The sequence below is a fragment of the Desertivirga brevis genome (assembly GCF_017355835.1).
On sequence record NZ_JAFEWF010000003.1, the window covers coordinates 173,014 to 230,684 of the forward strand.

Consider the following 57,671-nt stretch of genomic DNA (forward strand, 5'->3'; position numbering starts at 1 on the left):
ACCAGTAACCAATGTAACCAGTATGAGGCGTAGAGAATTTGTTTCAAATACACTTCTTTTATCTGCTGTAGCAATGCTGCCTAAGTTTTCATTTGGGATGCCAGAGCCGGATTGGAGAAAAGAAGTTTCTCCTTTGGCAAAACGGCTGAAACCTGTTGGACGTGCATTGGAAATGGAAGGATATTATGTTTGGTGTAACAGTCCTATTATGGGACCAGATGGAAAAGTGCATGTGTTCTTCTCCCGCTGGCCTGCGAAAAAAGGAATGGGCGGTTGGATAAACAGTTCGGAAATAGCTCATGCGGTAGCAGATCATCCCGAAGCTTCATTTCAATATGTAAGCACAGTTCTTGCTCCTCGTGGTACGGGTTTCTGGGATGGTACTACTTGCCATAACCCCCATATTAAGTTTGTAGACGGCAAGTACTGTCTCTTCTACATGGGGAATTCAAATGGAAAAACTAACACTAAAAGAATCGGTTTGGCCACTGCAGATTCACTTTACGGTCCCTGGGTTCGACCCGCTATTCCACTTTTGGAGGCAGGACCGGAAGGCGCTTGGGACGATCATTGTACTACGAATCCAGCGTTTATAAAACATCCTAATGGCCAGTATTGGTTGTACTATAAATCATGGAATAATAACGATTATTATAATTCTACCGATCCTGTTATCAGAGGTAACCGTAAATATGGGTTAGCTATAGCGGATAAATTGGAAGGACCTTATGTTCGCTTCGTAGGAAATCCAGTAGTAGATTATTCCAGAAAGGGTGGGAACAGGCAATTTGAAGATGCTTTTGTATGGGTAGACCAAGGAAAATTTAATATGCTTGCCCGAGACATGGGAGTTTATAACCAGGAAGTCGGTTTGCACATTAGGTCCAGGGATGGCTTAAGTTGGGATGAACCCAAGGTGGGTTATAAGCCCGTACGGGATTACGTTCAAGAGCCTCCTGCTCCATTAAATCTAAAACGCTATGGTCGTTTAGAACGACCTCAAATCCTGTTTATCAAAGGAAAACCAGCATATCTATTTACAGCCTCTCAGGGCGGTGTGTATATGACCGCATCTTCTTTTATCCTTAAAATATCGTAATATACTATTAATATGAACCTCAAGAGATACGTCAACAAAATTTCAGTACTTGCTATAGTTGCATTGTTATTTGCATTCAGGTCCAATGATAATCCTAAAGTTTGGACTTCCTCAGACCAGCCGCAAAAGGAACTTGAAGCATTAAGGAAGGAAATAAAGGCCCCTAAATTTAAAAATAAAGACTATAAGATAACTGATTTCGGTGCTCAACCTGGCGCCCAGGTAAATAATACAGCGGCGTTCAAAAAGGCGATCGAAACTTGCAGCAAAAATGGCGGTGGACGCGTGGTAGTTCCGGCAGGAGCTTTCTTAACTGGTGCTATTTATTTGAAAAGTAACGTAAACCTGCATCTTGCAGATGGTGCAACTATAGTGTTTAGCCATAATCCAAAGGATTATCCTATTGTATTTACACGTTGGGAAGGAATGGAGTGCATGAATTATTCTTCTTTAATTTATGCCTACGGTGAGAAAAATATTGCAGTAACCGGAAATGGAACACTAGATGGAAATGCTAATAACGAACGTTGGTGGAACTGGAATGGTAGTCCCCGCTATGGATGGAAAGAAGGAATGCCGAAACAAACTCCCGCCAGAACAGCCTTACATGAAATGATGCACAAAAAAGTTGATCCCAGAAAAAGGATCTTTGGCGACGGTCATTATCTAAGACCTAATATGTTCCAGCCATATAACTGCAAAAACATCTTGGTTTCGGGAGTGAAAATGATCAATTCTCCCATGTGGTTTATGAATCCGGTTCTTTGCGAAAATGTTACTATTGAAAAGGTTAAAGTTGCCGCCCATGGACCAAATACGGATGGATGCGATCCAGAATCCTGTAAAAACGTATTGATCAAAGACTGTTATTTTGATACAGGTGATGATTGTATAGCTATAAAATCTGGGCGCGATGAGGATGGTCGCCGGATTGGAAAACCTGCGGAAAATCATATTATAGAAGGCTGTGAAATGAAAGATGGTCATGGAGGGGTAGTAATAGGAAGCGAGATTGCGGGCGGTGCAAGAAATATTTATGCTATCAATTGTACTATGGACAGTCCTAACCTTGACCGGGTTCTTCGTTTGAAAACAAGTTCATCCCGGGGGGGCATCATCGAAAACATTTTTATGAAAGATATTAAAGTTGGAGCCTACCGTGATGCGGCAATAACTTGTAACATGTTCTATGAAAAGCCCGGCAACTTTATGCCTACTATCAGGAATGTGTGGGTCGAAAATTTAGATGTTTCTAATGGCGGCAATTATGGAGTCTTTGTCAGGGCATATAAGGCATCTCCCGTTCAAAATTTGAAGTTAATTAACTGTGATATTAGAGGTGTGAAAAAGCCTATGCAAATTGACTATGTAAAGAACATGGAACTAAAGAACGTTAAAATAAATGGAGAGATAGCAGTTCTGCCAGATACACTTTCGAACCGGTAGTCTTTTGACGCCGGGAATATAAAAAAGGTAAAAGTTCGCCACTATGATTATGGTTAAGCAGCTAGTAGTTTTATATTCCCGGTTACTATAATATCAAAGTGTTAGAAAATTTCATATACTAACCGGAGGAAAACCTGAACCAACTGGCTCGACCCCGGTCGATCATAAATTCAAAGAAATAGAATGATTAAACTATGACTGGAAAAAAACTAAAAATAAGGCTAACATTTTGCCTGTCCTTATTTACTGTTATCCTCGTTCATGCACAGCCAATTAATAGGCAGGCTGTTGTTCAACGCCATACCATTATAAATACAAAGGTCGATTCACTTGAGTCCCTATCTGTCGGAAATGGAAAGTTTGCGTACACTGTTGACGTCACAGGTTTACAATCCTTCCCTGAGCGGTATGCAAAAGGGGTAACTCTTGGCACTCAATCTGAATGGGGCTGGAACCGGTTGAAAGACACAGTAGGCTATAAGTTCGATGAAACCTTGAAAGAGTACACACTCAATGGAAAAAAGTCTTCTTATTCCGTTCAATTTTCAGGGGCTGACACCCGTCAAAGAAATGCTTCTGATTGGTTTCGTAAAAGTGTTCACCGCATTCAGCTTGGAAACCTGGGGCTTGATATTTATAAAAAGGATGGTTCGTTAGTGGGACCCAAAGATTTGCAAAATATACGCCAATCACTAAATATGTGGACGGGGGAGATTACAAGCCACTTCACAGTAGAAGGTATACCTGTTGATGTAGTTACGGTGGCGCACCAGGATCTGGATCTTTTAGGTTTTCAAGTAAAATCCCCGTTAATTACAACAGGGCAACTGAAGGTGAGATTGCGCTATCCATATCCAACAATGGAGTTTTTAGACGAGGGCGTTAATTACAAGGATCCTCAAAAACATAAATCTTCTATTATAGCTCAGGATGCGTCTGGCGCCACTATACAACACGAATTAGAAGGAATAACCTATTCCTCGATTTTTAAGTGGAATAATGCAAAGGTTAATGCAACTGGCACTACCCATTATTATCAGGTCACCCCAGATAAGAACAGTACAGTATTTGAATTCAGTTGCTTGTTTGCTCCTCAGCAAACTTCCGCATCTGCGCTTCCAAGTTTTAGTCAAACACGCGAGAACAGTATTACCCAGCTTAAGAAGTTTTGGATGAATGGAGCCGCCATTGATTTCGCTGGAAGTACTGATCCACGGGCAAAGGAACTAGAAAGACGTGTTATCACGTCAGAATATCTGACAAAGATTCAATGCGCAGGTTCCTTTCCGCCGCAGGAAACAGGCCTAACCTATAATAGCTGGTTTGGTAAGCCGCATCTTGAAATGCATTGGTGGCATGGCATTCATTTCGCTCTCTGGAATAGACCGGAGTTATTGGAGAAAACCCTTGATTGGTATTTCAAGGTAGAAGACGGAGCGAAAGAAATTGCAAAGCGGCAGGGCTTTAAAGGAGCCCGTTGGCAAAAAATGACTGATCACGAAGGGTTGGAGAGCCCGTCGTCTGTTGGAGCATTTATAATTTGGCAGCAACCGCACCCGATCTATATGGCCGAATTACTTTATCGTAATTCCAACAACAAAGAAGTGCTTCAGAAATATAAGGATATCGTATTTGAGACGGCTGAATTCATGTCTTCATTTGCTGTTTATGATAGTGCAAAACAACGTTATAACCTTGGAAAGGGGTTGATTCCAGCTCAGGAAGTTTTTAAAGCTGTAGATACTTACAACCCTACTTATGAATTGGCCTACTGGGATTGGGCTTTACGTATAGCACAGCAATGGCGGGAGCGCATGGGAATGGCTCGCAATGCGGAGTGGGATGCGGTTATCAATAAATTGGCTCCTCTTCCAAAATTGAATGGTGTATACTTGTCAACTGAGAACACCCCCGACTCTTTCACCAACGAGGAGTGGTTACGCGACCATCCATCCGTGTTGGGAGCTTTGGGAATGGTTCCAGCAGGGGCCAAACTAGATAAAGCTACGATGCAACGAACATTCGATACGGTATGGAAAGTTTGGCAATGGGATGATACCTGGGGGTGGGACTTTCCTATGACAGCAATGACCGCTGCGCGCTTAGGTAAACCCGAGAAGGCAATTGATGCCTTGTTTATGAATATAAAGACTAATACTTATCTGAAAAACGGGCACAACTATCAGGATGGCCGTTTACGTATTTATCTTCCTGGTAATGGAGGTGTACTTGCAACGGTAGCAATGCTGGCAGGCGGTTGGGATGGGTCTGTAGGACCTAATCCAGGATTTCCAAAGAACGGAAAATGGAAAGTAAAATCAGAGGGCTTCAAAAAGATGCCTTAAAAGATAAAAGGGGGATGTTTGGTCCCCCTTTTTTGTCTCGGAGGTCATATTTTCGTCAAGTAAAAAACTAAAAGAAAAATTTTCACTTTCTAGATTTAATTTTTGCCAAAATACACTTGATGAAGATTTTGTTAATTGAAGATGAACCGGGGATCGTCTCTGTAATTTCACGTGGTTTAACTGACACAGGAATGGAGGTTAGTGTTGCAGCTGACGGCCGGACTGGGCTTGATATGGCTATAAAACATGATTTTGATCTGGTTATTTTAGATATTATGCTTCCTGAGATAAATGGTATACAAGTATGCCGGGAAATCAGAAAAAAGAATACAAGCATACCTATTCTTATGCTCACAGCATTGAGTAGTACAGAGAATATCGTTACAGGTTTGGACAGTGGAGCAGATGATTATCTGGCAAAGCCTTTCAAGTTTGCAGAGTTGGAAGCAAGGATACGTACCCTCATACGGAGAAGCAAAACAGAAACTCAGCCTAAAAATAAACTGGTTTTTGCCGATCTTGAAATTGATCTTGATGCCAAGTCGATTAAGAGAGCTGGTAAGGAAATTAGTCTTACAGCAACAGAATACCGCTTGCTTGAATACTTTGTCCTTAATCCTAATAAGGTACTGTCGAGAATAGAGCTCCTCGATCACGTTTGGGACATTAATTTTAATATGGGAACTAACGTTGTAGACGTTTATGTGAATTACCTAAGGAAGAAAATAGACAATGGATTCCCTATAAAGCTAATTCAGACCGTGTTTGGGATGGGATATATCTTGAAAGAGGAAGCATCGGATGAGAATTCAAACTAAGATTACTTTACTTTATTTTATTATTGCCACAGCTGGCTTAATTCTTTTGAATGCATCCATATTCTATTTCGTTTCTCAGTTCAACTTTGAAGATTTCTTTAAAAGGCTGGAAGCACGGGTTCGCTTATCCGCTCAAATAAATCTTTTCCAGAATGAGAGGTCGGGCGCGTATCAGGACATCCGAAATCGCTATTTAGAAAAGCTAGATCAAGAGAGAGACTATTTGATTAAATATGAAAAGGGAAAGTTTGCCAGACCTCTTCCTCTGCCAGAACAGTTCTACGAAGCAATTGTGAAAAACGGAAGTGCCAGGTATAATGTTGACAATGAGTTTTATGCTGGGTCATATGTGAAATCGCCTAAAGGAAGTTATATTGTAATGGTGGCAGCTCAGGATCCTTACGGTTTCAAGGAGCTTGAGGAACTTAAGAAAGTCCTTATTATTACTTTTTTTATCTCAGTAATTCTCACTTATGTGGCAGGTAAGGTATTTTCTTACTATACCATCAAACCTGTACGTGCAATTATAAAAAGTGTACGAAGTATATCGGCCAATAATTTACATTTGCGTTTAACTGAACTGAAAGGCAGTGATGAGATTTCGGAGCTTGTCCAAACCTTTAATCACATGCTTACTCGTCTGGAGACTTCTTTCGAGACTCAGAATAACTTTGTCAGTAATGCCTCACATGAACTTCGCACCCCATTAGCCATCATTACTTCAGAAACAGAACTATTGTTAAGTGCTGCCGGGCTACCAGAGAAAGCAAGTCAATCAGCCAAAAATATTTTAGCGGAGTCTGAGAAACTCGAACAAATTCTGACGAGCCTGCTTGGATTAGCTCAAACAGGTTTCGATGGAAAAAAACAAAACTGGCAACTTATCCGCACTGATGAATTGGTACTAAATGTTGTAGACTCCGTAAGGAAGATCGATGCGGAAAGCAATATTGCGATCGATTTCTCGGGTCTTCCAGCAAATGAGGAGCTGTTATATACGGAAGGTAACATAAACTTACTGCGCCTAGCTTTGAGCAATATTGTACTTAATGCCTGTAAGTATTCAAACAATCAACAAGTAGTAGTGAGATTATCGGCTGAAAACGGAAGGATTGCAATTGTTGTGATTGATAAGGGAATTGGAATTCCCCAAAGTGAATTGCAACATGTTTTTGAGCCTTTTTTTAGAGCGTCTAATACAACTGATTTCGAAGGCCATGGCATAGGTCTTCCTCTGACTCTCAATATAATACGTTTGCATAAAGGTTCGATTGGAATAAGATCGGAAGAAAAGATTGGTACGGAAATGCAAGTTTTATTGCCCGTTTGTAGGAAAGTATAAATTTTTCTTATTAAATTTTAATAACCCTTCTTCACAACTAGTTTGTGCAAGCAGATGACTGACTTTTTTAGAGTTATACCCTTTTTCTCGTCTAAAACTATATTTTTTTCTAATCATATTCTAATAAGTATCTTAAGTTTCTTTAATAACCTTAAAGTAGTATTGTAATAACAAAATTATTGTTCACACTTAAAGTGATTGTTATGCAAACTATTTTAATTCCAACCAGTTTTCAGCTCAAGTCGTTCGATTGTATATCGACGATATCCAGGCAGTTTAAAGGGCAGGAAATTTCAATACTTTTTACTCATATGTTTAAGCTATCAGATTCAATATCTGACCTCCTTATGTTATCAAGAAGAGTAAAAGAATATGAATATGTTAGCGAGGATTTTTACCGGGAATGTCACGAATTAAAGCTGAATTGCGCTGAAGTTAAATCTGTTGGGATAGAATTCTTTTATGGCGGCACTTTAGCAGCTTTCAAAAATTTCCTGGAAACTCATGAAGTGGATTTTATTCTCGATCCCGTATCATGTAATTGTACTCCCCTGAACAAGTCGAGTATAGATCCTTCAGTACTAATTAATCGAGCAAACCTTCCTATCCTTGAGTTGCAAAAAATCTCGCATCAGGAGAATTTCAGTGAGAAAAAAGAATTAGAGGAAGTCAATTAAAAACTTAAATAAGAATCTGCTTATGTTATTAAGAGAAAATATACCCGTATCATATATTGTGGGTAAAATAAAAAGTGAAATATTTTTTGTGACACTTTATTCAGTGTTCATAGCAATAATGTACAACACATTCCATTTCACCAGGATATCTATTCCAATTGCAGTTCCCACTATTCTAGGTACTGTAATTTCCCTGCTGTTGGCCTTCAAATCGAACCAGGCCTATGACAGGTGGTGGGAGGCTCGTACCATCTGGGGAGCTATAGTAAATGACTCCAGGACGCTTACACGTCAGCTTCTTACTTACGTAGATACTAAATACGGAAAGTCTGAAGAGAGAGCATTTTGTGAAAAAATGGCGAAGCGACAGATAGCATGGTGTTATAGTTTAAGCAGGCATTTGAGAAGACAGGATCCGTTAAAGGGACTTGAAAAACTTATCTCTGCCGAAGACTTGGATTATATTAAGCAATACAGTAATATTCCTTTGGCACTACTGGAGTTGCAGGGTGCGGATCTAAGGAATGCCTATAAGCTCGGTTGGATCAACGAATTTCAACAAGTTGAACTTGATAATACTTTAACACGATTTTCAAATGAAATGGGTGCGTGTGAACGTATTAAGAACACTGTATTCCCCGCTACTTATGGAACCTATATTCATTTCTCACTTGTTTTATTTATAATGTTGCTTCCCTTCGGACTGATAGAGTTTTTTGGAGTAGTAGAAGTTCCGGTGGTTATAGCAATTGCAAGTGCATTCTTTCTTATTGAAAAAATGGCCATTCATCTGCAAGATCCTTTTGAAAACAAACCTACTGATACCCCTACAACTACCATATCTCAAACTATTGAGAGGGATATAAAGCAGATGCTTAAAGTAACTTATAAGCAAGAAGAGAAAGTGCAAGAACAAGATTCAAAGATGTTCTACATCCTATAAGATATAAGATTATGGGGTTAGAAGTAAACTCTAACCCCATATCCCACTCTCACAATCTCCAGAAAAGACATACTATCCTTATTTTTGAACCAACTCACTGCATAAAGATCATTTGTATTAAGTTCTGAATAAACTCCTATGGCTTTTATTCCTGCTTTATGGAGAACTTTTTCCCCATTGAATTTCGCTTCTGTGGATAGCGATAAATGAATCCTAGTTGATTTGGACCACCAGTAATACCCTTTTGGATATTGGGTTTTGCTCCACTTCTCAAACTGCTCTCCAGGGGTATATGAAATAAAAGTGCCCGGATTTACAGGATAAAGGGTTCCAATGTCTTTTAATCCAATCTTCACCGGTTTATAAGAAAACTTCCCAGTCAGAATTCTCAGCGGACCTCCCTTTGATTCGGGGACATAGCCGAAAGTGAAGTCAAGATTGCCCCTTTGGTTTTTAAATAAATCGTAACTTATTCCAGCGCTTCCAAACCCTATACTTCCTCCATAATGGGCAACGACTCCGTCAGGAACCAGAAAACGCACTCCCTGGCTTTTAGCCTTGGCAAGAGGAAGCACCGCCAGGAGCAGTATAGCGATGTTTTTAAAACTTAATAACTTTATGTAATAGTTTTCCATCAATGATCTCAATTAAAAAAAACTCCCTTTTTGCAGCAGTATTAGTTACAATAAACGGAGTTTTGTTGTCGTATGGATACAGCACGGCAGTTTGATTTATATGGGCATGAAGAGAGGCCAAGTATTTCGAATTGCCGGTAAGTAAAGACGCATAAGGCTTCTCTAGGTCCGGGTCAAAATCATCAGAGAATGAAGGTACATGGGATACTGCAACATAGTTGTCTACCCCTATTTCTGCTGCCATTTGCGTATTTAGCCAATTCATGTTCGGTATGGTACCGTCGTAGTTGTATTCCCGGCTATTCGAATCAAAACAAACAAATTTTACCCCTTGGTAGATGAAAGAAAAGTTCTCCTCTCCATACATTCTTTTGAAAATGTCTTTGCCATTTGCCAAAATGTCATGATTTCCCAGAACCCCGATATACGGCATGTTCAACTTCGAATAAAGATCGTTTATCCATTCCATCTCCTGGTATAAACCAAAATCAGAAATGTCCCCATTTAATAACACGAAGTCTACCCCTTGGATCGAATTAATTGCCTTTACCATGTCCCTGCTGGCACTATAAGCCCGCTGGGTATCTCCTGTAAGGACAAATCTTATCGTATCATCATTTTGTTTTGCGTAGAGTTTTGCTATATTCTTCTTATTTAAATCTGTCGGTGTATTAGAATCAAACTTTTGATTGGGACTGAATTCTACCTTCCCGCATGCTAAGATGGTTAGCAGCAATAGTAAGTATATATATGTTTTCATGTGTGTGCATGGCAGTTGATCGTATTACTGTAAAAGAGCATAAAGCAGTCCAATTTTCAGCTCTCAGGTAAAATTTACATTACTTTTGCAGAAATTTTTATTAACCCGGTTTTAAATGCGTTCGAATTTGCTTTTTGTACTTAGGTACTTCTTCATATGGTTGCTATTTTTCTTCGTAGAGCGATTAGTTTTTTTACTCTTTTTCGCTGATAAAATTAAAAACTTTTCAGTATGGGAAATTGCTGGCAGTCTACGTTATGGGCTTTGGATGGACATCTCAATGTCAGGGTATTTAAGTATAATCCCTCTTGTAGGTTTCCTATTAATATGGCTAATTCCTTCTATTCATTTAAGCCATTTATGGTTTCGTATATATTTCAGGACATTAATAACGCTAGCCTCCTTGGTAACAGTAATAAATTTCAACATCTACAGAGAGTGGGGTTCGAAAATTAATAGCCGGGCTTTTGAATTCTTGGTTTCGTCTCCAGGTGAAGCATTTGCAAGTAGCGTTTCTTCACCACTGTTCCTGTCATTTGTAATCTTAGCCCTGCTTATTTTTCTAGGTTTTTATCTGAGCAGGTGGGCAGATTTTAATGTTAACAAGCAAGGTCCATGGTATTTGAAATCGCTTTTTGGAATACTCTTGTTAGGATCAAATTTTCTTGCGATAAGAGGCGGCTGGCAGTTAGCGCCAATGAATGAAAGTATGGCATACTATTCCGGAAAACCCATCTTAAATCATGCTGCGGTGAATACTGAATGGGCGCTTCTTCGCTCTCTGTTTAAAAGATCAAGTAAGAAGAACCCTTTCCAGTTTTATAACAAGGAGGAGGCTGAGTCTATTGTTAAAGAGCTGTATCCAAAAGCAACAGGAACTACAACAAAAATTCTCACTACCACGAAGCCAAACATTGTCTTAGTAATAATGGAGAGCTTTACCGCAGACCTCATAGAAAGTCTGAACGGAGAGAAAGGCATTGATCCGGGAATAGAAAGCCTGCTTCCTGAAGGTATCCTATTCACTAATATATACGCATCGGGCGATCGTACAGATAAGGGAGTTGTTTCTATTCTTAGCGCTTTTCCAACTCAGGGAATGAAAAGCATCATGAAGGAAAATGAGAAGCAGTCGAAGCTACCTTCATTATTTAAAGCTTTGGGGACAGCGGGTTATAGCAATTCTTTTTACTATGGAGGAGAGACTCAGTTTGCTAATATGAAATCATATTTGTTGAATACTGGCTGCCAGGAATTAGTGGATAAGTCCAATTTTGATGAAAAAGATATGAACTCAAAGTGGGGTGCCTATGATGATGTTGTATATAAGCAGTTGACAGATGACTTAACTAAAAAAAAGAAATCGCCTTCTTTTACAGCCTTATTAACCTTAACTAATCACGAGCCTTTTGAACTACCGGTTAATCCTCACTTTCCAGGCGACGAGACTGAGAATAAGTTCAGAAGCACCGCTTACTATTCTGATTCTTGTTTGACTGCCTTCTTGAAAGATGCAAAAAAACATCCTTGGTATAAAAATACCCTTTTTGTAGTTGTAGCAGACCATGGCCACAGGCTACCGAAAAATCTTTGGGAGATTTTTGATCCGCACCGGTACCGAATTCCGCTGTTGTTTTTTGGTGATGTAATTAAAAATGAATATAGAGGTAGCAAGGTCGAAAAGGTGGGAAGTCAAACCGATATTGCTGCTACTTTACTTGCTCAACTCGATATGGAGAACAGAGATTTCAGCTGGAGTAAAGACCTTTATAATGATAAGGTGAAAGGCCATGCGTTTTATAGCTGGGAAAACAGCTTTGGCTTTGTAGATTCTTCAAACCGAGCTCTTACATTTGATAATACAAGTAAAGCAGTTATCTATAAAACAGAAAATCTTGGAAAAGAGGAAGAATCCTTGCTGCGTTATGCCAAAGCATATATGCAAACTGTCTTTCAGCAATACCTTGGTTTTTAGAACAATGCAAACGATTCGATAAGAAATAGAAAAACCTGTCAGAAAATCTGACAGGTTTATTCAATGGAGCGATTTAGATAATAAATATTTTATATCATCGGCATGGTAATCCTAAAAGTTGTTCCAGCGTTTAACTGGCTTTCAACCTCAATCTTGCCGCCTAATGATTCGATTTGCGTTTTTGTCATATGTAAGCCAAGTCCTCGCCCTTCTTTGTCAAAATTGAACTTTTTATAAAGGCCAAAAAGCTTGTCTCCTACACTTCTTAGATCCATCCCTAAACCGTCATCTGCAACTTTAATTAATAACTGATCGTCAGCTTTCTCTGCCGAGATAGTAATTGTAGGGGCCGCATTATCTTTCTTGTACTTAATAGAGTTACTTATCAAATTATAGAATATACTTTGGATATAACTCTTTATCGATCTTACTTCTGCCACTTCCGGTTGTATTTCTAGATTAAAGATCGCATTGCTGTCTTTGATCTGTTTTTTAAGATTGTTCTTTACGGACGTAACAGTTTCTGCTATACTAACTGTCTCGAACTTTTCGTTCATTGGCTTTCTGGATGAAAGCACAAGATTTAGATCTTGAATTATAGTATCAATAGATTGGGCAGCATCGGAGATGAAGTTTACCAGTTCTCCTGTCTCAGAAGCTTCATCCTGATAATGAAATTTGATAATTTCAGTTAGTCCGATAATGTTGGCAATCGGAGACCGAAGATTGTGAGAGACGATGTAATTGAATTGCATCAACTCATTGTATTTGTGATTCAACTCGGTTATCAGGCCTTCATGCTGCTTTTCCAAAGCCTTTATTGCTATGTTTTCAGCTTTTTCCTTTGTTATATCTGTTATAAATCCTTCAACATCAGCAATAGAATCAGAATTATTATAGGTGGTATTACTAACGTCCTTTACCCATTTCACGGCTCCATCCTTGCAGATTATTCGATATTCTCTTGGCTCAAAATTATTATCTCCTGCCTTTGGATCTAGCTTTAATAGCAGGTCTTTATCTTCAGGATGAACGATGTTAATAAAATCAATATCGAGTAATTCCTCCACTGAGTAGCCAGTTAGGCTAATACATCCGGCACTTGCATAAATCAAAGTGAGATGCGGGGGAGAAGTAAGCTTATAAAACATACCCTGAAGATTCCTTAGTAATCCTTCAGATATAGTTAAATTTATTTTTTGTTCTTCTTCTACCATTATTTGAGCCATAACTTAACATTTGCCACTTTTCTAAACTCAGACGATAAGCGGTGGTGCACTGATAGAGGCAAAAGAGAGACCATATTTAGAAAGTGGTACTTTATTTTATAAGTTTTTCAAAATAAAGGGCTTCTTTTTTTCAATCTGATGCCTAAATGGGCTTCGGATAGAGCGATTTCTCAAAGGCTAGTTTTAAGGAATCTCGCAATTAATTTCCTTTTGGTGATAAAGCTCCCCAAAAATTCCCCATACGAGATGGTGAGATTTGCCCAGTAAAATATTATAATGCAGGATGATGCAGGTTGCGGAGGAGGCGGAGAGTATTTAAAATTGAAGATTAATTCCGTTGAAATAGGTATTGAAAAAATATCGTTACACGTATTAATAAAATGGTGTAATCGGCGGTAGTTATAGACTTAGCAATTAGCTTTGTCGGAAGTACGCTATTTAACCAATGTGAGTATCTAATTTGCACCGCTTTAATACTGTCAATTGTAAACATATTATTCGGATATGATCAGGGATTAAAAGTTATTCGATTGTGGTTAGAGGGATTCGGATCATTGCAACGGGAAATGCATCAATTATTTTATAAGATAGATAACCAATTATGAACTTTAAGATTAGCATGGGGAAGTTAATTCCGCTATTGATTGCGTCCCTTACTGTTATCTACAGTTTTAAGCAGGATAGAAATCCTACGATTTACATCATAGGGGATTCCACAGTCAGGAATTTTAATAATCAACAAAGAGGCTGGGGTAGTTTTTTGTCATCATTTCTTGATACTACCAAAATAGAAGTAAATAATCAGGCAATGGCCGGGAGAAGTACAAGGACCTTTATTAAGGAGAAGCGCTGGGAGAAGGTCGATTCTATGATCAAACAAGGAGATTATGTTTTGATGCAGTTCGGCCATAATGAGGGTTCAAATCCCGATACCTCCAGGTCGGGATACCGTGGTGTATTGCGTGGTACTGGGGAAGAAACGAAAGAGCTTACGTGGAGGGACGGCACAGTTGAGACAGTGCATACGTATGGGTGGTATATTCGAAAATTTATAAGAGAAACAAAGGCAAAAGGAGCCACACCCATCGTTATTTCCATGATTCCCCGTAACCAGTGGAAGGAAGGAAAAGTGTTACGTGCTAACGAGAGCTTTGGTAAATGGGCAAAAGAAGTTGCGGAACAGGAAGATGTTTATTTTATAGATCTGAATCAAATTACGGCGGACAAGTACGATCAGTGGGGCCCCGACAAAGTAAAAGGTTTTTTTCATGGAGATCACACTCATACCAACGAAGCAGGAGCCCGGATTAATGCAATGTCGGTAATTGAAGGACTTAAGTTGGACAAAAAGCATCCTTTAAATAAATACATTAAGAAAAAATAAAATTACTGATGAAGCAAGCACTTAAGGTTAGCCTGTTCGTAGCAGTTGTACTGCTCTCTTCCTTTATTCTAACGAAACCAGCCGATAAACCAACATTGTTCTTAATTGGTGATTCGACTGTTCGAAACGGCCAGGGCAAAGGAGATGGAGGATTGTGGGGATGGGGGAGTTTCCTTCACGAATTTTTTGATACTACAAAGGTCACTATAAGGAATGAGGCTTTAGGTGGCACAAGTTCCCGTAGCTTTTTTAATCGTGGACGTTGGCAAGCTGTATTGCCGCAAATTAGGAAAGGCGATTTTCTAATTATGCAATTTGGTCATAATGATAATGGTCCTTTAGACGATACGGCTCGTGCAAGGGGTACAATTAAAGGAATTGGTGAGGAAACAAAGGAAATTTATAATCCAATAACTAAGCAGCAGGAGGTAGTTCACTCTTATGGCTGGTACATAAGGAAAATGGTGGAGGAAGCGAAAGCAAAGGGGGCAACAGTAGTAGTATGTTCTCCAATCCCCAGAAACGACTGGACAGCCGGTAAAGTAAAGCGTGCTGATGAAGCTTACGGAAAGTGGGCTCGGGAAGCAGCTATTGCTTCTGGTGCCTTTTTCCTTGATTTGAATACTCTTGTTGCTGAAAGCTATGACAAGGAAGGTGAATCAAAAGTAAGAGCAACTTATTTTAATACGAAAGATCATACCCACCCGATAGAAGCAGGCGCCCGGCTTAATTCAGCAAAAGTTGTAGAGGGAATTAAGGGTATTAAAGGTTTATCTTTAAAGAAGTACTTAAATAAACAAGCTAAAAAGTAAACACATAACTAAAATGAATAATCGTTCCTTGCTAAAAACCATCTATTGCTTATTGTTCCTTACGGCTACAATAAGCCAGCTGCGTGCTCAAAGTTTGCCGGATAAAAAAGACGTTCTGGACGTTATGCGGCTAACGAATAAGTATTTTATGAACACTTGGCCTGACGCAGGTAAACCAATCGTTACCAACAGGGAAAGACCAAGTAATATATGGACAAGAGGAGTCTATTATGAGGGATTGATGGAGCTTTACCGGATAGATCCTAAGAAGAAACACCGGAAATCTTACTATAACTATGCTGTGCAATGGGGCGAGAAGCATAAATGGGGATTAAGGAGTGGAACTGCCAGGGAGCGTCAGAACGCTGATGACCAAACTTGCGGACAAACCTATATTGATCTTTATTTAATCGACAAAAAGGAAGAGCGTATAAAGGACATTAAAACCGCAATTGATGGGATGGTTGCGAGTGAGAGGGTCGACGACTGGTGGTGGATTGATGCATTACAAATGGCAATGCCTGTTTTTGTTCGCCTCGGTGAGCTTTATAATGAGCCGAAATACTATGACAAGATGTATCAGATCTATAACTACACCAAAACTAAGCATGGTGGGAATGGATTATGGAATCCTGCTGATAAACTTTGGTGGAGGGACAAAGATTTTGTACCTCCCTACAAAGAGCCAAATGGTGAGGATTGTTACTGGTCGAGAGGAAATGGTTGGGTTGTAGCTGCTTTAGTTCGTACACTTCAAAAGCTTCCAAAAACTGATCCGCATTATAATGAATACCTACAGGATTATAAAGACATGCTAGCTGCTCTGATACCTATCCAAAGGCAGGATGGTTATTGGAATGTTAGTTTACACGATCCTAATAATTTTGGAGGTAAAGAATTAACTGGTACTTCCCTTTTTGTTTATGGTATGGCCTGGGGAATAAATAATGGACTGATAGATAGAGCAACGTATCTTCCAGTATTAACGAAAGCATGGAATGTTATGACCAAAGAGGGCGTCCACCCGAATGGTTTCCTTGGATATGTGCAGGGAACGGGTAAGGAGCCGAAAGACGGTCAGCCAGTAAGTTACACCTCGAAGCCTGATTTCGAAGACTATGGCCTTGGCTGTTTCCTGCTAGCCGGCAGTGAGGTTTATAAATTGAAATAGCCAACGAGGTTCCTAATTGGGCCATCAATGAATAGAGTACAAACAGATCAGTGAGCAAACAATTATAGCAAAGCACAATGGCAAAGATCGCTTTCAAGATGAAGCTGAAACCGGGCTTCAAAGAAGAATACAAAAAACGCCATGATGAGCTGTGGCCGGAACTAAAGGAGCTTTTGAAGCAAAATGGTGTTAGTGATTATACTATTTTCCTCGATGAAGAGACTAATATCCTTTTCGGAGTGCAGCAGCAAAACGGAACTCAGTCGTCTCAAGACCTTGGAGCCACCGAGATTGTACAAAGGTGGTGGGCCTTTATGGCTGATATCATGGATACCAATCCGGATAATTCGCCTGTAACAGTTCCTCTTGTAGAGGTTTTTCACATGGATTAGGATTCAGCTAATTATGAAATTTAAAAAACAGACGCTTCTGGTTTTCGCAGGAATGGCATTGGCAAGCTTTAATGCATTTGCCCAAACCAGTCTATGGCCCGAAGTTAAAACAGTAACCCGTCCATGGACACGTTGGTGGTGGATGGGGAACGCAGTCGATGAAAAAAATATCGCCGCATTGCTGGAAACTTACAAGCAAGCAGGGATAGGTGGTGTTGAGATTGCTCCGATTTATGGCGCTAAAGGGTTTGAAAAAAGATATCTCCAGTATCTTTCTCCCGAATGGATGCAACAATTAAATGTGACGGTTCAAAAAGCCGGAAGCTTAGGGATGGGGGTAGATCTAACTACAGGTACGGGATGGCCATTTGGTGGTCCTCAAATCACTCCGGAGTTTGCAGCTTCCAAGATAATTGTACAGCAATATAAAGCAGAGGGAGGAAAGACATTTGCGGAAAAGATCGTAGTTAAAGATCCCAAGGCAAGTTATACGAAGTTCCAGTCTTTAACGGGTTATAGCGATAAAGGCGAAACTATTCTTTTAACAGATAAGGTAGATCAAGATGGCACTTTAAAGTGGATACCTAAATCGGGCAAATGGGATCTATATGCAACCTTTAGCGGTCGCACAAGGCAGATGGTTAAAAGAGCTGCCCCTGGCGGTGAAGGCTTTACTTTAAATCATTTTTCACGCCCCGCTTTAAATGCTTATCTCAGCCGTTTCGATCAGGCTTTTGCTGGAAAGTCGCCAGGAGTAAGATCTTTCTATAACGACAGCTATGAAGTTTATAACGCAGATTGGTCTGACGATTTTTATAACGAATTTCAAAGAAGGAGAGGATACGATCTTAGACTTTATATCAGAGATCTTGTAAGTAAAGATTCTACTTCGAAACTTATCGCCCGCTTGAAATCAGATTACCGGGAAACCATGGGTGAAATGCTAATGGATAACTTCACCAAGCCCTGGACTGATTGGGCGCATAAATATAATTCAGTTAGCAAGAATCAGGCTCACGGTTCTCCAGGGAATCTGCTCGACCTATATGCTGCTGTAGATATTCCCGAATGCGAAACTTTTGGATCAAGCTATTTTCCAATTCCCGGTTTAAGGCGTGATAGTGCAGATATACGAAATGTAGATCCTGATCCTGTGATGCTTAAATTTGCGTCTTCTGCAGGACATGTGGCAGGACACAATCTGATCAGTTCAGAGACCTTCACCTGGCTAACAGAGCATTTTAAAACTTCATTGTCGCAATGTAAACCAGAGGTAGAACAAGTATTTCTCTCTGGAGTGAACCATGTGTTCTATCATGGAACAACCTATTCTCCCGAAGACATTAAGTGGCCGGGATGGTTATTTTATGCTTCTGTGAATATGGTTCCAGCAAATAGCTTTTGGTCTCATGTTCCTGGCTTGAACAGTTATATTACACGAGTACAATCAGTTTTGCAAACAGGAAAGTCAGATAATGAAATACTTATTTATTGGCCTGTATTTGATGTATGGAATAATCCCAAGGGGATGGATATGCCTTTGAAGGTTCATGACATCGACCACTGGTTGCATCCCACGCCCTTCTATAAAAATGTTACAGGTTTGCAGAAAGCCGGCTATTCTTTAGATTTTATTTCTGATAATTTATTAAAGCGTTCAACTGTTGCAGGTGGTTCGATCTCGACATCTTTGAATTCGGCTCCTTATAAGGTTCTAATTGTTCCAAAAGCTGAAATAGTTCCCGTTGAAACTCTTGAGAAAATTCTTCAGCTGGCAAATAATGGAGCCACAGTGATCATGCAAGATATTCCTCAAGATGTACCAGGGTTAAGTAACCTGGATGCTAATCGGAAAAGGCTCAGGGAATTGTTAGGTAAGTTTAACTTTTCCGAGGCGGGTCAGGGAGTAAAGGAAATGAAGACAGGAACGGGAGTGATACTATTAAGTGCAGATATTCAAAAAGCACTTGAAACGAAAGGTATCAAAGGGGAGCAGCTAACGAGTTCTGGTTTAAAGTTCTTACGGAGGCAAGCTGGCAATGAGAAATACTACTATCTGGTTAATCATACGGAGAAAGCAATTGATCAGGTAATTCCATTAAATGTAAGCGCTTCGTCTGTCGTGATTTTAGACCCGCAGACAGGTAAGGCAGGGAAAGCAAAGTCTTCAATTAAAGACGGGACAACCCAGGTTAGAGTTCAGCTGCAATCAGGAGAGGCATGGATTTTAAAAACATCCCCTTCTGACCAGGGGGTACTTGATTGGCTCTACCTTGATAATCCGGCGGCTCCAATCGCCATTAACGGAACCTGGAATTTGAAATTTACAAATGGTGGTCCGGCATTGCCTTCTGAGAAAAAATTAAAAACACTTGTGTCTTGGACAGAGCTTCAGGATAGTGCCGCCATTTCTTATTCTGGAACAGCTGACTACAGCATCACTTTTAATATGCCAAAAGGTGAAGCAAAAGAGTATGAACTGGATCTAGGGAAGGTTGCTGAAAGTGCCCATGTATGGGTAAATGGTCAGGATGCCGGTATTATCTGGGGAATACCATTTAAGGCGAGGATCGGACAGTATCTAAAGCCTGGAAAGAAAAACACTATTCGTATAGAGGTAGCCAATTTAATGGCAAACAGGATCAGGGATATGGATAAAAAGGGTATTCAGTGGAGGAATTATAATGAGATTAATTTTGTCAATATCAATTACCTCAGTTTTAACGCTGCAAACTGGAAGCCTCAAACATCAGGTCTGATCGGACCAGTAACCATTACGCCTTTTAGGTAAGGGTAAATAATCAAACTATCCGGGACTGATAATTCCCGGATAGTAATTAATCTCTAACTTACCGAATGGTCTACCTTTAGATTATTTTAAAAAACTTACTACCTTAGGCTAGATTTTCAAGTATCGATGAAGCCCACACGTATTTTCGAGTTTATCCATATTGATGAATATTCTGCAACCCCGAAATATCTTCAACTAACCAATTCTATTCTCACAGCAATAGAAGCTGGAAAAATAAATAAGAATGATATGTTGCCCTCTATTAATGAGGTTAGCTATGAACTGGAGATTTCAAGGGATACTGCAGAAAAGGGCTATAAATACCTTAAGAAAATTGGTGTGTTGGGTTCTATACCCGGAAAAGGCTATTATATCAGAGCAACAGATTTTAGGCAAACGCTAAGGATCTGCATGCTTTTTAATAAGCTGAGTTCTCATAAGAAGATAGTTTATGATGCTTTTGTAAGTGCCCTTGGAGAGCAGGTTGCTGTAGATTTCTATGTTTACAATAACGATCTTAAATTATTTAAGAAACTGCTTAATAATAAAATGGAGGGTTATTCCCATTATGTAGTGATACCGCATTTTATTGAGGGAAGCGAAAATGCATACGAAGTTATCAATACTATTCCAAAAGAGAAATTAGTCCTGCTGGATAAGAAAATATCTGGCGTAGACGGGGAGTATGCTGCAGTATATGAAAACTTTGAGAAAGACATCTATCATGCCTTGGAGCAGGCTCGTGAAGCATTAAGTAAATACCATACCATTAAGTTGATCTTTCCGGATAAAACTTATTATCCAAGAGAAATTAAGAAGGGGTTCTTACGATTTTGCCAACAGTATGCGTTTAACCATGAAGTAGTAGCTGATGTTAATGCGCTCGATATTCATGAAGGAGAAGTATTTATTAGCCTTATGGAAGATGATTTGGTAACGCTGGTGGAACAAGTTATAACGAGCCAACTGAAAGTAGGAAAGCAAGTAGGGGTAATTTCATATAATGAAACACCCCTTAAGAAAATAATTCTTGATGGAATCACTACTATTTCCACAGATTTTGACCAGATGGGCACGATCGCAGCTAATATGATCCTTGAGAACTCAAGAACCCATGTAGAAATTCCCTTCAAGCTAACTATGAGGAAGTCCTTGTAAATCAGGACGCGGTATGCATACCTTTTCAGAGAGGCACTTCAGAAACTCCCTGACTTCCCTATAATCATTCAGGTAGTAGCGCGCTGCTGATATATTGCTGCCAACTTTTATAGTTACTGCGCTATCAGGAAACATTCTGAACATGTCTTCATCTGTATGGTCATCGCCAAGGGCCATTACGAAATCAAACTGCTCTTTTTCAAGCCAGGTTAAGGCTATTTTTCCTTTATTGATTTCCATATTCTTCACCTCAACAACTTTGTTTCCTGGTAATAGTTGCAATCCTTTGTCGGCTGTAATGAAGCGCAGGTTGGTCATTAAATCATTTGCACGGAGTTCTCCTAAGCCACTTTCAGCCTTCCTATAGTGCCAAACAAGCGAAAAAGTTTTTTCTTCAATAAAAGAACCTGGGGTGCGATCAGTATAGGTTTGCAGAATTGGATGTATGTCCTGCTTCCAAAAATTATAGAGACCAGGCTGCTGCTGCCACTGCATGCCCTTGCATTTTTGCCATGCCCCATGTTCTGCAATTATGTCAATTGGGAGGCTGCCGAACCATTCTTCAAGATTTTCATGTTTTCGTCCGCTAATAATCACAACTCTGTTGTTTGCGTCATCGCTTAATCTCCTAAGGATCTCCATCAATTCGTAGTCGGGAGCTGCTTTCTCAATGGTGGTTTGGAATCCGACAAGTGTACCGTCATAGTCAAGGAATATTACTCGTTTTGAACTATTAGCGTACCTTTTCTCAAGGTGATCTCTTCTGTTGGGGCCAATGTGCTTTGCGAGCAAAGAGTTTTGCATGTGTTTAACCTCTTGCAATTTATCCATATAGATCTTAACCCAGTGCCTTATATTGAACTTCGCAACAATTTCCCTCATAGAACTCATCCTTCTTGATTGCTCCTGGACAGGCATATTTAAGGCTTCGTTTACTGCTTCTGAAAGTTGCTTTATATTATTAGGATTAACAATAATTGCGTCGATAAGCTCTTTTGCAGCTCCGGCCATTTCACTTAATACCAAAACCCCACTGTTATTAGTGCGGCAAGCAACATATTCTTTACTCACAAGGTTCATTCCATCGCGCATCGGTGTTACCATACACACGTGAGCCTGATGGTAAAGGGCAGCCAGCATTTCAATTGGGAAAGACCGGTAGTAATAATGGACCGGAATCCAATTTAGGGTACGGTAGAGCGAATTTATATTACCTACCATCTGGTCTATTGCATCCCTGAGTTCTTTATACTGCGGGACGCTGTCTCTTGAAGGGACGATGATCATATACAGTACAACTTTACCAACATACTCTGGATTTTTTTCCAGAAGCATTTGAAAAGCCTGTAATCGCTGGATTATCCCTTTACTATAATCTAACCGGTCAATCGAAACAATAAGTTTGCAGCCATGAAAACTCTTTTCAAGCTTTTCGATGTTTTCATGCACTTCTTTAGTTTTGGTCAGGGATTCATATTTTTCACTGTCTATACCCATAGGAAATGCATCGACAACAACCTGTCGATCCCCATGCTGTACCACATTAGCAGAGGTATGTACTGGTAGGATGCGGGAAACAGCGCTTAAGAAATGCCGGGCATCATCATAGGTATGAAACCCAATAAGGTCGGCACCAAGCATATTCTCTAAAATTTCACTTCTCCATGGAATTAGGCGAAACAATTCATACGAAGGAAATGGAATGTGTAAAAAGAACCCAATAGTTAAATTAGGTTGTCCATCACGAATAAATCCGGGAAGCAGAAGTAGTTGGTAATCGTGTATCCAGATTATATCACCTGGTTGGGCAATTCTTAATATAGCTTCTTTAAACTTATTGTTTACTGAGGCATAGCTTGTCCAATAAGAGTTTTCATAGACCGCGTAAGTAGGATGGTAGTGAAAAACCGGCCAGAGAGTCTCGTTAGAAAAGCCTTCGTAAAAAAGATTAATATCTTCCTGAGTAAGGAAAACAGGCATTAGGTTTAGTTCAGCAAGCTTTTCCGTTACCTCTGTCTGGTCTTCATCTGAAGTTACTTCTACCCCAGGCCAGCCTACCCAAACATTATCACCTTGTTTATAGATGGATCCTAGTCCCGTTGCTAAGCCACCTTCGCTCGGCTTCAAATCATAATGGCCGTTTTCCTTTTTGATTTTTACGGGGAGCCGGTTAGATATAATGATGGTTCTACTCATTGTACATTTGGTTTATTAATCGTAGGGATACATTAATGTCCTCTAATCAATTCAAACAAAAGCTGTACCCTATGTTTGCAAAAAGGTTCATTTTGCTAAGACTAATGGTTGCTGGATGAAAATTAGGTAGTTTCCCCGTGGTAAGACAGGGGCTAGAATTATCCACACAAGTTATCCACATCCTGCGTAATAAAAAGTTTTTTTTTCGCGAACAGGAATAGTAGGGCCATGTTTAATCTACTGTCAATCAGATAGTATTAATGCTGATAATAATGTTTTCATTGGAACAATATTTGAAAGGCATTGATCCGGCAAATTCACCAAATGAGAAACTAAATTTTATTTATCATGACACGGAACAGAGCTTTATCCATCAAGAACTGGATCAAAACTATGGGCTTCGAATTAACAAAATCACACATTCTGAACCACCGTACAAAAAAGCTAAAGTATTACACGCTGGGCAATTTTGGAGTATATGAAGAAATTACGCCAGCGAAAGTTCCTACTGAAAAAAAGCAAAAATTTATTTCCTGGACACCCTGGGGGGATTCGATAGAAGTACATTCGGTGAAAGAATTAAGTAAGGTCTATGAAGACTTTATAAATTACAATCCCAATGTAGTATTAAACTGACTTGTGTTAATGTTTGTAAGCCCGGTACCTCTGTTTGGGACGTGCCGGGTTTTATTACAGATCTTTTAGTTTATTAGCAAGTACCTCTGAAATTTTCCGGTATGACTCTACACTCCAGCCTGCTACATGAGGGCTAAGGATAACTTTATCGTTTGCTACAAGATCTGCAAACCAAGATTGATCTGCGATCCCGGGAAATTTCTCAACTTCAAGCACGTCGAGTCCTGCACCAAGGATTTTTCCTTGTTGTATTGCTGTTAATACAGAACGCGTATTTACTATTTCTCCTCGTGCTGTATTAAGAAAAAAGATAGGCTTTTTGAAGTGGAAAAAATATTCCTCATCAACCATTTGACGTGTTTCCCGGGTTAATGGGATGTGTAAACTTAGTACATCTGCCTGCTTAACAACTTGCTCCATGCTTACTTCTGTAACATATTCGTCGCTGAAACCAGTTTTGTATTTATCGTAAGCAATCACGTTCACGTCGAAGCTTTTTAATTTACGTGCAAAACGTTGCCCCATAAATCCATATCCAATAATGGCCACCGTTCTTCCGTTTAATTCAACTCCACGGTTCCCTTCCCTGTCCCAAATACCATTACGAACTTCGAAATCACTTTTTCTTAAATTATTCATCAAAGATAAAAGCATTCCTATTGCATGTTCTGCAACAGCATCCCGGTTACCTTCTGGGGCATTCAATAGTTTTATACCCTTTGCTGCTGCATAAGCTTCATCAATGTTGTCCAAGCCTGCACCTGCCCGGGCAATGAACTCAAGCCCGGAGGCGGCATCAATAAGCTCTTTGTCGATACGGAACTTTGTACGAACAGCAATCCCATGGTAATTCGCTATCTCGGCCAAGGTTTGCTCTTTACTATAGTGTGGGAAGTCGTCAACCTTGTAGCCCAACTTTTCTGCCTCTACCTTGAAAACAGGATGTAAAAAATCGGCAATAAGGATTCTTTTTTGTTGCATTAAATGACTTGATTGGTGAGGGGTAAAATTAGAAAACAATATTCAGACGATGAAGTTGACCTATCCAAACTCCTATTGTTTATCGCTTATGTAATTAGTGAGATATACAAAATCTTCAACTGTTAATCTCTCCGCTCTCAGATCCAGCATTGGTTCTTCACCCATTTTTTCTTTCGGAAGTAATGAAGAGACCGCATTTCGTAAGGTCTTTCTTCTTTGATTGAAACCAGCTTTTACAACCTTCCAGAATAACTTCTCGTCGCAATTCAATGTCTGATTGTCCTTGCGCGACAGCCTTATAACAGCGGAAAGAACTTTTGGAGGAGGATTGAATACTCCTGCTTTTACCGTAAAAAGGTATTGAACGTCATAATACGCCTGAACGAAGACACTCAGAATCCCGTACTCTTTGGTGCCGGCCTTTGCTGTACATCGTTCAGCGACTTCTTTTTGGAACATTCCGGCCATTTCGGGAATAAGTTCGCGGTTATCTAATATTTTAAAAAGAATCTGAGAGGAGATGTTGTATGGGAAATTACCTATAATGGCAAACTGCCCCTTGAAAATACTTTTAAAATCCAGCTCCAAAAAGTCTCCATTGATCAAGCGCTCCCCCAGCTGCGGATATTGCTTTTGCAGGTACTCATATGATTCTGTGTCCAGGTCTATGAGATACGTCTGGTATTCCGTTTTTTGCAGAAGAAAGTCGGATAGGATGCCCATTCCCGGACCAACTTCCAGCACCTCGGTATACTTACCTTCGGGCTTCAAACTATTCACGATCTTTTGTGCAATGTTCTTATCCGTAAGGAAGTGCTGACCTAAATGTTTTTTTGCTCTAACAGAACTCATTCTAGTATTTTCTGCAAATAACGTAAAAATTGAAATGTGAAGGGTAGGATTTGATTAGAACTTGCCCTTGTTAGGGATTTATTCGGGACTGGTTCGGAATTCAGGACTTACCTTTCAACTAATGCTGACCGAATAATAGAATAGCTTCCGAAGGAATTACGAATGATTATCGGAGCATGTACGGAGATTTCATGGATAAATATCGCTATAAGGTCGCTATAACATCGCTGTAAGGTCGCTATAAGGTCGGTCTAAAGTATTAGAATTTGTTGCAGGAGTTCGAGCCAGAACAGGCTTTTGGAGTGCTTGAATCAAATATAGTTAATTTTTATTCCTATAAGGAATTAATAAAATGGATAAGTTTTTCTCATAATGATGCAGGAAGAATCATGGATAAAAATACTTCTAAAGGAAATTTCATAAGTTTGTGAAATTTTAATGCACAAACGTGCCCTTGATCTATGAGCGATAAAATTAAAGTTGGAATTTCTATAGGTGATATTAATGGTATTGGACTAGAGGTAATCATTAAGACTTTAGCAGATCATAAAATTTTGGAATACTGTACTCCAATAGTTTATGGGAGTACTAAAGTTGCATCTTTTTACCGTAAGGCACTATCTATAAACGATTTTAATTTTAACGTAATCAATAGCTCATCTGCGGCTAATCCCAAAAGGGTAAATATTATTAACTGCTGGGAGGAAGATGTGCGGGTTGAGCCAGGTGTTGTTAACGAAACTGGAGGTAAATATGCGTTTATTTCCTTAGAGAAAGCTGTAGATGATCTTTTGTCTGGAAATATAGATGCGCTTGTAACTGCTCCAATTAATAAGCATAACATTCAGAACGAGAATTTTAAGTTCCCCGGGCATACCGAATATATTCAGCATAGAGCTGGTGCCAAAGACGCTTTGATGTTTTTGGTTGGTGATGACATAAAAACAGGTGTAGTAACCGGGCATATTCCGGTGACAGAAGTCGCAAACAGTATAACGAAAGAGGCTATCTTGTCTAAGCTAGAGCTGATGCGAGACAGTTTGAAAGGTGATTTCTGGATTCAGAAACCAAAGATCGCGGTACTGGGTTTAAATCCTCACGCAGGTGATAATGGTTTAATTGGCAGGGAAGAAAAAGAAGTAATTATCCCGGCAATAGAGGAAGCGAAGGCTAAAGGGATATACGCAGTTGGTCCATTTCCCGCCGATGGCTTCTTTGCTAATGGCTCTCATCGCAAATTTGACGCGGTACTGGCCATGTACCATGACCAAGGGCTAATCCCCTTCAAATACATTGCTTTCCATGATGGTGTTAATTTCACGGCAGGATTACCAGTAGTAAGGACATCTCCAGACCATGGAACCGGGTATGATATTGCTGGAAAGAACCTTGCTTCTGAAAGTTCCTTCCGATCTGCATTATTTGCTGCATTAAACATTGTTAAAAGGAGGAGGGAAATGGCAGAACTCACTGCTAATCCTTTAAAAATTTCGAAGTTGTCACGCGACCGGGATTAATGAGAAGAAGAAGTGATTAAAGAATAACTTTTAAGATAGGATTCGTACATCTTACACCTATTTCGAGTTGACAATTTTGGTCTAGAGAGGTGGTTAAATTGGCTTGTATAGGAGCAAGGACTATTTCTTCAAAAAACTTTCCCTAATTGTAAAAAATGCCTAACTTTGCAGGCTCAATTGCCGTGCTTTGAAATCGTTACAGGAATATATAATACCCTTTACGGGATTAAAGGAGGGGAAGCATCAGTTTAACTTTGATGTTGATAAACGTTTTTTTGACGAGTTCGAATACTCTTTGGTAAAAAACGGCAACCTGAAGATAGACTTAGAGTTGGATAAGCAGGAAACGATGTTGATCCTGCAATTTGTAATTAAGGGACATATATTTCTTAATTGTGATGTTTGTCTTTCTGATTTCCCTACAAACGTAGATATAAGGGAGAGACAGATCGTAAAATTCGGTGAGGATGATTCTGTTGAGGATGAAACCGAAGAGATCATAATTTTGAGCAGGAACGAACACGAAGTGGACGTTTCTACTTTGATTTATGAGTATATCAATTTAGCAGTACCGTATTTTCATAGATGTGAAGACCCGGGTAATACTGAGTGGTGTGATAAGGAGATGGTTGAAAAGTTGAAGAAACTTTCAGGCAGCCAGGAAGAAGAACAGCAAAATACGAGTGAAGAGGATCCCAGGTGGGATGCATTAAAGAACATAAAGAATAAATAATTAAAAATTAGAATAACAGGAACATGGCACATCCAAAACGTAAACTGTCCAAGTCGAGAAGAGATAAAAGAAGAACTCACTATAAAGCTGAGGCGCCAGGCTTGTTTACCTGCAAAACTACAGGTGCTGTACATTTAGGCCACCGTGCTTATAATGTTGACGGTAACCTATACTATAAAGGTAAATTACTTATCGAAAGTACCTCTATAGCATCTTAAGGTAATTTTCTCCCGAATGAAAATTGGCTTAGACATAATGGGCGGGGATTTTGCTCCCAAGGCAACGGTTTTGGGAGCAATTGAAGCCTATAAAGCTTTAGATCCAAGTCAGAAAATGATTCTGATTGGAGATAGAGAGGCTGCTCTTCCTATTTTTGAAGAGCAAAATTTTAATCCAGATCTTATAGAGTTTGTCCATACTACAGAAGTTGTAGGAATGGGTGAGCACCCAACGAAAGCTATTACGCAGAAGCCAAATTCTAGTATAAGCCTGGGTTTCCGTATGCTTAAGGAAAAGACAGTCGATTCTTTTGCTTCAGCGGGAAATACAGGAGCTATGCTTGTTGGTGCGATGTTTAGCGTAAAAACTATTCCCGGAGTAATTCGCCCTGCAATCTCATCTATTGTACCAAAGCTTAAAAGTGGCTATGGTATTATGTTGGATGTAGGTGCAAATGCTGATTGTAAACCTGATACACTTCTTCAATTCGGTATTTTAGGCAAGTTGTTTGCCGAGAATATTATTGGTATTCCCAATCCTAAGGTTGGGTTGATCAATATTGGCGAGGAGGAAGAGAAAGGCAATCTTCTTATGCTTGCCACGCACCCCTTGATGCGGGACGCCGGTTTGTTTAACTTCGTGGGAAATGTTGAAGGACGTGACTTGTTCAACGACAAAGCTGATGTTATTGTATGTGATGGTTTTACCGGAAATGTAATGCTTAAGCTTGCCGAGACTTTCTATGTACTTACTCTAAAAAAAGGTTTTAAGGATGAGTTTTTCTCCAGGTTTAATTATGAGCAATATGGTGGAAGTCCTATTCTAGGAGTTAATGCCCCTGTAATAATTGGTCATGGTATATCAACTCCGGAGGCAATAAAAAATATGGTTTTATTGTCGAGAAGTATGATACAGACAAAACTTGTAGAAAAAATCACATCAGCTTTTAAATAGTTCAAAACGGATTATGCAAAAAATCTACGCTGCTATAACAGCGGTTCATGGTTACGTTCCAGACTACGTTCTTACTAACCAGGAATTGGAAACAATAGTAGATACCAGTGATGAGTGGATCACATCACGCACTGGTATTAAAGAAAGACGGATTTTAAAAGGCGAAGGCCTTGCGACTTCCGATATGGCTGTTCCGGCAGTACAAGGCCTTCTTGAAAAAAGAGGCATTAGTGCAGAAGAAATAGATCTCATCATTTTCTGTACGTCTACACCAGACATGATCTTCCCTGCCACTGCAAATATTCTTGCTGATAAAATTGGTGCTAAAAATGCCTGGGGATATGATCTTCAAGCAGCTTGTTCCGGCTTCGTTTTTGGTCTTACAACAGGTGCTCAATTTATCGAGTCGGGCAAACATAAGAAGGTATTGGTAGTTGGTGGAGATAAAATGTCTTCCATCGTAAACTATGAGGACAGGGCTACCTGTATTATATTTGGTGATGGGTGTGGCTGTGCTTTGTTAGAACCTAACGAAGAAGGTTTCGGAGTTATAGACTCTATCCTTAAAAGTGACGGTAATGGCAGAAATTATTTGCATTTAAAAGCCGGTGGATCTCTTAAGCCTGCTACTTATGCCACCATAGATAACCGCGAACATTCAGTTTATCAAGAAGGACAAGCTGTATTTAAGTTTGCAGTTACCAATATGGCCGATGTTGCGGCTGAGGTGATGGAACGGAATAATCTTACAGCTGATGATATAGCATGGCTGGTTCCTCATCAGGCTAATAAAAGAATTATCGATGCTACAGCTAATCGCTGTGGTGTAAGTTCAGACAAGGTGATGATTAACATTCATCGTTTTGGAAATACCACGAATGGAACTATTCCATTGTGCCTTTGGGAGTGGGAAAGTAAGCTTAAGAAAGGAGATAACATTATTCTTGCTGCGTTTGGTGGTGGGTTTACGTGGGGGTCTGCTTACTTGAAATGGGCTTATAATTCGTAACCCAAGTTTAGAATAAGCGGGGTAAGAGCGATGAATTCGCTTCTAAATAAACAAACAGAACTAAGGTTCTGAGACTAAATTGTAAAAAGCTTAACCAACAACTATGGACATAAAACAGATTCAGGAACTTATCCGATTTGTTTCCAAATCAGGTGTAAATGAAGTTTCTATCGAAGAGAAAGAGTTCAAAATAACCATAAAGACTAATCAGGCTCCTACAGTTGTAAATGCAACTATTCCGGCGGCTCCTGCATTGCCGGTACAGGCTCCTCAAGCTGTTCCAGTGGCAGCACCACAACCGGTTGCTCCTGCAGCACCTCAGGCTCCTGTAGCTGCACCAGCTGAACAGTCAAACTACATTACGATTAAGTCGCCAATGATCGGTACTTTTTATCGTTCTTCTAGTCCTGATAAACCTGCATTTGCAGAAGTCGGAGATGAAGTTAAGTCTGGCCAGGTTATTTGTATCATCGAAGCGATGAAGCTTTTCAATGAGATAGAATCTGAAGTTTCAGGACGTATCGTGAAAGTTCTTGTTGAAAATGCAAGTCCTGTAGAATACGATCAACCACTATTCCTGGTAGATCCAGCATAAATTAAAATCATTTGATGTGCAAATATGTAGATGATCTTCGTCTGCGTGTTTGCACATTTTCTTGTTTGCACATTTAAATTATGTTTAAGAAAATACTGATTGCAAATCGTGGAGAGATTGCATTAAGGATAATCCGTACCTGTAAGGAAATGGGGATTAAAACTGTTGCAGTGTATTCCACTGCCGACAGAGAGAGTTTGCATGTTAGATTTGCTGATGAAGCAGTTTGTATAGGCCCCCCTGCAAGTAAAGATTCATACTTAAATATTCCCAATATTATTTCGGCAGCAGAAGTTACTAATGCTGATGCTATCCACCCAGGATACGGCTTCCTTTCAGAGAATGCTAAATTTTCTGCGATCTGCCGTGATTACGGGATTAAGTTTATCGGAGCTACTCCTGAGCAAATCAACGATATGGGTGATAAAGCTTCAGCGAAGGAAACGATGAAGAACGCCGGCGTTCCAACTATTCCGGGTTCTGATGGATTGTTAAGCGACGTTAAAGAAGGTATTGTAGTAGCAAATCAAATTGGCTACCCTGTAATTCTTAAAGCTACAGCCGGTGGTGGTGGTCGTGGAATGCGAATTGTTTGGAAAGATGAAGATTTTGAAGCAGCCTGGGATTCCGCACGCCAGGAAGCAGGAGCTGCTTTTGGGAACGATGGAATTTATCTTGAGAAATTCGTTGAAGATCCAAGACATATTGAAATTCAAGTTATAGGAGATCAGTATGGAACCGTCTCTCACTTATCTGAACGTGACTGTTCCATTCAGCGTCGTCACCAGAAGCTTGTTGAAGAATCGCCATCTCCGTTCATGACAGAGGCTTTACGTGAGAAAATGGGTGAGGCTGCAGTGAAAGGAGCGAAAGCAGTGAATTACGAAGGTGCAGGAACAATCGAATTCTTGGTAGATAAGCATCGTAATTTCTACTTTATGGAAATGAATACCCGTATTCAAGTAGAGCATCCGGTAACTGAGGAAGTAATAAATTACGATCTAATTAAGGAGCAGATACGTGTAGCGGCAGGAGTTCCGATTTCTGGAAAAAACTATGCTCCAGCGAAACATGCTATCGAGTGTCGTATTAATGCTGAAGATCCATTTAATGGTTTCCGTCCTTCTCCTGGAAAGATCACACATTTCCACTCTCCCGGTGGGCATGGGGTAAGGGTTGATACTCACGTTTATGCTGGATATCATATTCCTCCAAACTACGACTCTATGATCGCAAAATTGATCTGTACAGGTCAAACACGCGAAGAGGCAATATCCACAATGGAGAGGGCCCTTAGTGAATTTGTGATTGAGGGAATTAAAACAACGATCCCCTTCCATATAAAACTAATGAAGGATCCGAACTTCAGGGCCGGAAACTTTACGACGAAGTTTATGGAAAGTTTCGATCTCAATTCAGCGATCTAAACGTAAAGAATAATCGTAAATACCATTCTAAGAATATAGAATGGTATTTTTGTTTTTATTAAAATGAGCGATAAGAAACCTACTGATATAATAACGGCCATCAAGCAAAAAGGACAGAGCCTTGAAGCGGAAATGTCCTTCTTCGACCATTTGGAAGAATTACGATGGCATTTGATCAGATCTGTAGCAGCAATTCTGGTATTTACGGTGGTAGCTTTTTGCTACTACGATTTCATCTTCGGTGAAATTATAATGGGCCCCAAGAAGCCAGAGTTCTGGACTTATCGAATGATGTGCCAGCTTGCGGAAAGATTTGATTTAGGAGATGGTTTTTGTATAAAAGAGATTCCCTTTAATATCATTAATACCGAGTTATCCGGACAATTCACGTTGCAAATGAACTCTTCGCTATTAATGGGCTTGGTTTTCGGAATTCCTTATTTGCTATTTGAGGTTTGGCGATTTGTGAAGCCAGGCCTCACGGATAAAGAAAGTTCTGCAGCTTCTGGTTTTGTAATTTACGCAAGTTTGCTCTTTTTGGTAGGCCTGCTGTTTGGCTATTACATTATTGCTCCTCTTTCCGTAAGTTTTCTTGCTAATTATACGGTAAGTAGTATCATTCAGAATCAGATCACGATAGATTCCTATTTGTCGACAGTGGGGACACTGAGTATCGGTACTGGAATTACTTTTGAGCTACCTATAATAATATACATACTATCCAAGTTAGGATTAATGACGCCTGCATTTATGCGTGCTTCCAGACGTTATGCTATTGTTATAATTTTGGTAATTGCGGCAGTGGTAACTCCTACGCCTGACATGTTACCTATGATAACCATAACTTTGCCTTTATATCTACTATTTGAGATGAGTATTATTGTCTCAGCCCGAGTGGAACGTAAGCGCCAAAAAGCAGAACTTGATTTTTATAAAAGAACCTAATACAACAAAGAAAATGGCTACTAATAACGTCTCAATTGCAATTGGATCTGATCATGCAGGCTTCAACTACAAAGAAATGTTGAAGGAATACCTGACCAACTATGAATTAAAGGACTTTGGTACTTACAGTGCAGAATCTGCAGATTATCCGGATTTCGCTCACCCTGTTGCGTCAGCGGTTGAGAATGGAGAATTTACATTAGGGATCCTTGTATGTGGGAGCGCTAACGGCGTTGCAATAACTGCGAACAAGCACCAGGGAGTAAGAGCGGCGATTAGCTGGACGGAAGAAATTGCGGAGCTTGCTCGTCAACACAATAATGCTAACGTATTATGTATTCCAGCAAGATTTGTATCAACAGAAGCAGCGAAGTTAATTACTCAGAAGTTTATAGACACAGAGTTTGAGGGGGGAAGGCATGCTACACGAGTTGGAAAAATTTCCTGTTAAGATTATGATTAAGAAAAGTATAGCTATCGGTATTCTTATATCAGCACTTTCTGTTGGCGCGTATGCTCAAGCAGATCCTGTTGCCCAAAAGTATGGCAGCTATATTGATACGGTTTCTGCACGCAAGCATTTATCGATCCTTGCATCTGATGAATTTGAAGGAAGGGAAACAGGTAAACCAGGGGCAGCTAAGGCAGCTAATTATATTGCTGGTGAATTCAAAAAGTTAGGGCTGGTACCTCCTGTTAATAACAGCTACTTTCAAAAGGTTGGACTTGAGGAAAAGGCACTTAAGTTTAAGAGCTTTCTGGTAAATGGAAAGCCTCTATTTTTCCTTCAGGATTTTTACGCGAGATCTATTGCTAAGCCTGTAAATATTAATACATCTGAAGTTGTTTTCGTTGGATACGGTATCTCTGATGCGAAGTATGACGATTTGAAGGGTATTGATATAAAGGGTAAAGTAGTGATGGTGATCAACTATGGAGAGCCTTCTAAAAATGGCACTTTCACAGTTACTGGTTCAAAGGAGAACTCAGACTGGTCGAAGAATGTAAATAAAAGATTTGAACTACTAAGATCAAAGGGCCCCGCTTTGATCCTTGCCGTTAACGAAAGGTTAGCGTCCCATTTGCAAACTAATAAGGGGCATCTTGGAGAGCCTGTACTTGGATTGAAGAAAGAGCAGCCAGCTACATCTGAGGCGACTCCTATCATTCAAATCACAAGCACGGCAGCTGACAAGTTTCTAAAGCCGACAGGTAGAACCTTTGCCAGCATTAAGCAGCAAATAGATAATTCCGGAAAGCCCGCCTCACAGAAGGTTAAGGTGAAGTTTACAACATCTTTCGGTTCGCAGACCAAGGATGTTGAAGCTGTTAATGTAATGGGCTATCTTGAAGGATCTGATCTTAAAGATGAGGTTCTGGTTCTTTCCGCACATTATGACCACGTAGGAATGAATCCTGCCGGCCCTGATAAGGTATTTAATGGTGCAGATGATGATGGTTCTGGAACTACAGGCGTAATTGAACTTGCGGAAGCTTTTAGTCAAGCTAAAAAAGAAGGAAAAGGACCTCGGAGAAGTATACTTTTTTTGCTGGTAGTGGGGGAGGAAAAGGGTTTGTTAGGCTCTGAATGGTATTCAGATCATCCTGTATTTCCGCTTAAGAATACGATTACAGATTTGAATATTGATATGATTGGCAGGGTTGATCCCACTCATAAATCGGATCCTAATTATTGTTATCTTATAGGTTCTGATAAATTAAGTACAGACCTGCATAAGATCAGCGAGAACGCAAACTCAACCTATACGAATCTAAAGATTGATTATAAGTACAATGACCCGAATGATCCTGAAAGGATCTATTATCGTTCTGATCATTACAATTTTGCGAAGCATGGAATTCCAATTATATTTTATTTTAATGGAATACATGAAGACTATCACCAGGTAGGAGATGAGGTGTCAAAGATTGATTTTCCAATGCTGGTTAAACGAGCAGGCTTAGTTTACTATACAGCCTGGGATTTAGTAAACAGGGATAAAGCACCGGTAGTGGATGTACATAAAGATTAAAAATAAAGGTCGGAAGTCATAACTTTCGACCTTTATTTTTAATGCATTGCAAGTTTTTAGAATGTAATGCGCACCGAAAGCCCGAGTCCATTTCCATTGAAGTCGGGTGAGGGCGAGAGTTCAAGTGACGGTTTCCAGTCAAGAGATAAATTGATTGGCGCCGTATCAAATTTGTAGTCTAATCCAATCACACCATCAGCACTTAAATATAACTGATTCTCGTCTTTAACTTTATTACGGTAGTTCCCTATAGATCCGCCGCCCCCATAATACCATCTTATTCCCGGAACTTCATCAAATCCAAGCGGAAGGTGCTTTTCGTAAAGTCCTGTCAGACGAATTAAGGAATACTTATTCCGGTTTTTTAAGTCAAGAATAATATCTAAGGCCTTATCTGAATCCAGGAAGGTTTTGAAGGTTACACCAGATGCGTCGCCAAGTCGCACTCCTATGGCATTCTGATATTGGGCTTTAGTGGAGCTGGTTGTTAGCAAGAAGATGCCTGTAAAAAGGAAAAATAAAATAGACTTTTTCATAAACTCAATTAGAATTGATAGAATACAGTGCGAAGGTAAAATAGTTTTTGTAAAAAAGGCTTGTAGTATCGCCCAGTGGACTTTGCAACCTATATCACAAGATTTTATTGTTCCAGTACAAGCTTTAAGGGTTTTAGTCGTTAGGGTTTAAAGCAGTCGGTTTGACTGAAATAACATTCACCAGTTGAAGTACACGCAAAAATTTTATGTAAGTTTGCGCTTCGAGGAATAACATGAAAAAGTTTTTAGGATTTGCCGTAATGCTATTGCTGATTATAGGCGGCTGTAAAAAGTCGGAGCCCTATGATTTTGAAAAGCAGTTAGCTATTGATGAAGGACTTATTAAGAAATTTTTATCCGACAACAACCTTACCGCGCAAAGGGATACAAGTGGAATTTATTATATCATTAGTGCTCCAGGTTCTGGTACTGTCAGGTATACCGCCAACACCAGTGTTACTGTTAAATACAAGTTGCATTTGTTGAATGGTACTGAGATCCCTCAAGGTACCGGGCCTGTCAGCTTTGCATTAGGAGGTGTTATTGATGGTTGGAAAATTGGGATTCCCAAGATACAGCCGGGAGGGAAAATTAGACTTTTAATTCCTTCAGGATATGCTTATGGGCCTAATCCAACTGGTGGTATCCCAGCTAATTCTGTGTTGGATTTCGATATTGAGCTTCTAGGCGTAAATTAATTTTCAAGTGATAAAATGAAATCACCTTTATATAAACTTCCTTTATTATTCTTTTCTGTTTTGGTGCTGGCCACTAGCTGTCAAAAAGAATATGAGTCCGTTGAAGAAATAGATACAAAAAATATAAGTGATTATATTTCTAAAAGTAATCTAACCTATACTAAAAACGATTCTCTTAACATCTGGTATTCTGTGGTAAAACCAGGTGCTGGCGCTGATCTTAAGTTTTCAGAAATTGTACCTTTGGTGTTTACTGTAAGGTCTTTAGATGGCCGTTACGCTTCGGTGGACACCTTTGCCTCTTCAAACCGGTATGGTTCTTTAGGGGAAGGATTTACGACTAATGACCACCTTGGGTATTTTGGATCAGAGAAAGGGTATCCTAACGCTTTAAAGTACGCTGTAGTAAACTTCTTAAAGAAAAGAGGAGGTGAAATTAAGGTAATTGTGCCTTCTCGTTTGGCCTATGGTGTTAACGGAGCAGGGACGATCCCTAGTAATGCTTCCTTGGAATACCATATCAGGGTAATCAACGAAAAGGACATCATTAACTATGATGATTTGAGTTTGAGAAACTTCATGACATCAAATGGGCTTTCGGGTTTTACTAAGATTCAAAAAGGAGATAGTATAGTGTATTACAAGATATCTAATCCGGGTACCGGTAGCTCAATAACAAGAGATTCAACAGTGTCTACAGTTTTTACTGGAAGATTTCTGAATGGTGTTATCTTTCAACAAAATTCTGAATCCGAAGCTTATACTAGTGTGTTATCTGGGGTAATTCCGGGGTGGCAGTTAGCTATTCCAATGATAAAAGAAGGAGGAAGTATCCGAATTCTTATTCCATCCAGCCTTGCTTATGGTATTTACGGTCTTAGGGATAATAGAACTGGTGTCGTACAGTTTCCACCGGCCTCCTGCTTAGATTTTGACGTACAGGTTATCAATGTAGCCAAGTAGCTGCACAAATGCTAGTATTAAGGTTGGCTTGATATTATAAAAGGCATTGGACTTAATTTCAATGCCTTTCTTATTTTCTTAACTTTTTGCTAAACCTACTTTGTAAGCATTTAATGCTCGTTGCCGGGCAAACTTATGGTCCACAATAGGTTGAGCATATTTAAATGGATCGCTAAACTCAGGAACCCATTTCTTTACATACTCCAGCTTCGGATCGAACTTCTTTGTTTGTAGGTCAGGGCTAAACACACGGAAGTAAGGTGCAGCATCATTGCCTGTTCCTGCAGCCCATTGCCAACCTCCAACATTGCTTGCCTGATCGTAATCAATTAATTTCCTGGCGAAGTATGCTTCACCCCATCTCCAGTCAATCAAAAGATGTTTGCAGAGGAAGCTGGCGGTGATCATTCTTACCCTGTTGTGCATCCAACCTGTGGCGTTTAACTGTCGCATGCCAGCATCTACTATTGGGTAGCCAGTATTTCCCTCACACCAGGCTTTATAATCCTCTTCACGATTTAACCAGGGAATATTATCGAATTCCTTCCTGAAGGATGATTTTGCAGAATACGGGAAGTGCCAAAGTATCATTGCATAAAAGTCCCGCCATATTAGCTCCGAGAGCCATGTTTTTTCTTTTGCATGGAAAGCGTCGTAACCCGCTTCACGAATACTGATGGTTCCGAACCGAAGGTTTACCCCAATTCTGGAAGTCCCGTCGAGTGCAGGTGAGTCGCGGGTATTACTGTATTCTTCGATCACCTCCTTATATTCTCTGTCGGGGAAGGTAAGTAAGCTGCTTTGAAATCCTAGTTGTTCGAGACCCGGAATGACAAAAGGTGATGTTTGCAGGAAGTTGTTGTAGTACTTTTCAGTAGGATAGGCTTTCAAATGAAAATCCGGGTTTAGCTTTTCCAGCCATTTACGTTTGTATGGGGTAAATACAGTGTAAGGCTTGCCGTCTTCCTTCAATACCTCGTTCTTTTCGAAAATCACATGATCCTTAAAGGTGCGAAGCTCAACTCCCTTTGTTTTCAATATATCAGCGATCGATTCGTCCCTCGTTTTAGCATAGGGTTCAAAGTCATGATTAGTGAAAGCGGCTTTGATATCGTAGTCATTCAAAAGCTCTGTCCATGCTGCTTGCGGTGTTCCGTGTTTTACAATGATTGACGAGCCGTGCTTCTGCAATTCCTGATCAAGCTTAATTATAGCGTTGCGAATAAAAGTTACTCTTGGATCATCATTGTCTTGCAGCTTATCCAGGATGAGCGTGTCGAATATAAATAGGGGGAGGACTGGATAACCAGACTTTAATGCGTGGTATAAACCGGTGTTGTCCTCTAACCGCAAATCTCTCCTGAACCAAAAAATACTAACCTGTTGTTTTTCGGGCATAAATGTCTTTTAATGCGTCTTCCAGCTTTTCAAAGGTAAATTTAAATCCTGTTTTTAGGATTCGTTCAGAACTGGTTTTAGTGCTGTTCAAAACGAGGGCGCACATTTCACCAAGAATGATCCTAAGACCAAAAGAAGGTACATCAGGAAGGAACAGATTTTTATTCAGGACTTTTGCTATGGCTTTTGTGAATTCTTCATTGGTTCGGACATCGGGACTTGCTGCATTGTATACACCATTAGTCTGATCGTTTTCAAGCACATTTACATAGAGGTCCACGATGTCATTAATATGGATCCAGGGCATCCATTGTTTGCCAGAACCAAGTGCTGCGCCCAGTCCTAATTTGATCGGTTTGTCCATTTGTTCAAGTGCTCCTCCTTTTTCAGCAAGCACAACACCGGTACGTAATTTAACAATCCTCGGAACGAGATCTTTTATTTCATCCACCACTTCTTCCCATTCTACACAAGTGTGAGCAAGAAAGTCAAAACCATGAAAGCTATCTTCCGTTAATAATTCATCTCCACGATTTCCATAAAACCCTACCCCAGATGCTGATATCACTGCCCTGACTAGGTGGTTTGGATTAGCTCGTAGAAGTTTATAAATGAGTCGAATAGACTCCGTGCGGCTTTCAACAATTTCTCTTTTTTGTCTGTTTGTCCAGGGGCGGGCTCCTATGCCTTCGCCGGCCAGATGAATAATGGAAGTAACACCCTGAATGCAAGCAGGGTCTATCAGGCCTTCCTTAATGTTCCATTGAAAGGTTTTAACCTCCCCAGTTTCATTTTTTATACTCCGGCTAAGGTGATGTATAGTATAGCCCTTAGCGAGAAGCGCTTTTGTAAGAGGCTGACCAATTAAGCCACTTCCGCCGGTTAGGAGAACTGTTTTATTCATTATCTGTTCTTATAATATTCTTACTTTTGATATATGTTGTATACGAAGCACATCTTTATTTGTACCAATCAGCGTCCGGAAGGCGCAAGAGTGAGTTGCGGTGAAAGTCACGGACTAGCATTGGTTGCCGCCTTTAAGAAGCATATTAAAGATAAAAGTTTAAATGCGGAAATAAGAGCACAGAAAACAGGCTGTTTAGAAGCATGTGAAGCTGGACCAAGTATTGTCATATATCCTGAAGGTGTATTTTATGGTAATGTTCAAGTAACAGATGTGGAAGAGATTGTTTCAGAGCATTTGGAAAATAACAGAGTAGTAGAGCGCCTCTTAATGGATTACAACAAGCTCCCCTGGTACGCTAAGTTGAATAAATAATAAGATTTACGATTTTAGATTTACGAATTACAATTCCTGCTTAAATCGTATTTCGTAAATCTATTATTAACCGGGGATCGCTTCTATCCATAAATATAAGTTTCCAGAAAATCTATCGTGGATTTCTGCGACTCAATGACATTCTTGACAACGTCCCCGATGGAAATAATTCCCACCACTTCTCCGTTTTCCAAGACAGGAAGGTGACGAATGTGACTATCCGTCATTACTTTCATACAATACTCTATAGTGTCTTTGAGGGTCACGCTTAAAATGCTTGAGGTCATTACTTCCTTAACCCTGGTTTCCTTTGAAGAGCGTTCTTTCAGTATAATTTTTCTTGCGTAGTCCCTTTCAGTAAAAATTCCATGTAAGATCTTCCCATCCATTACAAGTACAGAGCTGATGTTTTTCTGTTCCATCATTTCAAGGGCATTGAAGACATAAGTTTGGGGGGTAACGGAATAAATAGCGCTGGTTTTCCCTTCGAGGATTTGTTTTACTGTTTTCATAATTAGTTAGTTAGATTTTTAAAGTTAACATTTTTATCTCGTGATCTTTCTGTTTTAGGGAAAGTTTTTTCTACAACTTAACAGTGCTTTGATTCATATTTTTGGTTTGTAAAGAAGCTGAGGTATTACTGTTTTTAGCTAAGGTATTTCAGAAATCGCCACCGAAGCCACGTGATTTTTTGAATGTCTCTTGCATGTAATTATTGGTTGATCCAGGTGTTTCTACTAATGTTATATAGAAGAAAAATGAGTATTTTGCAAGATTTATAAACAGGTTTTATGAGTGGGAAAACCATATTAGTTTGGTTTAGGAATGATTTAAGGATTCACGATAATGAAATTCTTCTTGAAGCTGTTAAACGGTCTGAACAAATTGTACCCGTTTACTGCTTTGATCCACGCTACTTTGAACTCTCCAGATATGGCACCAGGAAGACTGGTGCTTTAAGAGCAAAGTTCTTATTGGAAAGTGTAAATAGTTTGCGGGAGTCATTGAAGCAATTAGGCGGTGAATTAGTCGTCAAAACCGGAAAACCAGAAGAAATCCTCCCTGAGATTTGCAACACTTATGATGTTTCTGAAGTATATCACCATCGTGAAGTTGCTGCCATGGAAACAGACATTTCAGCGATAGTTGAGGAAGCCCTGTGGAAGAAAAGAATTAACTTGAAGCACTTTATCGGTCACACCTTATACCATAAAGAAGACCTGCCTTTTCCGATCAAGAATATTCCTAACGATTTTGTTACTTTCAGAAAAAAGATTGAGCGCGACGCGACGGTAAAACCTTGCTTTGATACACCTAACGTTATCAGGGTACCTCAGAATTTAGAAAAGGGCGATTTGCCAACTCTTAACGAGCTTAATGTAGATCCGGGAGAGCTGGAAAACCGGGAGATCAATTTCACAGGTGGGGAGCAGGAAGGTTTGCAAAGGTTGAACGAATTAGTTTTCAGTGACGAGCCAAAGGGGAAGGCTGCCAAGAGTGGAGTATTTTCGTCTAAGTTGGCACCATGGCTTTCTCTAGGTTGTTTATCGTCCCGCGAGGTCTACTGGGCAGTTAAGAAACATAAGGTTAAAGTGGGAGGGAGCGATTCTGCATCAAGAATTATCACCGAGATGCAATGGAGAGATTTTTTTCGTTTCATGCTGAAGAAGTATGGTAACACTTCGCTTAACGAAATTGAACCAGAAAGAGATCTTTCTGCTGCCGAGAGAAAGGCGTTTTTAAAGTGGCAGAAAGGCGAAACAGGTGTAGCCTTAGTAGATGCTTGCATGAAGGAGTTGAATACTTCAGGCTACCTCAGCGATAAAGTAAAACAATATGTTTCCTCTTTTCTTTATAAAGAGCTTGGTGTAACCTGGAGAGCAGGAGCCGCTTATTTCGAAGAAAAATCAGTCGATTATTCACCTGCCAGTGATTGGGGGAATTGGGCTTACCTTATTGGTGGGGAAATTATGTCTTCAAACCGTCCATTAACAGCCAAATCTGAAGAGATTACAGAAGATTTAAGTATTAGGAGATGGTTTTTGGAGCAAAGTGCTTTAAATTGATGTAAAAAGCATGTTGTAAATCATGTGAAATTCAATTAAAATAAAATAAGTGGCTTATTATAAGGTTAAACTTTTATTTTTGCCGCTACCTTTAGAATAATAAATACATGGATAGTTTGTCTTATCTTAGTAATGCAGATTCTGCTTATATAGATTCTCTTTACCAGTCGTACAAAGAAGATCCCGAATCGGTGGATTTTGGTTGGAGAAAATTTTTCGAAGGCTTTGATTTTGGGCAGGGAGCAGGTGGTCAGACTGTTTCTGTTAGCGAAAATCCAGAGCAATTATTAAAAGAAATCAAGGTTTTAAATATGATTAATGGCTATCGCGACAGAGGCCATTTGTTTACCAAAACAAATCCTGTTCGCGAGCGCCGCAAGTATTATCCAGGTAAAGAGCTTGAGACATTTGGTCTAGGCAATGGAGATTTAGAAACAGTATTTAATGCAGGTGTAGAGGTTGGTTTAGGCCCAGCAAAATTAAAAGATATCTTAGCACTTCTAGAGGAAACATATTGTCAGTCCATTGGTGCTGAATTTACCTATATCCGAAATCCAGAAAAAGTTAAATGGTTTCAAGAGCGTTTAGAGAGAGAGAGGACTAAACCTAGCTTTTCAATCGATACAAAAAAACGCATCCTTAAGAAATTAAATCAGGCTGTTGTTTTTGAAAACTTCCTTGGTACTAAATTCTTAGGTCAAAAGCGTTTCTCTCTTGAAGGGGCAGAAGGTGTGATCCCTGCACTTGATTCGGTTATTGAAAAAGGTGCAGAATCAGGAATTGAGGAATTTGTAATTGGGATGGCCCATAGAGGTCGTTTGAACGTTTTGGCAAATATCATGGGTAAAACCTATAAAGATATTTTCGCTGAGTTTGAAGGTAAAGGTTATGATGAGTCTAAGCCTTTTGATGGTGACGTTAAATATCACTTAGGTTTCTCTACAGATGTAACTACAGAAACTGGTAAGAAGGTTCACTTAAGCCTTTGTCCTAACCCATCTCACCTTGAAACAGTAGATCCTATCGTTGAAGGTATCTGCCGTTCAAAGATTGATTTCAAGTACCAGGGAGATAACTCCAGACTTGCACCAATTTTGATCCATGGGGATGCTTCTGTTGCGGGACAAGGTGTTGTATATGAAGTATTGCAAATGGCGAAACTTGATGGTTACAAAACAGGTGGTACAATTCACTTAGTTATCAATAACCAGGTTGGCTTCACTACCAACTATAAAGACGCCCGTTCGTCAACCTACTGTACAGATATTGCTAAAGTAACTTTATCACCAGTGTTCCACGTGAACGGTGATGATGTTGAGGCTTTAGTTTATGCAGTGAATATGGCAGTTGAGTATCGTCAACGCTACCATAATGACGTGTTCATTGATGTTCTTTGTTACCGTCGTTACGGACACAACGAGTCTGACGAGCCGAAGTTCACTCAACCCCTGCTATATAAAGCAATTGAGTCTCACCCGAATCCACGTGAGATCTATAACAAGAAATTGATGGAGCAGGGAAGCGTTGACGCTAACCTGGCTGTGGAGATGGAAAAAAGCTTCCGTGCATTATTGCAGGAGCGCTTAAACGAGTCAAAAGAAAGTAATGAGTATTCTCCAAATCCGATGTTCTCAGGAGCATGGGCCGGTTTACGTCCAGGAACGGCTGAGGATTTTGAAGTAAAATCTCAGACTGCAGTTTCAGAAGAAGAATTACTTAAAGTTGCCAACACCCTAACTCAACTTCCAGAAGGAAAGAAATTCTTCAAGAAGATCGAGAAATTGTTTGAAGACCGTAAGAAAATGGTTGAGAACAGGAAGTTCGATTGGGCAATGGGTGAGTTAATGGCTTACGGAACACTGCTTAGTGAAGGTCACCGCGTACGTTTAAGCGGACAAGATGTTGAGCGCGGAACGTTCTCACATCGCCATGCCGTTGTGAAAATGGAGGATTCTGAAGAAGAGTTTATCCCATTGGCACAAATTAAGAAGGGTGATGCACAAGCAAAGTTTGATATATACAACTCTCACTTATCCGAGTACGGTGTATTAGGTTTCGAATATGGTTATGCTTTGGCAAACCCTCAGTCGCTTACTATTTGGGAAGCTCAATTTGGTGACTTCTTCAATGGCGCTCAAATTATTGTGGACCAGTACCTAGTAAGTGCTGAAACTAAATGGCAGCGTTCAAATGGTTTAGTAATGTTACTTCCTCACGGTTATGAGGGGCAAGGACCTGAGCACTCTTCGGGCCGCCCGGAGCGTTTCCTTGAACTGTGTGCGAATTTCAATATTCAGGTTGCTAATATTACTACTCCTGGAAACTATTTCCACTTGTTGCGTCGTCAGTTGAAGCGGGATTTCCGTAAACCTCTTGTGGTATTTACGCCTAAGAGCTTATTGCGCCATCCACTTTGCGTAAGTACTATTGATGAATTCACTCAAGGTGCATTCCAAGAAGTAATTGATGATACCTATGCAACAGCAGAGGACGTAAAACGAGTTTTATTCTGTACTGGTAAAATTTACTACGATCTACTTGAAAAACAACAAGCTGATCAACGGAAAGACGTTGCAATTGTTCGCGTTGAACAATTATACCCAACTCCTATCACTCAGCTTCGTGAATTGAAAAATAAATATGTTAACGCTGAATTTTTCTGGGTACAGGAAGAGCCTGAGAATATGGGAGCATGGCCGTACATTTGTCGTAAGTTCAGAAAATCAGAACTCAACCTTGAAGTAATTTCAAGAAAAGAGGCGAGCAGTACTGCAACTGGTTATGCTAAACAGCATATCTCTCAGCAACTGTACATTGTTGGAAAAGCATTCGAGGATGTTGCAGGAAAAGAGGTTAAAAAAGCTGTTGTTAACACAACAAAGAAAGTAGTAAACGTAGATTAACAGAATTTAAAGAACATAAAAAACTATGAGTTTAGAGATCAAAGTTCCGCCGGTAGGCGAATCAATTTCAGAAGTAACATTATCCCGTTGGATTAAGAAGGATGGTGACCAGGTTGAAATGGATGAAGTTATCGCTGAACTTGAATCTGATAAGGCCACTTTTGAGTTAACAGCTGAAAAGGCAGGAACTTTAAAAACGATTGCTGCTGAAGGCGATACTTTAGCAATAGGTGCCATTGTAGCATCAGTAGAAGATAGTGGTTCTGCTACTGCTGCCGCTCCTTCTTTATCTGAAGAAGTTGTAGGTGGGCAGGAACCAGTAGCCCTTGAAAGCAGAGTTGTTGAGGTAAAAGTTCCACCAGTAGGTGAATCAATTACAGAAGTAACACTTTCCAGATGGCTGAAAGCAGAAGGTGAAGTTGTTGCAATGGATGAGCAAATTGCCGAGCTAGAGTCTGATAAGGCGACGTTTGAATTAACTGCTGAAGTGGCAGGTACGTTGAAATATGTTGCAAAAGAAGGTGATACTTTAGAGATCGGCGCAATTGTTTGTCAGATCGCTTCTGGTGCGTCTGCTCCGGCTGCTAAACCAGCAGCTTCAGCTCCTGAGTCAAACCCTTCAACTGCTGCAGCATCTGCAAGTTCTTACGCTGCAGGAACTCCGTCTCCTTCAGCTGCAAAAATTTTAGCTGAGAAAGGTGTTGATGCAGCTTCTGTTAGTGGAACAGGTGTTGGTGGTCGTATCACTAAGGAAGATGCAGTAAATGCCCAAGCTCCTAAACCTCAATCAGCGGCTGCTCCGGCTCCTAAAGCTGCTGCCGCACCTGCTGCTCCGGCAAGCTTTGGCGGTGCAAGGAATGAGCGTCCTGAGAAGATGTCGAACTTACGCAAGACTATTGCAAAACGTCTTGTTGCAGTTAAAAATGAAACGGCTATGCTTACCACTTTCAATGAAGTGGATATGAAGCCTATCATGGATATACGGGCTAAATACAAGGATAAGTTTAAAGAAACCCATGGGGTTGGTTTAGGCTTTATGTCTTTCTTTACAAAGGCAGTTTGTGAGGCTTTAAAAGAGTTTCCTGCTGTTAACGCACGTATAGACGGGGATTCAATTATCTATAGCGATTTCGTTGATGTTTCAATCGCTGTTTCAGCCCCTAAAGGTTTGGTTGTTCCGGTTATTCGTAATGCAGAGCAATTATCTTTAGCAGGAATTGAGAAAGCCGTTGTTGCACTTGCAGGTAAAGCTCGTGATAATAAATTGACCATTGAAGAGATGACTGGCGGTACGTTTACTATTACAAATGGTGGCGTATTCGGGTCGATGTTGTCTACTCCAATTATTAATGCTCCACAATCTGCAATATTAGGTATGCATAATATTGTTGAGCGTCCAGTAGCAATTGGCGGACAGGTGGTAATTCGTCCAATCATGTACGTTGCTCTTTCTTATGATCACCGTATCATTGATGGCCGCGAATCTGTAGGATTCCTTGTAAAAGTGAAACAACTTCTTGAAGACCCAACAAGATTATTGTTAGGAGTTTAAGAATGTGTAACTAATACAAAAGTCCCGCTGTTCTGCAGCGGGACTTTTTTTATTTTATCTAATACTAAAGCTTGTCTTGTTTGAATATTACGAAAATCAGAGGCTTGAGGAAGTTTTGTTTTGAAGTTTAGAACTTGTTAAGTTCTGCTTTTCCAGCTCTTCTTTAAGTTTATTTAAACCTCTCTGGTAATCCTCTCCAACCATAGAATCGTAAAAAAGGCTTTTCCATCTATCCAAGGTAGTTTTGTTTTCTCCACAAAAGGCCCAGGTTACAATAATTCCTTTATATGTTTTCGTGAAATACATATAGTTAAGGTACGATCCCTCGAAAGGACTTTTGTACGTTAATTTCTGATAAATAGCCTTGTAGCGCTCATTGCCCATAAATTCGAATTTTCCGCTACCAACTTCTTTTCCATGCCAGGAAAACGAATAACCTGCAGTACCAGGGCTTCCACTAATCTGGTATTTGGCTTTCGGTTCTTTCTCGTAAAACGGACTCCAGCTATTGAAATGCTTATAGTTGGAGGCATAATCAAAAGCAGCAGTGTCTGAAGCTTCAATAAAAACACTTCGCTGAATAAAGAAGTTTTTGGCAATAAAAAAGCTGCCAGTAAAAAAAGCAGTAATGACCAGAATGCCTCCGGCCAAAACCAGTTTGAAATATTTCATCTTTAAGATAAGGGATCGTTGATGGAGGTTTATACGAAAGTTAAGGAAATTGTTTACAAGTATTTGATAATAGTTTTTGAAGTTAAGAAGCAGAAAACGAAAGGCAAGTTTTTATAGAAACTCAGTTTTCCTAAACAATGACAGAAAATCTAGTTTTTTAAGCTATGTTTGCGCTGTGAGTGAATTAAAATAGCTCAATCTACAATTTAAGCTTCAATGTCCAGGCTAGACGAGATCAAAAAACCGATAGAAAAGGAACTTGATGTATTTGAAGAAAAATTTAAGTCTTCAATGAAAAGTTCTGTGCCTTTGCTTGACCGTATAACTCATTATATAGTTAAAAGAAAGGGTAAGCAGATCCGTCCAATGTTTGTCTTCTTCTCCGCAAGTTTATGCGGTACTATTGATGATGCTACTCATCGCGGAGCAGCTTTGGTCGAGTTGCTTCACACTGCCACTCTTGTTCATGATGACGTAGTTGACAACTCCTACGAGCGGAGGGGATTCTTTTCAGTGAATGCACTCTGGAAAAATAAGGTAGCAGTTCTAGTTGGGGATTTTCTGTTAGCAAAGGGAATGCAGCTTTCTTTGGCCAATGATGACTTTGAGTTACTGAAGATCGTTAACGAAGCTGTACAACAGATGAGTGAAGGTGAGCTGCTGCAGATGGAAAAAGCCCGAAAGCTGGATATCAACGAGAATATCTACTACGAAGTAATCAGGCAAAAAACAGCATCTCTAATTGCTTCATGTTGTGCGGTAGGTGCTGCATCCGTAAATAAAGACCGCGGAGTGATCGAAAAGATGCGAAGTTTTGGGGAAAAGGTAGGGATGGCATTTCAGATAAAAGACGATCTTTTTGACTTTGGGACAGACGATGTTGGAAAGCCTTTGGGAATAGACATTAAAGAGAAGAAAATTACCTTACCGCTTATATATGCGTTAAGCAAGTCTGGTAAGACTGAAAAACATCATATCATCAACCTTGTTAAGAATCATAATGAGAACGCCGCAAAGGTTGAAGAGGTTATATCTTTCGTTAGAAATAGTGGGGGATTAGCCTATGCCGAGATGCAGATGCATCGTTATCAGGATGAAGCTTTTGAAATACTTGGAGGTTTTCCCGAAAGCGAGGCACGAATTGGCCTTGAGCAGTTGGTGCGTTTTACTACCGAACGTAAAAAATAAGATCTATGTCAAATGAAATTCTATTTTTCGGAGGGTTTCTGCTCTTTGTAGTCCTTATGCTTGCAATAGACCTTGGTTTATTTAATAGAAAGGAACACGCCGTCAAGCTGCGTGAGGCAGCTATAATGAGCGCCATTTGGGTCGCCTTCGCTGTCGGTTTCTATTTTATCCTCCGGGCCGCAGGTGATCAGCTTCATGGAATTTCTTCTTTTGCCCAATTAGAGGCTATTACTCGACAGAACCTTCATAATATAAAGATCAACCCGAACGACTTTGAGGGTAGTTTGCGGATCTATAGGAATAACCTTGCAATAGAGTTTATTACTGGGTATGTAGTCGAATACGCGCTATCCGTAGATAATATCTTTGTAATGGTGCTGGTTTTTTCTGCTTTTGGGGTGGAAGAAAAGTACTATCACAGGGTATTGTTCTGGGGAATTGTAGGAGCGGTGCTAATGCGTTTTCTTTTCATTTTCCTTGGTGCTACGCTCATCAGCGAATTTGGCTGGATCCTATACTTGTTTGGGGCATTTCTTGTTTATACCGGTATTATGATGTTTGTTAACAGGAATGTCGAGGATAAGATCGATCCGGAGAACCACGCTGTTGTTAAATTTGCTTCTAAATTTGTGTCGGTATATCCCGAGTTTGCCGGCAAGCGTTTCTTTATCACGCGTAACGGAAAAAGATATGTAACTCCATTGTTCATAGTATTGCTGATCATTGAGTTTACAGATCTAATATTCGCCGTTGATTCTATTCCTGCGATCTTTGCAGTTACGAAGGATCCCTATATTGTCTTCTTCTCGAACATTTTTGCCATCCTAGGTTTACGATCGATGTTTTTCCTGCTGGTAAATATCATTCACAAGTTCCATTATCTGAAGGTGGGGCTTTCCTTTTTGCTAGTATTCATTGGAATTAAAATGCTGGCTCATCATTGGTTACAAACCTGGGGATTCACTACCTCACATTCTCTTTTCGTTATCCTGTTGATTTTAACGATAAGTGTTGTTGCCTCACTACTATTTCCTAAGAAATTGGGACATCCGGAGGGCGAGAAGCATTTGTAATGCGGTAGTAGTTTTGGGCGTTATAAGCCGTAGTTGTAGGGTATTATTGTTCGCTGAATAGGGAAAAGAGGTAGTTGCTTTAGTTTTAAGTTATAACATCAGCTCTAAAGGCTTATTCAATCTCTTTAGAGCTGATTATATTTTGAGGGGTTAGAGAGCTTTAGAGCCCTCCAGCAAAGACAGTATCTCTTCTACATATTTCCGCTCGTTCGCTAGTCTTGGCACTTTATGCTGGCCCCCAAGCTTTCCTTTTGTTTTAAGCCAATTATAAAAAGTGCCGTTTGGCGCCGCATGGATTAGTGGTCTCCGTAGTGCCATATCCTTAAAGCGCTTCGCATCGTAGTCTGAATTTATTTCTCTAAGGGTTTGGTCAAGAATGTCGGTAAACTTTTCTATATCGTTTGGGTGTTGTTCAAATTCTATGATCCATTCATGCCCTCCTGCTCCATTTTCACTGAAATAGATGGGACAGGCTGTATAGTCCTTAATGATAGCTCCAGTTGCGGCACATGCCTTTGTTAATGCGTTTTCCGCATTGTCTATGATCACTTCTTCACCGAATGCATTAATGAAGTGCTTTGTTCGACCTGTAATTTGGATACGGTAAGGAGAAAGAGAAGTGAATTTTATAGTATCTCCAATCATATATCGCCATAGTCCTCCGTTTGTAGATATAATAAGTGCGTAGTTCTTATTAAGCTCTACCTCGTGAAGCCCGAGTGTCTTAGGATTCTCTTGGTCGAACGATTCCATGGGTAGAAACTCATAGAAGATTCCATAATCAAGCATGAGGAGCATTTCTTCAGAATCTGACTGATCCTGAATTCCAAAGAAACCTTCAGATGCATTGTAGGTTTCAAGGTAATACATATCATTAGATGGGATCAGCTGTTTGAATTGCTCACGGTAAGGGGTGAATTTAACTGCCCCATGAATGTATAGCTCGAGGTTAGGCCAAATCTCCAGCAGATTTTTCTTTCCTGTAATTTCCAGCAGGTGCTTGGCTAAAACTACTGTCCAGGTAGGGACGCCTGAGATGTTAGTTACGTTCACGTCCATTGTAGCTCTCGCCATCTTTTCTATCTTTTCCTCGTAATTGTCCATTAAAGTGATAGACATATCAGGCGTACGATAGAATTCTGCCCAGATAGGGAGATTTTTTATTAAAACTGCAGAAAGATCACCGTAGTAGATATCCCCGCTCGCTTGGTTAACCTGATGGCTTCCGCCAAGGGCAAGAGAGTTTCCTGTGAAAATTTGAGCATCAGGGCGATTATTGCAATAAATGGAAAGCATGTCTTTACCACCCTTGTAGTGGCATTCTTCCAAAGATTCTTTACTAACAGGAATAAACTTACTTCTGTCATTGGTTGTCCCGGAAGATTTAGCAAACCATTGAATCTCTGTCCCCCAAAGAACGTTCTGTTCTCCGCTAAGCATGCGCTCTATATAGGGTTTAAGTGTTTCATAAGTTTGGATTGGAACACGCTCTTTAAACTGCTCCTGATTATGAATTGAGTTATAGTCGTATAATTTACCCCACTCGGTATTGCGAGCTCCCGAAAGTAGATTTCTGAAAACTTCATCCTGAACATCGTGAGGGTATTTGATGAAAAGTTCAATTTGATGCATGCGCTTCTTCATGAACCAGGTGAATATGGAGTTTACGATGGTCATATAGGGTTAGTGTCTGACTTTTTTTTGCGTAGTTCGAAGTGCTGACCAAGGTAGAATTTACGAGCCATTTCATTGTTCGCAATCTCAGTTGGAGTTCCTGTAAGCATTATTTTTCCTTCAGTAAGCAAGTATGCCCTGTCTGTGATCGAAAGGGTTTCCTGCACGTTATGGTCTGTAATCAGGATGCCGATATTACGATGTTTTAATTTACCTACAATAGATTGGATTTCCTCAACCGCGATAGGGTCTACCCCGGCAAAGGGTTCATCGAGGAGAATGAAGCTTGGATCAGCGGCTAAAGCCCGCGCAATTTCAGTCCGCCTGCGCTCTCCCCCTGAAAGCAAGTCCCCCCGATTCTTACGAACACGGTGCAAACTAAATTCAGTCAACAGTTCTTCAAGCTTTTCATTTTGCTGGTCTTTGCTTAGCTTCCGCATTTCCAACACAGCGAGAATGTTATCCTCGACAGATAGCTTCCTGAAAACAGAGGCTTCCTGCGCAAGATATCCAATACCTTTTTGAGCCCGTCGGAACATCGCATCTTCTGTTATATCTTCATCCTCGAGGAATACATGCCCTTCTGTAGGTTTTATCAGTCCTACGATCATGTAGAAAGAAGTAGTTTTTCCTGCTCCATTTGGTCCAAGTAACCCTACGATCTCACCTTGTTCTACGTGAAATGAAACGTTGTTAACAACAGTACGTTGTTTGTATTTTTTAACAAGATTTTCTGCTTTTAATATCATTCTGAATATCTTAAACTACGCTTCTAATCCCCTTAACACACAGCTGGATAGAGCGTTTTTCTTTCCAGACGTTTTCTTCTATAGTATAACAAATATCAAACGGATAACCATTGTTTATAAGAGGCACATACTGACCCAATCCAAAACCGATGCAGTCAAATATAGGCGACTTTCCCTGGTAAATATTCATTTTGATATGATTATTTCCGACAAAACTCGCCTTCCCAGCTACCTTAACATTTTTTGAAACAAATACAGGAGCAGGGTTTTGAGGCCCGAAAGGTCCGAACTGATTCAAGACCCTGAAGAACTTCGGATTGATCTTTTCCAGATTAAGTTCAGCATCTATACCTATTTCCTGTATCAGTAGTTCTTCAGGGATTGTTTGAGCTACCACTTCCTCGAAACGCTGCTGCAATGCAGGTATGTTCTCGGGTTTCAATGTAAGGCCTGCTGCATATTTATGTCCTCCAAACTGCTCAAGAAGGTCGCTGCAAGAGCTGAGTGCCTCATACAGATCAAATCCGATAACGGAGCGGGCGGAACCTGCAACATGGCCGTTTGAGCTAGTAAGAACGATAGTTGGACGATAATATTTCTCAGTCAGTCGGGAAGCTACGATCCCAATTACCCCTTTATGCCAACCTTCATTATACACAACCGTTGTTTTACGGCTTTGAAGTTCTGGATCAGAATCAATCATTGCCAGGGCTTGCTCGGTTATGTTAAGGTCGTGTTCTTTTCTTTCTGTATTTTTAAGATTGATCAGTAAACTTTGATTTTTTGCAACCTCCTCATCACACGCGATCAATAAGCTAACAGCATGCTTAGCATCGTCAATACGGCCTGCGGCATTAATGCGAGGGCCAATCATAAAGACCACGTCTGAAATTGTATACTGCTTTCTGCCCGAAAGCTCTATGAGAGCAGCCAATCCGTTACAAGGAGCTTCGTTCAGTCGCTTTAGTCCGTACCAGGCTAGGACTCTGTTTTCGCCTGTTATAGGCACAATGTCTGATGCGATACTTACCGCTACCAGGTCAAGGAAACAACAGATATCATCGAAAGCAATGTCGTTTTTTTGAGCATATGCCTGTACAAGCTTAAAACCTATGCCGCAGCCTGAAAGCTCTTTGTAGGGATATTCACAGTCCTGACGCTTCGGATCCAGAACAGCAACTGCATCGGGCAAAATGCTTCCGGGCAGGTGATGATCACAAATGATGAAATCAATACCCAGGGAATTGGCATAATCAATTTTGTCGACGGATTTGATGCCACAGTCTAAAGCAATAATCAGAGAAAAATTGTTTTGCGCAGCGTAATCAATTCCTTGTATAGAAATCCCATAACCTTCTTTATAACGGTCGGGGATATAATAGTCGATGGACGGGTGGAACTTCCTGAAAAAGCTATAAACTAATGATACTGCCGTTGTTCCATCTACGTCATAATCACCGTAAATCAGGATATTTTCTTTCCGGCTAATTGCCTTCTCTATCCGAAGAATAGCGGCGTCCATGTCCTTCATTAGAAATGGATCATGTAAATGGCAAAGTTCCGGACGGAAAAAGCAACGTGCTGCTTCAAAAGAGGTAATGCCGCGGTTAACAAGTAACGAAGCGAGCACCTCATCGATGTTAAGTTGATTTTTTAAATCTTCTACTGCTTCAATATTAGTAACAACCTGCTCTGCCCACCTTTTTTGCATATCTTTGTTAGGTTTTATACCCGACACTGAACTCATTGTTCAAGGGGTTTAAGGGGTAAATATAACACTAAATATAGTATTTGTCCGTACCCGCATTTGTAAGCATTTCATTATCAGTGAACATTTTTATTAAGGTGACTGTGTGATGAGGTAAAAGGTGAATTATAGTCAAATACAATCGTAATTTAACGAGACACATGAAGGTATTTCCATTATATGAGGGTTCTTATTCTGTAGACATCTCAAAGAAATTTATTCCATTTGATCCTGCAATGCACGATTACAAAGACAGACCAGGTTCGTTGTTTGTGTACGTGCAGCCATTTCTGATAGAAACTTCAAGTCACCTGATCGTTATTGATACAGGCCTGGGTTTTAAGACAGAGAGCGGAGAGCTATTGATCCATGAAAATATCAAGAAGGCAGGGTATCATCCAGACGATGTAGATCTTGTGCTGATGTCTCACCTACATTTCGACCATTCGGCAGGAATGGTATATGAACAAGGCGGAAAGTGGCAATTGAGCTTCCCTCATGCGGAATATGTAATTAACAGGGGAGAATGGGAAAGTGCTTATAGTAATCCCTCCAAATCGTACCGTACAGAGATCTTTGACATTGTGCAAAGAAGTGGTAGTGTCAATTTTATAGAGGGCAATGGTAGATTGAACGACCAGGTAACTTATGAATTAACCGGAGGTCACTGCGAGTTTCATCAGGTGTTTTTGATCGAAGATGGGGCAGAGAAAGTGTTTTTTGGGGGAGATATACTTCCTGAGCCAGAACAGCTTCTTAGGAAATTTAAAGCAAAGTACGATTTTGATCCTACCAGGGCTATGGAGCTTCGCGATCATTACGGAAAACTGGCTGCCGAGAATAACTGGTTCTGTCTGTTCTACCACGCAAAAAGTCAGGCTACCGGTCGGGTAGAGTTGAAGGGGGATGCTTTCAAAATAGTAGAAGGAGATAAGTTGTAATATTCACGAGGTACCACCGTTTTCGCTACAGTGTGCCTCGTAAATACCAGGTTTGTACTTTTATTTCTTACAGATAAGACTAATATTTAAGACAAAGCTATCATCTATAGCTTTATCGCCAATGTCGCCGAAAAAGCTTCTGGAGCGATAGCGGATGTCGTACTTAGTGCGGTCCACTTTTACCTCATTTGCCATCGCCGTTAATCCGTTCTTTTGTTTTTTCAAGCTAGCCGGAAAACTTATTGTATTAGTTATTCCTTTGATGGTCAGATTGCCGGTGATGGTTACCCTACCAGAGGAGGTGGGAGAGACTTTGGTTCGCCAGCTACCTTTCCAGCAACCCACTCAATTGAACTTTTTTGAGGGTCAGCATTAAAAACTTCTTCTGTCCGTCTTTCTGTTGATGCCGAAGTGATCAAGGCTATCAATAAGATTACCAGGTGTGATTTTATAGTCATGGAAAGTATTTGATATAAAAGTGAGGATTAGGCTCTAAACTAAAAAAGGATTAATCTGTATGATAAAATATGAGAAGCCTTCTTCTACAATCTTTTATCGTATTCTTTTTACTGGTTTCTTGTAAGGAAACACCCCAGCCCAAGGTTAGGCAAACCTCGCCTCGAAATCTATTTCCGGGCTTATTTGATACCGTTCAACTCGCAAACATTTTTCCTGATAGCAAAACCTTTCCCGATTGTGTCCCGCTGAAATCACCCCAGGAGATAATGGACTCTTATCAGACACAGAAACTTTCCGCGGATTTCAATCTTAAAAGATTTGTTCTTGAAAACTTCCGCTTGCCATCGTCAGCGAGCAAGAATTTTAAAACAGCTAATACGGCGAATGTCGAGGAACACATCAAGAAATTGTGGAATGTGTTAAAACGAAATCCGGCAGAAGCGCCAGCACACAGCTCATTAATCAAACTGCCCAATGCTTATGTAGTGCCTGGAGGCAGATTTAGAGAAATATATTATTGGGACTCTTATTTCACCATGCTTGGCCTTGCAGAAAGTGGAAGACATGATCTCATTGAGAGTATGGTGAATAATTTCGCCTCATTGATAAGAGCACATGGATTTATTCCCAATGGTAACCGTACTTATTACTTAACCCGCTCTCAACCACCTTTCTTTTCGCTGATGGTCCGACTTCTTATGGATGTTAGGAAGGAAAAAGCAGACTCTATTCTAAAAGCGAACAGGGATGCTTTGGAATTGGAATATAAATTCTGGATGGACGATAATGGGATTAAAAAAGGAGCAGTTGGACATGTAGTGCATTTGCCCGACGGAAGTGTTTTAAATCGCTATTGCGATAGAGGTGATTGGCCCCGTGAAGAAGCGTTTAAGGAGGATGTAGCAACCGCTAGAGACAGTAGAAGGCCTGTGACTAAAGTTTACAGAGACCTGAGGTCAGGAGCTGAATCCGGGTGGGATTTTAGCAGCCGGTGGCTCGCCGACGGAAAGAACCTGAGCACGATACAAACTACAGATATTATTCCTGTTGATCTGAATTGCCTGCTGTATCACCTGGAACAAACACTCGCTCTCGCATACAACCGGAAGAAAGATAAATTGAAAAAAAGCGAAATGGAGGAATTGGCAGAGCAACGAAAGATTGCTTTGGAGCGATTTTGCTGGGATAGGAGTATAGGTTACTTTCGGGATTATAATTGGAAAACTCGTCATCAATCGCCGTACTTGTCCCTCGCAGGGATGTATCCATTGTATTTTAAAATGGTTAAACAGAACCGTGCGAATGCAATTGCGGTACAGCTACAGCACACATTCTTGAAACCCGGCGGCTTGATAACCACTCCACTTTATACAGGAGAACAATGGGACGCTCCTAACGGGTGGGCACCTCTGCAGTGGTTAGCTGTAGTCGGGCTCAATAATTATGGTAATAAAAAGCTCGCAGTTGAGATTTCCAGAAGATGGGTTAGTTTAAATATCAGAGTCTTTCAAAAGTCAGGAAAGCTAATGGAGAAATATAACGTGGTGGATACTACTCAGGTTGCAGGAGGAGGAGAGTATGCAACACAGGATGGATTTGGTTGGACGAATGGAGTATTGTTGAGTTTATTAAGAACTGAGCTAAATCAATAGGAATCTTCTACCTTCGCAGGTGGAGCTTTGTTTAACTCAAGGTTAACAAAAAAGTTTGAGTAAACTACATTAACAGAAGCTTGTTGATTTTAGCATGGTAGACGAAAGTGTTTTAATAATTGGAGCTGGTGCATCTGGACTGATGGCAGCAAGGGAGCTTGCGCGCCAAGGCAGACGGGTTACGATCCTTGAGGCAAAGGAAAGAACCGGAGGGCGCATTTTGGATATTCCCGCTAGCGATGGTTCTGTTCCTTTTATGATGGGTGCCGAATTTATACATGGAAACGCTGAACTTACTTTTGAGTTGTTAAAGGAAGCTAAAATTGAATTTAGCAATATTACCGGCAAAAGCTATTTCGCCAGGAATGGTCATTTGGAGGACTATGGATCAGATCAGTTTTTTTGGCCCGAACTAAGCGAAAAGCTTGAGCTGTTGACCGAGGACGTTACATTAAGCCAGTTTCTGGATACCTATTTCAAAGAGGAACAGTATGGAGAACTGAGGGAGTCTGTACTTCAGTTTGCAGAAGGGTATGATGCAGCGGACGCGGACAGAGTAAGTGTTTTAAGCTTGAAAAAGGAGTGGGAACAAGATTACGACAATCATCAGTATAGAGTAGAGGGTGGTTATAGCAGATTGATCGAGTATTTGGAAAAAGACTGCGTGGAAATGGGAGTCTTAATTATTCCTGGAAAGGTCGTTTCTCATTTCAATTGGTCCAGGGGCTTCGTGGAAGCTATTACCATTAATGGTGAACGCTATGGAGCTCGCAAAGTGATTATAACTATTCCCTTAGGGGTGCTTCAGGTTAAAGATGGAAGTCCAGGGGTTGTAAACTTTACACCTCCGTTACCAATCAGAATGGGGGCTGTTAGAGCTATGGGCTTTGGCTCAGTGATAAAGGTATTACTGGAATTTGAAAAGAGTTTCTGGCCAGAGGACACAGGGTTTATTTTTTCGAAGGAAGCTATTCCCGTTTGGTGGACGCAATTACCTTCTTCCGCTCCCGTATTAACGGGTTGGCTAGCTGGTCCTTCTGTGGAGAA

General features: G+C 40.2%; 52 protein-coding genes (1 of these 52 running past the window's edge). 36 read left to right on the forward strand and 16 right to left on the reverse strand.

Translation table 11 applies throughout. The features are described 5' to 3' along the window. The first annotated feature begins 22 nt into the window (after positions 1-22). The 7 genes from J4N25_RS11195 to J4N25_RS11225 all read left to right on the forward strand — a co-directional run bounded on the left by J4N25_RS11195 (position 23) and on the right by J4N25_RS11225 (position 8,670). Positions 23-1,099, forward strand: coding sequence for a glycoside hydrolase family protein (locus J4N25_RS11195; protein WP_207422289.1), 1,077 nt, complete (start codon positions 23-25; stop codon positions 1,097-1,099). Between the two features lie 12 nt (positions 1,100-1,111). Next, positions 1,112-2,545 (forward strand): glycoside hydrolase family 28 protein, encoded by a 1,434-nt coding sequence (locus J4N25_RS11200; RefSeq protein ID WP_207422290.1) that lies wholly within the window; start codon positions 1,112-1,114, stop codon positions 2,543-2,545. 194 nt (positions 2,546-2,739) lie between these two features. Further along, positions 2,740-4,890: a hypothetical protein gene (locus J4N25_RS11205; protein WP_207422291.1), complete on the forward strand. Its 2,151-nt coding sequence runs from the start codon at positions 2,740-2,742 to the stop codon at positions 4,888-4,890. Between the two features lie 119 nt (positions 4,891-5,009). Then, positions 5,010-5,708, forward strand: a complete 699-nt coding sequence (locus J4N25_RS11210) for a response regulator transcription factor (RefSeq protein WP_207422292.1) — start codon at positions 5,010-5,012, stop codon at positions 5,706-5,708. Continuing rightward, a complete protein-coding gene (locus J4N25_RS11215; protein ID WP_207422293.1) occupies positions 5,692-7,050 on the forward strand; it encodes a HAMP domain-containing sensor histidine kinase in 1,359 nt (452 codons plus the stop codon). Before J4N25_RS11210 ends, J4N25_RS11215 begins: the two co-directional genes overlap by 17 nt. 203 nt (positions 7,051-7,253) lie before the next feature. Beyond that, positions 7,254-7,727, forward strand: a complete 474-nt coding sequence (locus J4N25_RS11220) for a hypothetical protein (RefSeq protein ID WP_207422294.1) — start codon at positions 7,254-7,256, stop codon at positions 7,725-7,727. A gap of 22 nt (positions 7,728-7,749) precedes the next feature. Beyond that, a complete protein-coding gene (locus J4N25_RS11225) occupies positions 7,750-8,670 on the forward strand; it encodes a bestrophin family protein (RefSeq protein WP_207422295.1) in 921 nt (306 codons plus the stop codon). A gap of 17 nt (positions 8,671-8,687) precedes the next feature. Here the strand turns inward: J4N25_RS11225 and J4N25_RS11230 are convergent, their stop codons facing one another. Continuing rightward, positions 8,688-9,305: a hypothetical protein gene (locus tag J4N25_RS11230; protein ID WP_242695870.1), complete on the reverse strand. Its 618-nt coding sequence runs from the start codon at positions 9,303-9,305 to the stop codon at positions 8,688-8,690. Next, a complete protein-coding gene (locus J4N25_RS11235; protein WP_207422296.1) occupies positions 9,271-10,065 on the reverse strand; it encodes a metallophosphoesterase family protein in 795 nt (264 codons plus the stop codon). The genes J4N25_RS11230 and J4N25_RS11235 overlap by 35 nt, the downstream gene beginning before the upstream one ends. 403 nt (positions 10,066-10,468) lie before the next feature. On the opposite strand from J4N25_RS11235, the gene J4N25_RS11240 reads away from it, so the two are divergent. Beyond that, positions 10,469-12,040, forward strand: coding sequence for an LTA synthase family protein (locus J4N25_RS11240; protein ID WP_207422297.1), 1,572 nt, complete (start codon positions 10,469-10,471; stop codon positions 12,038-12,040). Positions 12,041-12,129: 89 nt separating this feature from the next. Here J4N25_RS11240 and J4N25_RS11245 read toward each other — a convergent pair whose 3' ends face one another. Further along, on the reverse strand, positions 12,130-13,257 hold the full coding sequence (locus J4N25_RS11245; RefSeq protein ID WP_207422298.1) for a sensor histidine kinase: 1,128 nt from the start codon (positions 13,255-13,257) through the stop codon (positions 12,130-12,132). Positions 13,258-13,870: 613 nt separating this feature from the next. Here J4N25_RS11245 and J4N25_RS11250 point away from each other — a divergent pair. The 6 genes from J4N25_RS11250 to J4N25_RS11275 all read left to right on the forward strand — a co-directional run bounded on the left by J4N25_RS11250 (position 13,871) and on the right by J4N25_RS11275 (position 20,977). Then, the gene (locus J4N25_RS11250; RefSeq protein WP_242695871.1) at positions 13,871-14,653 is read left to right on the forward strand and encodes a rhamnogalacturonan acetylesterase; all 783 of its coding nucleotides are present in this window, start codon (positions 13,871-13,873) and stop codon (positions 14,651-14,653) included. An 8-nt stretch (positions 14,654-14,661) separates the two neighbouring features. Then, positions 14,662-15,465 carry a rhamnogalacturonan acetylesterase gene (locus J4N25_RS11255; protein ID WP_207422299.1) on the forward strand — a complete coding sequence of 268 codons (804 nt, stop codon included), beginning with the start codon at positions 14,662-14,664 and terminating at the stop codon, positions 15,463-15,465. Positions 15,466-15,478: 13 nt separating this feature from the next. Continuing rightward, the gene (locus J4N25_RS11260) at positions 15,479-16,636 is read left to right on the forward strand and encodes a glycoside hydrolase family 88/105 protein (protein WP_207422300.1); all 1,158 of its coding nucleotides are present in this window, start codon (positions 15,479-15,481) and stop codon (positions 16,634-16,636) included. A 77-nt stretch (positions 16,637-16,713) separates the two neighbouring features. After that, the gene (gene rhaM / locus J4N25_RS11265; protein ID WP_207422301.1) at positions 16,714-17,028 is read left to right on the forward strand and encodes an L-rhamnose mutarotase; all 315 of its coding nucleotides are present in this window, start codon (positions 16,714-16,716) and stop codon (positions 17,026-17,028) included. Between the two features lie 13 nt (positions 17,029-17,041). Continuing rightward, positions 17,042-19,819 (forward strand): glycosyl hydrolase, encoded by a 2,778-nt coding sequence (locus J4N25_RS11270; protein ID WP_207422302.1) that lies wholly within the window; start codon positions 17,042-17,044, stop codon positions 19,817-19,819. A gap of 126 nt (positions 19,820-19,945) precedes the next feature. Further along, entirely contained in the window at positions 19,946-20,977 is a 1,032-nt protein-coding gene (locus J4N25_RS11275; protein WP_207422303.1) for a GntR family transcriptional regulator, read from the forward strand. Here the strand turns inward: J4N25_RS11275 and J4N25_RS11280 are convergent. After that, entirely contained in the window at positions 20,954-23,173 is a 2,220-nt protein-coding gene (locus J4N25_RS11280) for a bifunctional alpha,alpha-trehalose-phosphate synthase (UDP-forming)/trehalose-phosphatase (RefSeq protein ID WP_207422304.1), read from the reverse strand. The two genes, J4N25_RS11275 and J4N25_RS11280, sit on opposite strands and share 24 nt — an antisense overlap. Before the next feature lie 348 nt (positions 23,174-23,521). Between J4N25_RS11280 and J4N25_RS11285 the strand changes: the two genes are divergently transcribed. Beyond that, positions 23,522-23,809, forward strand: coding sequence for a hypothetical protein (locus J4N25_RS11285; RefSeq protein WP_207422305.1), 288 nt, complete (start codon positions 23,522-23,524; stop codon positions 23,807-23,809). A gap of 54 nt (positions 23,810-23,863) precedes the next feature. Here J4N25_RS11285 and J4N25_RS11290 read toward each other — a convergent pair whose 3' ends face one another. Together J4N25_RS11290 and rsmA are read right to left on the reverse strand one after the other, a co-directional pair. Further along, positions 23,864-24,790, reverse strand: coding sequence for an NAD(P)-dependent oxidoreductase (locus J4N25_RS11290; RefSeq protein ID WP_207422306.1), 927 nt, complete (start codon positions 24,788-24,790; stop codon positions 23,864-23,866). A 72-nt stretch (positions 24,791-24,862) separates the two neighbouring features. Continuing rightward, positions 24,863-25,642 (reverse strand): 16S rRNA (adenine(1518)-N(6)/adenine(1519)-N(6))-dimethyltransferase RsmA, encoded by a 780-nt coding sequence (rsmA, locus tag J4N25_RS11295; RefSeq protein WP_207422307.1) that lies wholly within the window; start codon positions 25,640-25,642, stop codon positions 24,863-24,865. Between the two features lie 461 nt (positions 25,643-26,103). On the opposite strand from rsmA, the gene pdxA reads away from it, so the two are divergent. From pdxA to J4N25_RS11345, 10 genes are all read left to right on the forward strand, one after another. After that, entirely contained in the window at positions 26,104-27,159 is a 1,056-nt protein-coding gene (pdxA, locus tag J4N25_RS11300; protein ID WP_207422308.1) for a 4-hydroxythreonine-4-phosphate dehydrogenase PdxA, read from the forward strand. A gap of 187 nt (positions 27,160-27,346) precedes the next feature. Further along, positions 27,347-27,892, forward strand: a complete 546-nt coding sequence (locus tag J4N25_RS11305) for a YceD family protein (RefSeq protein ID WP_207422309.1) — start codon at positions 27,347-27,349, stop codon at positions 27,890-27,892. A gap of 23 nt (positions 27,893-27,915) precedes the next feature. After that, entirely contained in the window at positions 27,916-28,110 is a 195-nt protein-coding gene (gene rpmF / locus J4N25_RS11310) for a 50S ribosomal protein L32 (protein ID WP_207422310.1), read from the forward strand. A gap of 16 nt (positions 28,111-28,126) precedes the next feature. Further along, entirely contained in the window at positions 28,127-29,065 is a 939-nt protein-coding gene (gene plsX, locus J4N25_RS11315; protein ID WP_207422311.1) for a phosphate acyltransferase PlsX, read from the forward strand. Positions 29,066-29,078: 13 nt separating this feature from the next. Continuing rightward, positions 29,079-30,074 carry a beta-ketoacyl-ACP synthase III gene (locus tag J4N25_RS11320; protein ID WP_207422312.1) on the forward strand — a complete coding sequence of 332 codons (996 nt, stop codon included), beginning with the start codon at positions 29,079-29,081 and terminating at the stop codon, positions 30,072-30,074. 103 nt (positions 30,075-30,177) lie between these two features. After that, positions 30,178-30,669 (forward strand): acetyl-CoA carboxylase biotin carboxyl carrier protein, encoded by a 492-nt coding sequence (accB, locus tag J4N25_RS11325; protein ID WP_207422313.1) that lies wholly within the window; start codon positions 30,178-30,180, stop codon positions 30,667-30,669. Between the two features lie 80 nt (positions 30,670-30,749). After that, on the forward strand, positions 30,750-32,096 hold the full coding sequence (gene accC, locus J4N25_RS11330; RefSeq protein WP_207422314.1) for an acetyl-CoA carboxylase biotin carboxylase subunit: 1,347 nt from the start codon (positions 30,750-30,752) through the stop codon (positions 32,094-32,096). Positions 32,097-32,159: 63 nt separating this feature from the next. Further along, positions 32,160-33,041 (forward strand): twin-arginine translocase subunit TatC, encoded by an 882-nt coding sequence (tatC, locus tag J4N25_RS11335; protein ID WP_207422315.1) that lies wholly within the window; start codon positions 32,160-32,162, stop codon positions 33,039-33,041. 13 nt (positions 33,042-33,054) lie between these two features. After that, positions 33,055-33,492 carry a ribose 5-phosphate isomerase B gene (gene rpiB / locus J4N25_RS11340; RefSeq protein WP_207422316.1) on the forward strand — a complete coding sequence of 146 codons (438 nt, stop codon included), beginning with the start codon at positions 33,055-33,057 and terminating at the stop codon, positions 33,490-33,492. 4 nt (positions 33,493-33,496) lie between these two features. Then, the gene (locus J4N25_RS11345; RefSeq protein ID WP_207422317.1) at positions 33,497-35,074 is read left to right on the forward strand and encodes a M28 family peptidase; all 1,578 of its coding nucleotides are present in this window, start codon (positions 33,497-33,499) and stop codon (positions 35,072-35,074) included. 56 nt (positions 35,075-35,130) lie between these two features. On the opposite strand, the gene J4N25_RS11350 is transcribed toward J4N25_RS11345, so the two are convergent. Next, positions 35,131-35,610, reverse strand: a complete 480-nt coding sequence (locus J4N25_RS11350) for a hypothetical protein (RefSeq protein ID WP_207422318.1) — start codon at positions 35,608-35,610, stop codon at positions 35,131-35,133. 233 nt (positions 35,611-35,843) lie between these two features. Here J4N25_RS11350 and J4N25_RS11355 point away from each other — a divergent pair, with 233 nt between their 5' ends. Both J4N25_RS11355 and J4N25_RS11360 read left to right on the forward strand, forming a co-directional pair. Beyond that, positions 35,844-36,308, forward strand: a complete 465-nt coding sequence (locus tag J4N25_RS11355; protein ID WP_242695872.1) for an FKBP-type peptidyl-prolyl cis-trans isomerase — start codon at positions 35,844-35,846, stop codon at positions 36,306-36,308. A 15-nt stretch (positions 36,309-36,323) separates the two neighbouring features. Next, on the forward strand, positions 36,324-37,271 hold the full coding sequence (locus tag J4N25_RS11360) for an FKBP-type peptidyl-prolyl cis-trans isomerase (protein WP_207422319.1): 948 nt from the start codon (positions 36,324-36,326) through the stop codon (positions 37,269-37,271). A 78-nt stretch (positions 37,272-37,349) separates the two neighbouring features. Here J4N25_RS11360 and J4N25_RS11365 read toward each other — a convergent pair whose 3' ends face one another. Both J4N25_RS11365 and J4N25_RS11370 read right to left on the reverse strand, forming a co-directional pair. Beyond that, on the reverse strand, positions 37,350-38,669 hold the full coding sequence (locus J4N25_RS11365; protein ID WP_207422320.1) for a cryptochrome/photolyase family protein: 1,320 nt from the start codon (positions 38,667-38,669) through the stop codon (positions 37,350-37,352). Continuing rightward, on the reverse strand, positions 38,647-39,573 hold the full coding sequence (locus J4N25_RS11370) for a TIGR01777 family oxidoreductase (RefSeq protein WP_207422321.1): 927 nt from the start codon (positions 39,571-39,573) through the stop codon (positions 38,647-38,649). Before J4N25_RS11370 ends, J4N25_RS11365 begins: the two co-directional genes overlap by 23 nt. 33 nt (positions 39,574-39,606) lie before the next feature. On the opposite strand from J4N25_RS11370, the gene J4N25_RS11375 reads away from it, so the two are divergent. Beyond that, positions 39,607-39,948: a (2Fe-2S) ferredoxin domain-containing protein gene (locus J4N25_RS11375; RefSeq protein ID WP_207422322.1), complete on the forward strand. Its 342-nt coding sequence runs from the start codon at positions 39,607-39,609 to the stop codon at positions 39,946-39,948. Between the two features lie 83 nt (positions 39,949-40,031). Here J4N25_RS11375 and J4N25_RS11380 read toward each other — a convergent pair whose 3' ends face one another. Then, positions 40,032-40,460 carry a CBS domain-containing protein gene (locus J4N25_RS11380; protein WP_207422323.1) on the reverse strand — a complete coding sequence of 143 codons (429 nt, stop codon included), beginning with the start codon at positions 40,458-40,460 and terminating at the stop codon, positions 40,032-40,034. A 279-nt stretch (positions 40,461-40,739) separates the two neighbouring features. On the opposite strand from J4N25_RS11380, the gene J4N25_RS11385 reads away from it, so the two are divergent. From J4N25_RS11385 to odhB, 3 genes are all read left to right on the forward strand, one after another. Beyond that, complete coding sequence (locus J4N25_RS11385) at positions 40,740-42,014, forward strand: DASH family cryptochrome (RefSeq protein ID WP_207422324.1); 1,275 nt, start codon at positions 40,740-40,742, stop codon at positions 42,012-42,014. Between the two features lie 107 nt (positions 42,015-42,121). Further along, positions 42,122-44,917, forward strand: coding sequence for a 2-oxoglutarate dehydrogenase E1 component (locus J4N25_RS11390; protein WP_207422325.1), 2,796 nt, complete (start codon positions 42,122-42,124; stop codon positions 44,915-44,917). 25 nt (positions 44,918-44,942) lie between these two features. After that, entirely contained in the window at positions 44,943-46,469 is a 1,527-nt protein-coding gene (gene odhB / locus J4N25_RS11395) for a 2-oxoglutarate dehydrogenase complex dihydrolipoyllysine-residue succinyltransferase (protein ID WP_207422326.1), read from the forward strand. 96 nt (positions 46,470-46,565) lie between these two features. Here odhB and J4N25_RS11400 read toward each other — a convergent pair whose 3' ends face one another. After that, the gene (locus J4N25_RS11400) at positions 46,566-47,141 is read right to left on the reverse strand and encodes an SRPBCC family protein (RefSeq protein ID WP_207422327.1); all 576 of its coding nucleotides are present in this window, start codon (positions 47,139-47,141) and stop codon (positions 46,566-46,568) included. Positions 47,142-47,357: 216 nt separating this feature from the next. Here J4N25_RS11400 and J4N25_RS11405 point away from each other — a divergent pair, with 216 nt between their 5' ends. Beyond that, positions 47,358-48,329, forward strand: coding sequence for a polyprenyl synthetase family protein (locus J4N25_RS11405; RefSeq protein WP_207422328.1), 972 nt, complete (start codon positions 47,358-47,360; stop codon positions 48,327-48,329). Positions 48,330-48,334: 5 nt separating this feature from the next. Next, positions 48,335-49,402 (forward strand): TerC family protein, encoded by a 1,068-nt coding sequence (locus J4N25_RS11410; protein ID WP_207422329.1) that lies wholly within the window; start codon positions 48,335-48,337, stop codon positions 49,400-49,402. Between the two features lie 150 nt (positions 49,403-49,552). Here the strand turns inward: J4N25_RS11410 and J4N25_RS11415 are convergent, their stop codons facing one another. The 3 genes from J4N25_RS11415 to recJ are packed head-to-tail and all read right to left on the reverse strand — an operon-like array spanning position 49,553 to position 53,536. Then, positions 49,553-51,079 carry a GH3 auxin-responsive promoter family protein gene (locus J4N25_RS11415; protein WP_207422330.1) on the reverse strand — a complete coding sequence of 509 codons (1,527 nt, stop codon included), beginning with the start codon at positions 51,077-51,079 and terminating at the stop codon, positions 49,553-49,555. Further along, positions 51,076-51,825, reverse strand: a complete 750-nt coding sequence (gene lptB, locus J4N25_RS11420) for an LPS export ABC transporter ATP-binding protein (RefSeq protein WP_207422331.1) — start codon at positions 51,823-51,825, stop codon at positions 51,076-51,078. Before lptB ends, J4N25_RS11415 begins: the two co-directional genes overlap by 4 nt. 10 nt (positions 51,826-51,835) lie before the next feature. Next, complete coding sequence (recJ, locus tag J4N25_RS11425; protein WP_207422477.1) at positions 51,836-53,536, reverse strand: single-stranded-DNA-specific exonuclease RecJ; 1,701 nt, start codon at positions 53,534-53,536, stop codon at positions 51,836-51,838. A 197-nt stretch (positions 53,537-53,733) separates the two neighbouring features. On the opposite strand from recJ, the gene J4N25_RS11430 reads away from it, so the two are divergent. Continuing rightward, the gene (locus J4N25_RS11430; protein ID WP_207422332.1) at positions 53,734-54,513 is read left to right on the forward strand and encodes an MBL fold metallo-hydrolase; all 780 of its coding nucleotides are present in this window, start codon (positions 53,734-53,736) and stop codon (positions 54,511-54,513) included. Positions 54,514-54,573: 60 nt separating this feature from the next. On the opposite strand, the gene J4N25_RS11435 is transcribed toward J4N25_RS11430, so the two are convergent. Further along, complete coding sequence (locus tag J4N25_RS11435; protein ID WP_207422333.1) at positions 54,574-54,858, reverse strand: YceI family protein; 285 nt, start codon at positions 54,856-54,858, stop codon at positions 54,574-54,576. Then, positions 54,798-54,971, reverse strand: coding sequence for a hypothetical protein (locus J4N25_RS11440; RefSeq protein ID WP_207422484.1), 174 nt, complete (start codon positions 54,969-54,971; stop codon positions 54,798-54,800). Before J4N25_RS11440 ends, J4N25_RS11435 begins: the two co-directional genes overlap by 61 nt. A 69-nt stretch (positions 54,972-55,040) precedes the next feature. On the opposite strand from J4N25_RS11440, the gene treF reads away from it, so the two are divergent. Together treF and J4N25_RS11450 are read left to right on the forward strand one after the other, a co-directional pair. After that, positions 55,041-56,624 (forward strand): alpha,alpha-trehalase TreF, encoded by a 1,584-nt coding sequence (treF, locus tag J4N25_RS11445; RefSeq protein ID WP_207422334.1) that lies wholly within the window; start codon positions 55,041-55,043, stop codon positions 56,622-56,624. Between the two features lie 94 nt (positions 56,625-56,718). Beyond that, a protein-coding gene (locus J4N25_RS11450; protein WP_207422335.1) for a flavin monoamine oxidase family protein crosses the window boundary here: on the forward strand, positions 56,719-57,671 show its 5' portion. 322 nt of this gene lie beyond the right edge of the window; 953 of the gene's 1,275 nt are visible here — the first part of the coding sequence; it begins with the start codon at positions 56,719-56,721; its stop codon lies beyond the right edge, outside the window.

What these genes read in the sequence shown, in the direction of transcription:
- J4N25_RS11195 (WP_207422289.1), top strand. Translation starts at nt 23, where the DNA reads ATGAGGCGTAGAGAATTTGTTTCAAATACACTTCTTTTATCTGCTGTA.
- J4N25_RS11260 (WP_207422300.1), top strand. Translation starts at nt 15,479, where the DNA reads ATGAATAATCGTTCCTTGCTAAAAACCATCTATTGCTTATTGTTCCTT.
- J4N25_RS11270 (WP_207422302.1), top strand. Translation starts at nt 17,042, where the DNA reads ATGAAATTTAAAAAACAGACGCTTCTGGTTTTCGCAGGAATGGCATTG.
- lptB (WP_207422331.1), bottom strand. Translation starts at nt 51,825, where the DNA reads ATGATATTAAAAGCAGAAAATCTTGTTAAAAAATACAAACAACGTACT.
- J4N25_RS11380 (WP_207422323.1), bottom strand. Translation starts at nt 40,460, where the DNA reads ATGAAAACAGTAAAACAAATCCTCGAAGGGAAAACCAGCGCTATTTAT.
- J4N25_RS11290 (WP_207422306.1), bottom strand. Translation starts at nt 24,790, where the DNA reads ATGCAACAAAAAAGAATCCTTATTGCCGATTTTTTACATCCTGTTTTC.
- rsmA (WP_207422307.1), bottom strand. Translation starts at nt 25,642, where the DNA reads ATGAGTTCTGTTAGAGCAAAAAAACATTTAGGTCAGCACTTCCTTACG.
- treF (WP_207422334.1), top strand. Translation starts at nt 55,041, where the DNA reads ATGAGAAGCCTTCTTCTACAATCTTTTATCGTATTCTTTTTACTGGTT.
- pdxA (WP_207422308.1), top strand. Translation starts at nt 26,104, where the DNA reads ATGAGCGATAAAATTAAAGTTGGAATTTCTATAGGTGATATTAATGGT.
- J4N25_RS11415 (WP_207422330.1), bottom strand. Translation starts at nt 51,079, where the DNA reads ATGACCATCGTAAACTCCATATTCACCTGGTTCATGAAGAAGCGCATG.
- recJ (WP_207422477.1), bottom strand. Translation starts at nt 53,536, where the DNA reads ATGCAAAAAAGGTGGGCAGAGCAGGTTGTTACTAATATTGAAGCAGTA.
- J4N25_RS11355 (WP_242695872.1), top strand. Translation starts at nt 35,844, where the DNA reads ATGAAAAAGTTTTTAGGATTTGCCGTAATGCTATTGCTGATTATAGGC.
- J4N25_RS11430 (WP_207422332.1), top strand. Translation starts at nt 53,734, where the DNA reads ATGAAGGTATTTCCATTATATGAGGGTTCTTATTCTGTAGACATCTCA.
- J4N25_RS11225 (WP_207422295.1), top strand. Translation starts at nt 7,750, where the DNA reads ATGTTATTAAGAGAAAATATACCCGTATCATATATTGTGGGTAAAATA.
- J4N25_RS11440 (WP_207422484.1), bottom strand. Translation starts at nt 54,971, where the DNA reads ATGACTATAAAATCACACCTGGTAATCTTATTGATAGCCTTGATCACT.
- J4N25_RS11255 (WP_207422299.1), top strand. Translation starts at nt 14,662, where the DNA reads ATGAAGCAAGCACTTAAGGTTAGCCTGTTCGTAGCAGTTGTACTGCTC.
- J4N25_RS11365 (WP_207422320.1), bottom strand. Translation starts at nt 38,669, where the DNA reads ATGCCCGAAAAACAACAGGTTAGTATTTTTTGGTTCAGGAGAGATTTG.
- J4N25_RS11220 (WP_207422294.1), top strand. Translation starts at nt 7,254, where the DNA reads ATGCAAACTATTTTAATTCCAACCAGTTTTCAGCTCAAGTCGTTCGAT.
- J4N25_RS11370 (WP_207422321.1), bottom strand. Translation starts at nt 39,573, where the DNA reads ATGAATAAAACAGTTCTCCTAACCGGCGGAAGTGGCTTAATTGGTCAG.
- J4N25_RS11360 (WP_207422319.1), top strand. Translation starts at nt 36,324, where the DNA reads ATGAAATCACCTTTATATAAACTTCCTTTATTATTCTTTTCTGTTTTG.
- J4N25_RS11410 (WP_207422329.1), top strand. Translation starts at nt 48,335, where the DNA reads ATGTCAAATGAAATTCTATTTTTCGGAGGGTTTCTGCTCTTTGTAGTC.
- accC (WP_207422314.1), top strand. Translation starts at nt 30,750, where the DNA reads ATGTTTAAGAAAATACTGATTGCAAATCGTGGAGAGATTGCATTAAGG.
- J4N25_RS11320 (WP_207422312.1), top strand. Translation starts at nt 29,079, where the DNA reads ATGCAAAAAATCTACGCTGCTATAACAGCGGTTCATGGTTACGTTCCA.
- J4N25_RS11400 (WP_207422327.1), bottom strand. Translation starts at nt 47,141, where the DNA reads ATGAAATATTTCAAACTGGTTTTGGCCGGAGGCATTCTGGTCATTACT.
- J4N25_RS11200 (WP_207422290.1), top strand. Translation starts at nt 1,112, where the DNA reads ATGAACCTCAAGAGATACGTCAACAAAATTTCAGTACTTGCTATAGTT.
- J4N25_RS11230 (WP_242695870.1), bottom strand. Translation starts at nt 9,305, where the DNA reads ATGGAAAACTATTACATAAAGTTATTAAGTTTTAAAAACATCGCTATA.
- J4N25_RS11345 (WP_207422317.1), top strand. Translation starts at nt 33,497, where the DNA reads ATGATTAAGAAAAGTATAGCTATCGGTATTCTTATATCAGCACTTTCT.
- J4N25_RS11375 (WP_207422322.1), top strand. Translation starts at nt 39,607, where the DNA reads ATGTTGTATACGAAGCACATCTTTATTTGTACCAATCAGCGTCCGGAA.
- J4N25_RS11245 (WP_207422298.1), bottom strand. Translation starts at nt 13,257, where the DNA reads ATGGTAGAAGAAGAACAAAAAATAAATTTAACTATATCTGAAGGATTA.
- J4N25_RS11205 (WP_207422291.1), top strand. Translation starts at nt 2,740, where the DNA reads ATGACTGGAAAAAAACTAAAAATAAGGCTAACATTTTGCCTGTCCTTA.
- odhB (WP_207422326.1), top strand. Translation starts at nt 44,943, where the DNA reads ATGAGTTTAGAGATCAAAGTTCCGCCGGTAGGCGAATCAATTTCAGAA.
- J4N25_RS11210 (WP_207422292.1), top strand. Translation starts at nt 5,010, where the DNA reads ATGAAGATTTTGTTAATTGAAGATGAACCGGGGATCGTCTCTGTAATT.
- J4N25_RS11405 (WP_207422328.1), top strand. Translation starts at nt 47,358, where the DNA reads ATGTCCAGGCTAGACGAGATCAAAAAACCGATAGAAAAGGAACTTGAT.
- J4N25_RS11280 (WP_207422304.1), bottom strand. Translation starts at nt 23,173, where the DNA reads ATGAGTAGAACCATCATTATATCTAACCGGCTCCCCGTAAAAATCAAA.
- rpmF (WP_207422310.1), top strand. Translation starts at nt 27,916, where the DNA reads ATGGCACATCCAAAACGTAAACTGTCCAAGTCGAGAAGAGATAAAAGA.
- J4N25_RS11285 (WP_207422305.1), top strand. Translation starts at nt 23,522, where the DNA reads ATGACACGGAACAGAGCTTTATCCATCAAGAACTGGATCAAAACTATG.
- tatC (WP_207422315.1), top strand. Translation starts at nt 32,160, where the DNA reads ATGAGCGATAAGAAACCTACTGATATAATAACGGCCATCAAGCAAAAA.
- J4N25_RS11385 (WP_207422324.1), top strand. Translation starts at nt 40,740, where the DNA reads ATGAGTGGGAAAACCATATTAGTTTGGTTTAGGAATGATTTAAGGATT.
- J4N25_RS11235 (WP_207422296.1), bottom strand. Translation starts at nt 10,065, where the DNA reads ATGAAAACATATATATACTTACTATTGCTGCTAACCATCTTAGCATGC.
- J4N25_RS11350 (WP_207422318.1), bottom strand. Translation starts at nt 35,610, where the DNA reads ATGAAAAAGTCTATTTTATTTTTCCTTTTTACAGGCATCTTCTTGCTA.
- J4N25_RS11250 (WP_242695871.1), top strand. Translation starts at nt 13,871, where the DNA reads ATGAACTTTAAGATTAGCATGGGGAAGTTAATTCCGCTATTGATTGCG.
- J4N25_RS11390 (WP_207422325.1), top strand. Translation starts at nt 42,122, where the DNA reads ATGGATAGTTTGTCTTATCTTAGTAATGCAGATTCTGCTTATATAGAT.
- rpiB (WP_207422316.1), top strand. Translation starts at nt 33,055, where the DNA reads ATGGCTACTAATAACGTCTCAATTGCAATTGGATCTGATCATGCAGGC.
- accB (WP_207422313.1), top strand. Translation starts at nt 30,178, where the DNA reads ATGGACATAAAACAGATTCAGGAACTTATCCGATTTGTTTCCAAATCA.
- J4N25_RS11215 (WP_207422293.1), top strand. Translation starts at nt 5,692, where the DNA reads ATGAGAATTCAAACTAAGATTACTTTACTTTATTTTATTATTGCCACA.
- plsX (WP_207422311.1), top strand. Translation starts at nt 28,127, where the DNA reads ATGAAAATTGGCTTAGACATAATGGGCGGGGATTTTGCTCCCAAGGCA.
- rhaM (WP_207422301.1), top strand. Translation starts at nt 16,714, where the DNA reads ATGGCAAAGATCGCTTTCAAGATGAAGCTGAAACCGGGCTTCAAAGAA.
- J4N25_RS11275 (WP_207422303.1), top strand. Translation starts at nt 19,946, where the DNA reads ATGAAGCCCACACGTATTTTCGAGTTTATCCATATTGATGAATATTCT.